Origin of the sequence: Amycolatopsis sp. WAC 01416 (assembly GCF_003947485.1) — a bacterium.
Classification (GTDB): Bacteria; Actinomycetota; Actinomycetes; order Mycobacteriales; family Pseudonocardiaceae; genus Amycolatopsis.
In genome coordinates, this window is sequence record NZ_QHHX01000014.1 from 57,125 (window position 1) to 113,656 (window position 56,532).

The window sequence follows — 56,532 nt, forward strand, 5'->3', positions numbered from 1 at the left end:
CGGGTGCTCGCGGCCGGTCGCCGCGCGGCGCTGCGGTGGGCGAAACTGCTGGAGGACTCCGAGCGGTTCGACCTGTACCAGCGACCGGAACTCGACATCGTCACCTACTTCCCCCGCACGGACCCGTTTTCGCTGTCGAAGATCGACCAGGAGAGCGCGCGGATCCTGCGCAACGGCATGGCCGCGGCGAGGGAACCGGTGTTCCTCAGCACGCTCCGGGTGAGCGAGCCGCAGTTCGGTCTGCGTCACACCGGGGCCGACGCGGATGCGGACGGCGCGAGGATCCTGCGTAGCGTGCTGATGAAGCCCGAAAGCGAGGACCACGTCGACCGGCTCCACGAGCGGCTGGAAGAGTTGTCCCGCGGTTGAGCTTCTCAGTACGCCGCAGACGAATGGATCCGCCATGCCCGAACCAGGTCCCGCCGAACCCGTGACCGCGATCGAGACCCGGTCGCTCGGCACCGGTTTCCGGCGGCGCCACGTCACCATGCTGGCCATCAGCGGGGCCATCGGCGCCGGGTTGTTCGTCGGCACCGGCGCGGGGATCAAGACCGCGGGCCCCGGCATCCTGCTGTCCTATGTGGTCGCGGGCCTGCTCATGGTCCTGGTCATGCGCATGCTGGGCGAGATGGCCGCCGCCGAGCCGAGCAGTGGTTCGTTCTCGGTGTACGCGGAGAAGGCGCTCGGGCGCTGGGCCGGGTTCACCGTCGGCTGGCTGTACTGGTCGCTGCTGGTGGTCGTGGTGGCCGCCGAGGCCACCGCGGCGGCGGGGATCGCGAACGGGCTGCTGCCGGTGCTTCCACAGTGGACCTGGGTGCTGCTGTTCATGGCGGTGCTGACCGTGGTGAACCTGTTCGCGGTGCGCTCGTTCGGGGAATTCGAGTTCTGGTTCGGCGCGATCAAGGTGACCGCCGTGGTCGGTTTCCTGGTACTCGGCACACTGGCGGTGTTCGGGGTCCTGCCGGGGACCTCACCGGTCGGGCTGGACAATCTCACCGGGCACGGCGGTTTCCTGCCCAACGGCCTCCAAGGGGTGCTGACCGGTCTGCTCGCGGTCGCGTTCTCCTTCGGTGGCATGGAGCTGGTCACCATCGCCGCGGCGGAATCCGACGACCCGGCGGACTCGATCCGCCGCACCACGCGCACGGTCATCGTCCGCCTGCTGCTGTTCTACATCGGTTCCGTGGCGCTGATGGTGTTGTTGCTGCCGTGGGAGTCCGCCTCGGCGAACACCAGCCCGTTCGTGACCATCCTGGAGCAGATCGGGGTGCCGTCGGCGGCGCTGCTGATGAGTTTCGTGGTGCTGACCTCGCTGCTTTCGGCGCTGAACGCGAACCTCTACGGCGCCTCGCGGATGGTGTTCTCCCTTGCCGACCGCGGTGAAGCGCCGCGCGCGATGCTCAAGCTGTCGGGAGCGGGCGTCCCCCGGACCGCGGTGCTGGCGTCGGTGGCCTTCGGTTTCGTGGCCGTACTGCTGAACTTCCTCGCCCCCGAACACGTGCTGCCGTTCCTGCTGAACGCCATCGGCGCCAACATCCTGCTGGTGTGGATCTTCATCGCGATCTCGCAGCTCAGGCTGCGCCGGGCCGCCGACCGTGACGGCACGGCCGCGGAGCTGCCGGTGCGGATGTGGGGTTTCCCGTGGCTCAGCTGGATCGCGCTGATCGCGATGGCGGGCGTGCTCATTCTCATGTGGACGGACGCCGACGCGAGGACACAGCTGTTCACCAGCGGTGCGGTGGCCGTGCTGATCGTGGTGATCGGCCTGCTCAGGCGACATCCGCGACGCTGAACAGCTCGCGCTCCACGCGGCTGAGGGCGAGCCGGACCGCGCCGAGCGCCACCGAATCTTCGCCCAGTGTCGACGTCTCGACGCGTACCGGGAACAGGCACAGCCGGGCCAGTTCGGCACGCAGCGGCGTCATCAGCGGGTTTCCGGTGCCGCCGATCACCACCAATTGCGGGTCGACGGCGAGGACGGTCGCGGCGACGAGTTCGACGAACCCACCGGTCCGGCGCAGTGCGCCGATCTCGCCCGCCGCGCCGTGGTGGCCGGCGTGCAGCTTCCCGCCGAGCAACAGGCCCAGTGAGACGGTGCGCCCGGCGTGCACGTAGACGACGTCGTCGAGGCCGTGCGCGGCGCCGCGCCAGTGTTCGGCCAGTGTCGAGAGCTTGGTGTCGTTCCCGGCCAGCACCGGGCATCCGCCGCCGAACTCCGCGGGAAGGTCGACACCGGTCCAGCCGGGAAGGCGGTCGTCGCGGACGACCTTGCCGCCGGACACCACGCCGGTGGTGCCGACGCCGAGCAGCCGCACGTTGACGTGGCCTTCGACGGCCGTGCCGAGCACCCGGCGCGCGGCACCGAGCCGGTCGGAGGCGGCCATTTCCGGGGTGAGGCCGGTCTTCGCCCGCCCGACGACCTCGCCCCGCAGGTCGGCGACCAGGCACAACGCCTGGTGCGGGCCGACTTCGAGGCCGGCGACGTGGCCGGCCTCGGGCCGGAAGCGGTAGCGCTTGGCGGGTCTGCCGACCGGTCGCGGCGCGTCGGGGGAGAGCGGCACCTCCTCGACCAGGCCCTGTTCGCCGAGGTCGGCGGCGATCTCCTCGACCGTCGGCCGGGAGACCTCGCTCGCCTTGACCAGGTCCGCGAGGGTGAGTTCCTCGGCCGCGTACAGCGCCCGCAGGACGGCGATGGCGTTCAGCCGCCGCAGCAGTGACGGATCCCCTCGCGACAGTCTGGCCATGCGGCTCCCTAAACGGTGACGCGTTTGTCGTACTGGGCGCGCGCGAGGGCGATCTCGCTCTGGTGGTCTTCGGTCCAGGTGACCAGCGACTGGATGGTCTTGTGCAGCGTCATCCCCAGCGGCGTCAGCGCGTACTCGACGCGGGGCGGCACCACCGGATAGACGGTCCGGTTCACCAGCCCGTCGCGTTCGAGATGACGCAGCGTGGTGGTGAGCATGCGCTGGCTGATGCCGTCGATCTTGTACTTGAGCTCGGTGAACCGCAGCGTGTTCCGGTCGAGCAGCGCGATGACCAGGAGCGACCACTTGTCCGCCACCCTGTCCAGGATCTGGCGGACCTCGCAGTCCTCGCGCGTGTCCCACTGGAAGGCCTCGTAGTCCTCCTCGGTGAGTTCACAACGACTAGGTGAGTTCAAAGTGCCTTCTTCCATGGTCATCGATAGTGACGGAAGATCCCCTTGGTTACAAGAGGGAACCGACCGGCTGATGAGTAACCGTTGGTTCCAGTTCACTGAGGGAGAAGACCTTGACCAACTCGCAAACGCCGCCGAGTGCCGCCGACCGGATGGGCGGCCGGGCCTGGGGCGTGCTCATAGTGCTGTGCGGCGCCATCTTCCTGGAGGGCATCGACGTCGCGATGCTGAACGTGGCGCTGCCGTCCATCCGGGCCGAACTCGGCCTGTCGACGGCGACGCTGAGCGGCGTGGTGAGCGCCTACGTGCTCGGCTACGGCGGGTTCATGCTGCTGGGCGGGCGCGCCGCAGACCTGTACGGCCGCCGTCGCATGTTCCTCGGCTGGCTGGTGGTGTTCCTCGTCTTCTCCGGGCTGGGCGGGTTCGCCACCGAGGGCTGGATGCTGCTGCTCGCCCGGTTCGTCACCGGTGTCGCCGCGGCCTTCATGACCCCGGCAGGCCTCTCGATCATCACCACGAGCTTCGAAGAGGGCCCGAAACGCAACAAAGCGCTGCTGTTCTACGCCGGTACCGGGGCGGGTGGCTTCTCGCTCGGCCTGGTCATCGGCGGCCTGCTGGCCAGGATCGACTGGCGCTGGGTGTTCTTCACGCCGGTGATCCTGTCCGCCGTCATCCTGGTCGCCGCGCTCTGGCTCATCAAGGAACCCGCGCGGCAGGGGCGCGGGCCCCGTCGCCTGGACTTCGCCGGAGCGCTCACCGTGACCATGGCGATGCTGCTGATCGCCTACGCGGTGGTCCGGCTGGAGCACCCCGCGCAAGGCTGGGGCTGGACCGTGGCGTCCTTCGCCGGGGGAGTGGCCGCGCTCGTCACCTTCGTGGCCGTCGAACGGCGCTCTCCCGCGCCGCTGGTGCGCCTGGGCATCCTGAGGTCGGGACCGCTGGTGCGGGCGAACGTCAGCGCCTTGCTCTTCGCGGGTTCGTTCTTCGGGTTCCAGTTCCTGGTCACGCTGTACCTGCAGGAACTCCGGGGCTGGTCGACGCTGGAGACGAGCCTGGCGCTGCTGGCCGTCGGGATCGACGCGATCCTGGCACCGACGCTGACCCCGCGCCTGGTGGCGAGGTTCGGCAACACGCGGCTGATCTTCGGCGGCTTCGTGCTCGCGGCCGTGGCGTACGCGCTCTTCCTGCCGTTGGGCCTGGACTGGACGTACGCGGCGATGTTCCCGTCGATGATCATCCTGGGCCTCGGGTTCGCCCTCGCCTACGGTCCGCTGACGATCGTCGCCACCGACGGGATCGCCGAGGACGAACAGGGACTCGCCGGCGGTCTGCTGTACACGGCGTTCCAGTTCGGCGCGGCGCTCGGGCTGTCCGCGGTGACCGCCGTCAACGTCGCCGCCCTCGGTGACGGGTCGCGAGAGGCCGCGCTCGGCGGCTTCCGCGCGGCGCTGGTCGTGCCGCTGGTGATGGCCGTCCTCGCCGCGATCGTCATCGCGTCCGGCCGTCAGCGCGTTTCGGCGAAGGCGGCCAGATTGGCGAGCGAAGAGGCGATCCCGGTCTCGTGATCCGCCTGGCCGATGCCGGACGGGACGTCCGTCGCGGTGACGGTCACTTCGGTGCCGTCACCTGCGGCGGCCAGCTCCCAGGTCATCGTCATGGTGCCGGCGAACGCCGGGTCCCCGGACTCGAACACGGCCAGCTGCACCACGCGTTTCGCGGGCACCAGGTCGGCGAACCCGACTTCGACCACGTCCGTCGCGTCCGACGATTTGCCGGGCGCGGCGGACGCGTCGAGGTAGGTGAGGATCATCCGGAAGCCGCCACCCGGCCGCGGATCCCAGCGGTCGATCCGGCCGCGCATGCCTTCGGGCGGCAGCCAGGCCTCCAGCGACTCGCGGTCGAGGAGGGCCTGGTAGACGGTCTCGGGCGAGGCGGCGATCACCCGGCGGCCGCTGTCGATCCTGTCCATCGTCCCGAGTCTAGGACGGCTAAGCTGATCATCGCGGATCACGGCCGCCGGTGGTCCGGGAGGGGTGATCCACATCGAGTACGTCGTCGCCTGGTCCGCCTTCCTCGGCGGCTGGCTCCTCGTCGCCGGGCCCATGTACCAGGGCGCGCTCGAACTCCGCGAGGAGAGCAAGCGGTTCGCCGACCTGCGCCTGCTCGAGGAGATGCCCCGCCCCGACTTCGGACGGCCCGTTTCGCGCTGGTGGTGGTTACTGCCGCCGGTGGCCATCGCCAAGGAACGGCGACGGCGGCGCAAGGTGCACCGCGAGGTCATGAAGTCGTTCACGACCGAGCAGCGGCGCACCATGGCCACCTTCGCCAACAAGGCCCGCGGCTGGTTCATCGTGACAGGGGGCGCCTTCTTCATCGCCCTCAAGGAAACGTGGCACCTGAACCATCTGCATCACTGGCCTTTGTGGACCTACTTCGCGCTGGTGCTCGTCCCGCTGGTGCTGAGTTTCGCCCACACGTCACGGGGTGTCCGGCTCACCGTCCTCATCATGGGGTCCGAGGAGTGATGGTGTCGCGGGTGATCGACTCGACCTTCTCCTGCGCCTTCTTGGCGTCGGTGACCCAGAGTTTGTAGAAGTCGAACGGGCAGTCCGCCACGCCCTTGTCACCCTCGTCCGCGTCCTGCACGCCGGTGTAACCGCGGTGCAGCAGCTTGAAGATGTGGTTCTGCGACTGGTCGTAGGTCCGCGCGTCGCGGATCGCCGACACCGACAGCTGCGCGTACTGGATCCCGTACTCTTCTTCGCCGGTCTCACCGAGCGTGCGCCCGTCGAAGCCGATGATCGAGGAATGGCCGAAGTAGGAGTACACGCCGTCGAAACCGGCGGCGTTCGCCACGGCCACGTAACAGTTGTTGGCCCACGCCATCGCCTTGGCGATCAGGATCTGTTGCTCCTTGGCCGGATACATGTAGCCCTGGCAGCGCACGATCAACTCGGCGCCCTTCATCGCGCAGTCGCGCCAGATCTCCGGGTAGTTCCCGTCGTCGCAGATGATCAGCGAGATCTTCATGCCCTTCGGGCCGTCGCTGACGTAGGTGTCCTCGCCGGGGTACCAGCCTTCGATCGGGCACCACGGCAGGATCTTGCGGTACTTCTGGACGATCTCGCCGCGGTCGTTGATGAGCACGAGCGTGTTGTACGGAGGCTTGTTCGGGTGGTCTTCGTGTCGCTCGCCGGTGATGGAGAAGACGCCCCAGGTCTGGGCATCCCGGCAGGCGGCGGCGAAGATTTCGGTTTCCTCGCCGGGAATCGTCGCCGCGGTCTCGTACATCTCCTTCGGGTCGTACATGATGCCCTGGGTCGAGTACTCCGGGAACACCACGAGGTCCATGCCCGGCAGCCCGGATTTCATGCCCACCACCATTTCGGCGATCTTGCGGGCGTTGTCGAGCACCTCGGCCTTGGTGTGCAGCCGCGGCATCTTGTAGTTGACCACCGCGACGCCGACCGTGTCGGGGCTGGCGGAAATGTCACCGTGTCGCATGGGGATTCCTCTTCTCCTGATGGGTTTTCTGGAGCAACAAGGCCGCCGCGACCAAGACGCAGGCGATCGCGGCCGCGATCAGCGCCGTCCCGCCGTCGCTGCGGTAGGCGCCGGTGAGGCCGAGGAAGGCGGGCACCGTGCAGGTCGGCTGGCTGAGCAGCAGGACGGTCCAGCCGGTGAACCGGGTCAGCTGTTCCTTGCCGAGGCCGAGCACGAGGAAGAACAACGTCCACAACAGTGCCCAGGACAGCCAGATGACGCCGAAGACCGGATCGGCGTCGTGCCAGAACGCGATTCCCGCGTACACCACGGCGGCGCCCGCCACGAACAGCGAGAACCAGCCGATGCCTTCGGGCGCCAGGCCGGCGAGGTTCGCGATGCCGACGTACAGGTAGGTGAAACCGAACAGGTACAGCCCGGACGCGGCGAGGATCGCGTCCGGGTTCCCGTCCGCCTGGACGATCAGCACGGTCGGGGTGACGCACTGGAGCGCGCCGACGAACAGGTTCAGCACCGCCGCCGAACGTGGCGGTATCCGGCCGAGCAACATCAGGCCGTTGATCATCAAGGCGGCGCCGACGTAGAGAAGGCCCACGTTGCCCATGCTCACCTCCGCGTAATGTGCATCACGTGGAATAATTTCAAATGAAAGTATGTGGTGTGCCGGAGTGAGTCAAGGGTGGGGTTCAGAGCCGGGTGAGGACTTCGAAGTCGTAGCCGTCGGCGACCGCGAGATGGACGTGCTGGTCGGCCTGCTGCCCGCGGAACTCGATCGTGCCGCGCGGGCCGTGATAGGCGACGCCGTCGATCGCCGCGTTGAGCGCGGGCAGGTCGGGCCTGCCCGCCCGGCGGACGAGTTCGGCCAGTGTGTGCAGTCCCTCGTAACAGGATTCGGCGGCGTTGTTCAAGGCCGGGGCGCCGGGACCGTTGCGGTCGACGTAACGGCCGAGCAGGTCCATCGCGTCGGCGGTGACCATCGACCGGAAGTACGCGGCGGAGACATAGAGGTTGCCGGTGGCGTGCGCGCCGCTCGCGAGGAGCATGTTCTCCTCCATCAGCGGGCTGAACCGGACCAGCCGGTCGCTGAGTCCCTGCGCGGCGAAGGCGCGGTTGAAGCGCACCGCGTCCTGCCCGACCAGCAACATGAGCACACCGTCGCTTGTGGACCGTTCGGCCGAACGGACCACTGTGGACATATCGCCCGCGCCGAGCCCGACGAACGCCTCGCCGGTGATGCGCAGATCGAGATCCTTGGCGTACTGCCGGATCGCCCGGGTCGACCGGTGAGGCCAGACGTAGTCGTCACCGACGACGAACCACCGCCGGACACCGAGGTGGTCACGCAACCAGCGCAGCGCCGGTTCGATCTGGCAGCGCGGCGTCTCTCCCGTGCAGAAGATGCCGGCACGGCGCTCGCCGCCTTCATAGAGTGACGTGTACACGTACGGCACCCTGTCGGCCACGACCGGCGCGAGCGCGTGCCGGATCGACGAAATGTGCCAGCCGCTCACCGCGTCGACCCGTCCCGCGTCGACCAGCCGTCGCAGGTCTTCGGCCACCTGCGCGGGGGTGCCGCCGCCGTCGACCACCTCGGCCTCGACCTGCCTGCCGAGAATCCCGCCGGACTCGTTGAGTTCGTGGACGGCGAGATCCGTGATCGCCTCGCAGGACGGGCCGAACAGCCCGGCGGGCCCCTGCAACGGGACCACCATGGCCACACGCCAGGTGTCGTCGCGGGTCCGGGTGGCGAGGCGTAGGGGCATGGCGCTCCGTGCGGTGGCCCGGTAAGGTCAAAGTGCTTTCACCTGGAAGTATTGCGAGGGTGTCCGGTTTTGGCAAGGGGACGGGATATGGGGACACGCGGCGTCGCGACCGCCGGAACGTCGCTCACCGGCTCGCTCACCCGTGCCGCCAGGGCCGTCGCCGGCAAGGTGGAGCAGGTGCTCGCCAAGGAAGGTCTCACCCTGGACCAGTGGCTGGTGCTGGACGCGCTGAGCGGCAAGGGCGGCCTCGCCATGGCCGACCTCGCCGACCGGACCCTGGCCACCGCGCCGACGCTGACCAGGGTGGTGGACAAACTGGTCACCACCGCGCAGGCGTACCGCGAGGTCGACGCCGCGGACAGGCGCCGAGTACTCGTGCACCTCAGCGCCCGCGGCCGGGCGACGTACCGGCGCGTGGCCGCGAAGGTCGCCGAGGTGGAAGCCCGTCTCGACGTGACGGACGACGTGCTCGTGGCGTTGCGGGGCCTCGGCGACTGAAGGTCAGGCCTGCGGCGGACCTTGTGGCGGATACGGCATCGGCCGCGCCTGTGGTTTCACCTTTGTCAGCGCGACGATGCCGACAACGCCGGTGACGACGAGCGCCATGACCACGAACAGCGCGGCCACCACGTACACCAGGCGGAAGCTGAAGGCGTCCGAGAGCAACCCGCCGAGGAACGGTGCGATCACCAAGGCAAGGACGCCGACGCCCGCTGCCGCACCGGTCGCGGCGCCGCGACCGGACTGGAGGCGCCGGATCAGCGCGACCGTCACGCCGATCGCCGCGCCAGCGCCGAGCCCGTTGAGCACCCGCCCGACGAGGAGCAGGCCGCTGCTGGGAACGAAAGCGACCAGCGCCACGCCGAGGAGCATCAGGAAGAGCGCGGGCACCGTCACCGACGTCGGGAAGCGCGCGCCGAGCAGCAGACCCGCCGGGAAGGCGATCGCGGCCGCGACGAGGTACGCGACGAGCCCGCTCAGCAGCAGGGACTGGTTCGACATGCCCAGCTCGATCTGCAGGGCGGACGAGCCGTCGAAGCGGTAGATCACGGTGAGCAGGAACAGCCCGATGAGCGCGGCGAACCCCGGCCCGATCACCAGCCACCAGGGCGGTCCGGAGGTCGGCTGCTGGTCGTGGTGCGTCGGTGTCGGCACGAACATGGGGACAACCTATAGCGACCGGCGATGCGGATGGACCACTTCGCCGGGAAAGCCGCTCATGGTCGGAGTCGGGCGAGCGCCCGGGAGTTGGTCGACCGAGTGTTTTCGCTGTTCACGGGTGTTCTGAGGGGCTGAGTGGACGCGCGTCGCTGTGGGTGTAGCGGTCTTTTCGGTCGTCATGGTGGTCGACTGGCTGCTCGTGACCGGTTGAGCTCGTGCGAGACCGAAGCCCGCGGGGCGGCTGAGTGTGTCCAATGTGAACAAAGCAAAGAAACAGCGACTCGAAGACAGTGGCCCGGTGAGACCTCGCGACATCCCGGCCTGGGTCACCGAATTGGTGAATTACTGGCACTGGACCGGGAAACCTCGGTGGGCTTTGACGCTTGCGCCATTCGGCTCTACGGCACGGTGATCCGAGTCACGGAAGCCGGCTTCCCTGGCCTTCACGCGCAGGCTGAGAGCCCCGGACGGCACTTGATAGGGGAGCCCCTGGCCACTTGCGTGACCAGGGGTTTCCCTGTGGCGGCGTGCCCCCGGCAGGACTTGAACCTGCGACCTAGAGATTAGAAGGCTCTTGCTCTATCCAGCTGAGCTACGAGGGCCGACGTCGGCGACGTTGGGTGTCGCCCAGCATCGGCAGCTTAGCCGTCGCCAACCTGTCGATCGTTCGACACCGCCAGATCGTTTCAGGTCGAGCCCACCGTTTTTTGGAACGCCCGTGAGCGCGTCACGACGCGGGGTGACGCGCCCACGGGCCGGGGCCGCTTCGGGGGAGCGGCCCCTGGGTTCGTGCAGGTCGCGAGTCGACTCTTCCGCGAGTGACCGGCACGAACCGCCGGGGTGGTCAGTCCCAGATCTTGAGGGCGCGGATCACGAACGGTCCCTGGGGTACGTAGGTGCCGCCACCCGGATAGGTGATGAAATCTCCCTCCGTCGTGCATTCCTCGCTCTGGTAAATCGTCACGTCCCGGCTCAGCCGGTTGACGAACGAATGCCCGTCGAAGCCTTCGGGTAAGGGAATGCATTCGTCGGGATTGGAGGTACGCAGGTCGAATTTGTGCACCGTGCCGCCGTATGATTCTTCGCCCCAGACGCAGAACTCGCCCTTCTGGCAGGCGGGTTCGGGCGGCGCCGTGGTGGCGTTCGCGACTCCGGCGCTGGTCAGCAGGCCGACCATGGCCAGCAGGAGCACGTGCGGGAGGCGGGCGCGCAGGTTCGTCAAACGTCGTTGCATGGCTGGGTTCTCCCCCGTGATTCGACGGCTCGGGCGCCGTCGGTGAATGTGTGATTCCACGATGACCCGAGGGGAAGGCTTTGTCAGCCCGCATTTCTACTTCTGTGGATAAGTAGTTGTGCGCCGCTCGATCGGGGCGAGTTGTCCACATATCACCGGGACCGCCTTGTGCTCGCCGAAATCGGCTGCTACACGGGCGCGGTGGAGTCCCGGACGACCAGTTCGGCCGGTATCTCGGCGGGGGGCGGTGCCTTCTCCCCGCGCAGCAGCCCCAGCACCAGATCGCCGGCCGCGCGCCCCTTGGCGGTGAGGTCCTGCCGGACGGTCGTCAGCGGTGGTTCGGACCACCGAGCGGGCGGGACGTCGTCGAAGCCCACGACCGAAAGATCACCCGGGACCGACAATCCGAGGTGTCTCGCCGCCGAGATCGCCGCCAGTGCCAGCAGGTCCGACATGCACAACAGCGCGGTCGGCCGCGGTTGCCGGTCCAACAGGCCGAAGGCGCTCGGCAGCGCTGCTTCGGCCGAGAGTCCCGACGCCTCCCAGATCGGTGTGTCCGCCGCCGGGATCCCCGCCTCGGCCAGGGTCTCCAGGTAGCCGGCCATCCGCTCACGGTTGTCGTGGAACCGGCTGTCGCCTGCCTCCGCCATGCTCAGCTCGCCACCGCGGGGAGCCGAGAGGCACTGCGCCGACAAGATCCCGATCCGCCGGTGCCCGAGTCCCACCAGATGCCGGGCGGCGGCGGCCGCTCCCGCCCGGTCCGCCACCCCGATCCTGGCCGAACCGCGGATATGCGGCTGGTCGATCACCACCAGTGGCAGGCCTCGATCCCGCACCGCGTTCAGCGCCGGGGCGCCGTCGGGCAGCGAATACGCCACCGCGATGTCGGCTTGCGCGGTCAGGATCCGCTCCGCGCGCGGGCCGCCGCTCTCGCCGTCGCCGGGGAGCAGCAGGAGGGCGTGGCCCTCGGGATCGACGACGGTCGAGAGGGCGTCGAGGGTGAGTGACAACGCGGGATCCGAGAAGGCCGTCGAAAGATTCGTGTCGAGCAGGACGGCGATCGCGCCGGTGCGGCTGGTGGCCAGGCTTCGGGCGGTCGGATTCGGCCCCGCGTACCCGATTTTCTTGGCCGCGCGAAGCACCTCTTCGCGCAGTTGTGCGGACAGCTGATCGGGCCGGTTGTAGGCGTTGGAGACGGTCGCCCGCGACACCCCGACGGCGTCGGCGACATCGTCCAACGTCGGCCTTCGCCGTCGCGTGGTGGTCACCGCCGCAGTCTAGTCCCGCCAGGAGCCGGTGGACTTTCTGAAGCGCTTAAGTCATTCTGGGGGAAGAGGAATCGGAAGGAGACTGGGGTCTATGCGTGACCGTACGGCCGTTTTCGTCGTGTTCGCGCTCAACGGGGCCGCGCTCGGCTCCTGGGCGCCGCGGACACCCGCCTTGTCGGAACGGGTGAGCGCCTCGCCGGGTGTCTTCGGCCTCGCCCTGCTGGGCGCCAGCGTCGGCATGCTGATCGCGGCGTCGGTTTCGGGAAGGCTGATCGAGCGCCACGGTGCCCGCGCCGTGGTCGCGGGCAGCACGATCATCGCCTGCGCCGCGCTGCCGATGATCGGCTTCTCGACGTCGGTCGCCCTGCTCGCCGGGGCGTTGTTCGTCCTCGGCGCGAGCGTCGGCGCGCTGGACGTGGCGATGAACGTCGCCGGAGTCGAGGTCGAGCGCCGGTCCGGACGCGCGATCATGCCGATATTGCACGCCGGGTTCAGCTTCGGCGCGTTGGCGGGCTCCGTCGCCGCCGGATTCGCCGCGTCGCACCACTGGTCACCGGGGCGGCATCTCACGGTCGCCGCGTTGGCCGCGCTGGTGGTGCTCGCCTTCGTCATCGTCGCCGTGCCCGGCGCGCGGCCCGTGCACACCGAACCCGTCGAGAAGCCGCGGGTGGCGCCGATCAAACGGCCCGTCCTCTGGCTGCTCGCCGCCATCGCGTTGTTCTCGGCGATCGCGGAAGGCGCGAGTTCGGACTGGTCCGCCCTGCTGATGACGTCCGTGCACGGGGTCGGCGACGGCGCCGCGGCGTTCGCCTATTCCGGATTCGCACTGGCCATGGCGCTCGCCAGGCTCGCGGGCGCCTGGGTTCAGAACCGCTTCGGCGCGACCCGTGCGCTGGCGGTGGGTGCCGGGATCGCCTCGGCCGGGCTCGTCCTCGCCGCGCTGGCCGGCGTTCCCGTGTTCGGGTTCGTCGGCTTCGCGCTGGCGCTCGCCGGGCTGGCCGCGGCCTTCCCGATCGCGTTGAGCCTCGCGGGCGCGTCGGGCAAACGCGCGGACGGCACCGGAGGCGAGCGGGAACTGGCCTTCGTCACCGCGATCGCCTACACCGGTTTCCTCGCCGGGCCACCCCTGATCGGCGGGATCGCGCAGGTGACGTCGCTTTCGGTGTCGTTCCTGTTCGTCGGACTGACCGCCGCGCTGATCGTGCCGTCCGCGGTGGCCGCGGCGCGGGCGGGCAAACGGGAGAAGGCCTCCGAACCCGTCAGCCGTTGACATCCTCGCCGGAACGCGGGCAAGCTGATTGCTCGTAAACTGAAATGAATGCGACTCGTTCGCTGTTTCAGGACGGCTGATCCGGGGAGGAGCGGCGTGAGGGTGCTGATGCTCGGCGGTGGCGTGGGGATCCTGACCGGCCGTCACCAGGTGCCCGGGATCCCGGCGCGACTGGTGCAGACCACGTTGCCCCGGCTCGTCCTGGTCCCGCTGGTCTTCCGGCTGGTGATGCTGGTGCAGGCGCTGTGGTCGGCGGGTCTCGGCGGGCCCTCGGTGCTGTGGACGTTCGCGCTGATGCACCTCGTGCCGAACGTCGCCGAAGCCCTCTGGGCCTTCCGGCGGTCACCGGCCGGTACGCGAATGGTGCCGGTGGCCGACGCCGGGTTCGCCGCCCTCTTCATCCTGGCGGCGGCGCTGATCTCGCCGGATCTCGCGATCACGTCGATCACCTGGACCCATCTGATGGGCACGGTGATGATCTGGGCCCTGCTGCGTGGCGCGCTGGCTGGATCCTTGGTCGTCGGCGGGGCCGTGGCGCTCAACACCCTGCTGGACCCGGCCTCCTCGCTGGGGCTCTTCCTCACCCTCGCGACCGCGTTGGTGGCGTCCCTCTCGATCGTCGGTCTGGTCGGCGCTTCGATGCGGTTCGCGCTCGGGTTCGGGGAGCAGCAGGGCCGGGCGGCGGAACGCGAACGGCATCGCCGCGATGTCCACGACACGGTTCTGCAGGTGATGGAGTCGTTCGCCATCCCCGCGCCCGCCGACGAACTCGATCCGGCGGCCAGCCTCGACCGCGTCCGCCGGACCGCTCGCGCCCAGGCGATGCGCATCCGGATCAGCCTCGAGCACGAATCCTCCGAGAGGATCGGACTGCGCCAGCGGTTGCGGTTGCTCGCCGCCGAAATGGCCGCGGAAGGCCTGCGCGCCGAGGTCGTCATCCAGGACGACTGTGCCCCGGAACTCCCGGAAGAAGCGGCCATGGCCCTGCACGACTCGGCCAGGGAAGCCTTGCGCAACACGCTGAAGCACTCCGGGACCCGACGGGCCGTCGTCAGCGTCGAGGAGATCGGCGGCGGGGTTTCCTTGACGGTGCGCGATCACGGCGCCGGTTTCGATGTCGGCGACCGGCGGCGCGGCTTCGGCCTCGAGAACTCGATCATCGCGCGGATGGCGGAAATCGGCGGTTTCGCGCGGATCGAGTCCACGCCGGGACTGGGGACCCGGGTGGTGCTCCTCGCGCCGTCAGTCTTGCGTGTCCCCGTCGGGTGAGTCGCGCCACTGGCGAAACGGGCGGTCCAGCGTCCACTTGTCACCCGTGCGCTCGACGACGCGGTATTCGCAGGTCGTCGGATTGGACAGGGATTCGAACAGCTCGATGCTCCAGCCGAAGAGACGGCGGCACAGCAACCGGATGGTCAGCCCGTGCGAGACGACCAGCACGGTTTCGGGGTGATCTTCGCCGCACGCCGCCAGCTCGCTGAGAAACGCCGCGACTCGGTCGTCGACGTCCGCCCCGGATTCGCCGAAGGGGAGCCGGTAGAAGAAGTGCCCGAATTCGTGGCGCCGCTGTTTCTGGATCTCCTGCTCCAGCGGATCCTGGAGGTTGCCCCAGTCCTGCTCCCGCAGCCTCGGCTCCGGCACTATCCGCTCGCACGCATCCCGGATGTCCAGTAGCCGCAACGTTTCCCGCGTCCGCAGATACGGGCTGACGTAGACCGCCGGTCGTTGCCCGCCGAGGAGCTCCGCGATCTCCGGACCCGCCAGTTTCGCCTGCTTGCGGCCGGCCTCGGTCAGCGGGAGAGCGTGGTCGGGAATCCGGGTGTAAGCGAGCTCGTCGACGTTGCCGAGCGACTCGGCATGCCTCAGCAGGATGATCCGCACGCCGCCATCTTGCCCCTTGCGCGCCCGGCATACCCTCGTGACGTGCCTTCAGACCCCGAGACGAAACCGGCCCCGTCCGCGCGGAAGGCCGGTGTCCTGCCGCTGGTGTCGATCGGTGCGCTGCTGGCCGCGGTGGTGGCCGTCGGCCTGGTCGCGCTGACCGGTGGCGCCGGTTACGTCATCGCCGGCCTGCCGGATCCCGGACTGGTGACCCGCTACGGCATCACCGTCGTCCGGGTGCTCGCCGAGGCGGCTTCGGTGCTGTGCGTGGGTTCACTGCTGCTCGCCGCGTTCCTCGTCCCGCCGCAGAAGTCCGGCACGCTCGCGGCCGACGGTTACGCGGCCATCCGTGTCGCGGGTGTCGCCGCATGGGTCTGGTTCTTCGCGGCCGCCGCGTCGATCTTCTTCTCCGCGGCCGACGGCGCCGGGCGCCCGTTCACCGAGGTGCTCTCGCCGCAGGTGCTGATCGACCTCGTCGACGCCATCGAGCAGCCCAAGGCCTGGCTGTTCACCGCGTTGATCGCGCTGCTGGTCGCGCTCGGCTGCCGTCTCGCGCTGACCTGGGGCTGGACGACGGTGGTCTTCTTCCTGTCCGTCGGCGGCCTCGTCCCGGTCGCGGTCACGGGCCATTCGGCGAGCGGTGGCTCGCACGACATGGCGACCAACAGCCTGCTGTACCACCTGGTCGCCGCCGCGCTGTGGGTCGGCGGCCTGGTCGCGCTGCTCGCGCTCGGCTGGCGCCGCGGCGAGAACCTCAAGCTCGCCGCGACGCGGTTTTCCAAGCTGGCGCTGGTCTGCTGGATCGTGATGGCGGTCTCCGGCATCGTCAACGCACTGGTGCGGATCAGGATCGCCGACCTGTTCACCACCGACTACGGCCTGCTGGTGCTCGTGAAGATCGTCGCGTTGCTGCTGCTCGGCGTCTTCGGCCACCAGCAGCGGCAGAAGGGTGTCGCCGGGCTGGTGAACGGGGCGGGCGGTGGGCAGCTGCTGCGGCTCGCCGCCGTCGAGGTGCTGATCATGTTCATCACCATCGGCATCGCCACCGGGCTCGCGAAGACCCCGCCGCCACAGGAATCGCTCACGCAGCCGTCGACCACGGAACTGCTGATCGGCTACGACCTCTACGGCCCGCCGACCGTCTTCAGACTGCTCACGGACTGGCGGTTCGACCTCGTCTACGGCACGCTCGCGCTCGTTCTCGCCGGGCTGTACCTCGCCGGGGTGCGGCGGCTGCGGCGCCGCGGTGACACCTGGGCCACGGGCCGGACGGTCGCCTGGCTCGGCGGTTGTTTCGTGCTGCTGATCGCGACGTCGTCCGGCATCGGCCGGTACGCGCCCGCGATGTTCAGCGTGCACATGGGCAACCACATGCTGCTGTCCATGGTGGCGCCGGTGCTGTTCGTGCTCGGCGGACCCGTGACGCTCGCGCTGCGCGCATTGCCCGCCGCGGGCAAGGACGCCCCGCCAGGACCGCGTGAATGGCTGCTCGCCTTCGTGCACTCGCCGCTTTCGCGGTTCCTGACGCATCCGATCGTCGCGCTGCTGCTGTTCGTCGGTTCCTTCTACGGCCTGTACTTCTCGGGACTGTTCGACTCCGCGCTGAACTACCACTGGGCGCATCTGGCGATGAACGCGCACTTCCTGCTCGCCGGATACGTCTTCTACTGGCCGGTGATCGGTGTCGATCCGGCGCCACGACGGCTCCCGCCGCTGGGGCGGCTGGGGATGATGTTCGCCGCCATGCCGTTCCACGCGTTCTTCGGGATCGCGCTGATGAGCATGCAGACCGTGCTCGGACAGGACTTCTACCGCGGGCTGAAACTGCCGTGGGTCACCGACCTGCTCACCGATCAGCGGCTCGGCGGCGGGATCGCGTGGGCGTCCGGCGAACTGCCGGTCCTGCTGGTGCTGGTCGCGCTGCTGGTGCAGTGGGCGCGTCAGGACGAACGGGAGGCCCGGCGGCGGGATCGCCGGGAGGACGCCTCGGGTGACGCGGATCTGAACGCCTACAACGCGATGCTGAAGAAACTCGCGGATCAGGGCAGGGGGCCGGGTTCCGGCTCGTAGCGCGGCACTCGTGATCGCGGCTTGGCAGGACTCGCGCCGGGACGGTCACTCGGCTCCTCCCCGCGCGCCTGTCGATCCAGGGTCGAGGGCACGACATGTCTGACGATGGAGGAATCGGGACGTTCAGTGTCCCGATTCCTCCATCGTCGGCCCTCGAGCCGGTCGGGCATAGACAGAGGGCCACTACCGCTCCGGCGCTGACCGTCCCCTACCACGTCTCCGCGCCCACGCCGGCCTTGCGGCCGGAGTTGTCCACAGGAAGCCCCCGGCGCCCGGAGTTGTCCACAGATCCGGCTCGCGTCCTTTTCCGCCCTTCGATCCGAGGCAGTCTGTGATCAAGGGAAACACCGGGAGCGGCCCGGAACGAGGAGAAAGGCGAGAGTGATGGCGATGGGCGAAACGTGGGTGACCATGATCGGCAACCTGACCAGCGAACCGGTCCACCATCCGGAGCGGGTGCACGGGCACGATGTCGTGTCGTTCGGCTTGCGGAGTGTCGAACGCCGGTACGACAAGGAAAGAGGGGAGTGGGGCGAGGGACGGCAGCTCGCGGTCAAGGTCACCTGCTGGCGCAAGCTGGCGATGGCGGCGTTCTCCTGCCTGAGCAAGGGCGATCCGGTGATCGTGGCCGGGCGGCTGCGCGGCGCCGAGACCGCGGAGGAGATCCCGGCACCTCTGGGTCTACCTGAGCTTGAGGCCTTCTCCATCGGCCCCAACCTCGCGCGTTGCTCGGCCGAGATCCACCGGATGGGACGTGATCGGCCGAGGGCGATCCCGCTGTCACCGCCGCCCGTGGGGAATCCCATGGTCACCGCGCTGGAGGACGCGCGCGTGGCGGAAGGCGCCGATGCTCGTTCAGTGATGTCGGGCTGACTGAGGGTAGCTCGATGGTGACCGCCGTCGAGGCCGCGATCGGCTCGCTCTACGATCGCTTGTATGGCCGAGTTCATCTACACCATGAAGAAGGTGCGCAAGACCGTCGGGGACAAGGTCATCCTTGACGACGTCAGCACCGCGTTCTACCCCGGCGCCAAGATCGGCGTGGTGGGGCCGAACGGCGCGGGTAAGTCCACCGTTCTGAAGATCATGGCGGGGATCGAGCAGGCCAGCAACGGCGAAGCCTTCCTCCAGCCTGGCGCCAGCGTCGGCATCCTCATGCAGGAGCCGGAGCTCAACGAGGAAAAGACCGTCCGCGAGAACGTCGAAGAGGGTCTCGGCGACATCAAGGTCAAGCTCAACCGCTTCAACGAAGTCGCCGAGCTGATGGCGACCGACTACAGCGATGAGCTGATGGAGGAGATGGGCAAGCTCCAGGAGGACCTCGACCACGCCGACGCGTGGGAGATCGACTCCGCGGTGGAGCAGGCGATGGACGCCCTGCGTTGCCCGCCGCCGGAAGAGCCGGTCACCCACCTCTCCGGTGGTGAGCGTCGCCGGGTCGCGCTGTGCAAGCTGCTCCTGTCCGCGCCCGACCTGCTGCTCCTCGACGAGCCCACCAACCATCTGGACGCCGAAAGCGTGCTGTGGCTGGAACAGTTCCTGGCGAACTACGCCGGTGCAGTCCTCGCCGTCACCCACGACCGGTACTTCCTGGACAACGTCGCCGAGTGGATCATGGAGCTCGACCGCGGCCGCGTCGTCGGCTACGAGGGCAACTACTCGACGTATCTGGAGAAGAAGCGCGAGCGCCTCGAGGTCCAGGGCAAGAAGGACGCCAAGCTCGCCAAGCGGCTGAAGTCCGAACTCGACTGGGTCCGGTCCAACGCCAAGGCACGCCAGACCAAGTCGCGGTCCCGGCTCGACCGCTACGAAGAGATGGCCGCGGAGGCGGACAAGCACCGCAAGCTCGACTTCGAAGAGATCCAGATCCCGCCGGGGCCCCGGCTGGGCAGCGTGGTCGTCGAGGTCGAGAAGCTGCGCAAGGGATTCGACGACCGCGTGCTGATCGACGGGCTGTCGTTCGACCTGCCGCGCAACGGCATCGTCGGTGTCATCGGGCCGAACGGTGTCGGCAAGACGACCCTGTTCAAGACGATCGTCGGGCTCGAAGAGCCGGACGACGGCCAGGTGAAGATCGGCGAGACGGTCAAACTGTCCTATGTGGACCAGAACCGTGGCGGGATCGACCCGAAGAAGACGGTATGGGAGGTGGTTTCGGACAAGCTGGACTACATCCACGTCGGGCAGACCGAAATGCCCTCGCGTGCCTACGTCAGCGCGTTCGGCTTCAAGGGTCCGGACCAGCAGAAGCCGGCGGGCGTGCTCTCCGGTGGTGAGCGCAACCGGCTGAACCTGGCGCTGACCCTCAAACAGGGCGGGAACCTGATCCTGCTCGACGAGCCGACGAACGACCTGGACGTCGAGACCCTGGGCTCGCTGGAGAACGCTCTCGAGCAGTTCCCCGGTTGCGCCGTGGTCATCTCGCACGACCGGTGGTTCCTCGACCGGGTCGCGACGCACATCCTCGCCTGGGAAGGCACGGACGAGAACCCCTCGCAATGGTTCTGGTTCGAAGGTAACTTCGAGGGCTACGAGAAGAACAAGGTCGAACGTCTCGGTGCCGAGGCGGCTCGTCCGCACCGCGTCACCCATCGCAAGCTGACCCGCGACTGAGGGCCGGGGGTTCCCCGTGGAAGCCAGCAAGCGCCAACGGCCGGGCTCGCCCACCACCTTGGTGGGTGGGCGGACGGCTGCCACCGGGGGAACCCTGTCCGCTGTCGGCAGGCTGATCGAACGCGCGGATGCCCTGCACCTGAGGGCGCCCGAGCTCGCCTTGGTCCTCGGGGAGCGCGCGGCAGCGCTCGCCGAGGCCGCCGGCGCCGACGAACAGTGGATCCGCGCGGAGAGCCTGGTGGTGAGCGCGCGGGTACGGCTCGGTGGCCGTCCCCGGACGGTCGGCAGGGCGGTGGCCGCGCTGCGCGCCGCCGAACACGCGGGCTACGGCGACATCGCCGCCCGGTTGCGGATCGACCTCGCGGTCTGCGCGCGCAGTGTCGGCATCCCGTTGACGGGGCTGGCCGCGCTGCGTCCGTTGCTGGCGGATCCGGCGGTCTCGCCGGCGCACCGGGCCGAGGCGTTGTGTCACCTCGTCGGCTGCTTGGCGCAGTTCGGCCGCAAGGCGGAACTGGATCGGGTGCTGGCCGAGGCGGACAAGCTGGTGCTCGGCGACGGCTCGATGACGGCGGACTCGCAACTGCTGATCCGCGCGATGCTGCGGGTCGGGGTGTCGGCGCACCGTCGCCGTCACGGAGATCTGACGTCGGCCGCCGACGCCGCGCGGACCGGGCTCGGCATGCTCGAAAAGCTCGCGAATCCTGACGACGACGGCGGTCTCGTCCGGATCAGGCTGGCCCTGCAACTCGTCTGCACGTTGCTGGACAGGGGCGACACGGAGCTGGCGCTGGAGGTCGCGCAGCCGATCCTCGACGCGCCCGTCCGGGCCGCCGGGATCGCGCCTGCCGCGTGGCTGCGGCTGGCGGTGGCCACCCGTGTCCTGCTGCCCGCGGGAGCCGGGGAAGCCGCGGGCATGCTCGTCCGTGAAGCGGTCGCCGCGACCGAGGACCACAACCTGCACGCCGTCACGGCACGGCTGTGGCTGGAACTCGCGCAGATCGAGGAACGGCTCGGGCGGGCCGAGGAGGCCATCGGCTGCCTGCATCGTTCGCGCGCCGCCGAGCATCTGCACTCGCGTGCGCGCCGGCAGGCGTGCAATGTCCTGGTCGGCGAGTTCCGCGCGGCCGAGAACGCGGCCGTCGACCTCGACGACGTCCTGCGGGCCGTCGCCGGGAGGCCGTCGGCCACCCCGATGCCGGTTCCGGCGCCGGAGCCGGCCGAGGTGACCGCGGTGATGGCGCCGATCGACGTGGCGCCCCCGAAGCGGGCCGCGGCCGAGCCGCCGGTTCGTCGCGAGCCGACGCAGCCCGTGCGGAAGAGCCGGCAGGCAGAAGCCGCGCCGGTGCGGCAGGGCAGGCAGATGGAACCCGCTTCGGTGCAGCAGAGCCGACAGGCAGAACCTGCGCCGGTGCGGCAGGGCAGGCAGATCGAACCCGCTCCGGCGAGGCAGAGCCGACAGGCAGAACCCGCGCCGGTGCGGCAGGCGCCGGTCGAGGTCCCCCGTCCCGCCGAGCCGCCACGTCCGGTGGAGCCTGCCGTGACACCGGTCGCGGAAAAGACCGAAACACCGGTGTTGAAACCGCCGTCCCGTCCGGAGCCCGCTCAGGAAACGGTGGTATCCGACAGCGATTGGCGTCGCCGGGTGCCGAAGAAACCTCAGCAACCCAAGCCGTCGATCAGGTTCGAACCCAGGGCCGAACCCGTCACGCCGAAACTGATGCCGCCGCCGAAACCGGAGCCCGAGCCCACGTCGCGTCCGGGTCTGGAGACCGGGCGGCGACGCCGTCCGGAGGCTCCCGCGCCTCGCGAGACCGTCACGGCCGAACCAGCGGTCGCCCAACCGGAAACCCCGGCCGCGCGACGGCGACCCGAGCCCGAGGCGCCCGTCCCGACCGAGGCGCCCGTCCAGACTGAGGCGCCCGTCCGCGCCGAGGAGCCGGTGCCCGTGGCGTTCTCGGAATCCGTGGCCCCGGAGCTGCTTCTCGCTCCCGAGCCCGCGGCCGAACCCCGGCCGCGCATGGCGGCGGAGGTCGGGACTCCGCGTCCGCCGGGGACCGCCGCCCCGTTGTGGGAGAGCGACGAGTGGGCGGCCGAAGAGCGTGCCCGCCGGTCTTCCGCACCCGTTTCCCGCAAGACCAGGCACGACGCCGAACACGGTTCCGTGGCGGCGAAATCGGTGCTGGACCGGCTCGGGATCTCGAGCGCCGGAGGAAAAGGCGGTGGACGCCGTCGCGCGGACGGCGCCGCGGATCCCGTGCACCCGGAACCCGTCACCGAAGAGCGCGCCGACACCGGCCGTGCCCGTCGAGAGCAGCCCCCGGTCGAGTACACCGAACCCGCCGTGCCGCTCGCGCCGCCGCCTCGGGAAGACCCGGCACCGCCGCCGAGCCGCGAAACCCGGGAAAGTCCTCGCCCGAGCGCCAAGGAAGAGGTCGCGGATCCGTGGCTGCCGCGGTTGCGGATGCCGCCCGCCCTGGATCCGTTGACCGACACCGGTTCCTGGCGGCCGATCACGCCGTTCCCGGAGAGCTACGCCCGCGCGATCGCGGAGGACGAGCCGCCGCCGGACGCCGGACTCGCCGACCTGCTCGCCCGCGCGCTCGCGGAGCACCAGGCGGGTACTGCCAGCGCCGCCGCGCTCGTGAAGCAGCTCGGTTCCCAGGACTCGGGAAAGCGTCCGGTCAACGGCCACGACCGGCACCGCACCAACGGAAGCGACTGACCGCGCGATAGCAAAGGTCCCTTGCTGCACCTCGGTGGGAGCCGAGCCTGGCTTGAACGATTCAGTCGGCCCGGCGGGACCGCCCGCCGCGCCCTCGCGGGGCAATGGGTGCTGGTCACCCCGGTGCGGCGGGGCGTGGGAAGGGCCGGACAGACCGCCGATGTGACCGGCGAGTAGCTGAACCGATCACGGCGATTCCGGTATCTGAGCAGGGAAATCTTCGACGGCCGGGAAGGACCCGGCCTTGTGGGGCCGACTTTCCGGAGCTGTAGGTTGGGGTCTGGGCCGGTACAGAGTCGTGCCGGTCGCGGTGTCAATCTCGCTACAGTGGAGAGTTGCCTCAAATGAGCTCGACGGGAGTCTCGTCCCTGCCCGGAAAAGATGTCGGCACCGAGGATGGCGCCCGGCGCCGGTCGGCGAACCCGGAGCAGATCCGGGACGACCTGATCGACGCCGCCGCGGCATACGCCCCGGAGATCGGCGACTTGATCCGCCTGTACTACCGGCACATCCCGGCCGAAGAGATTCTCGGTGACGACCCGGTCGACCTCGTCGGCGCCGTCCGTTCGCACCTCCAGCTGGCGAAGGACCGGATGCCCGGCCGCCCCGCGGTGCGGCTGCTGAACCCGACGGGCCCCGAAGACGGCTGGACGCGTGAGGCGACCGTCGTGCAGGTCGTCACGGACGACATGCCGTACCTGGTGGATTCCGTCGCGGCCGAGTTCGCGCGGGACGGGGTGCAGGTGCAGCGCATCGTGCACCCGATCGTCGTGGTGAGCCGGGATCTGACCGGTGAGCTGCTGGAGGTCCACCCGGACGCCGACCCGGCGGAGCCGCCGTCGAATTCGGCGGCCGAGTCGTGGATGTACATCGAGATCGACCTGGTGACGGACCCGAACCGGGCCCGCGAGCTGGACAATCGGCTGTCGTCGGTGCTGGGTGATGTCCGCGAGGTCGTCGAGGACACCGACAAGATGGCGGAACAGGCGCGCCGCCTCGCCGACGAGCTGGACGCGCAGCCGCCCCAGCTGTCGCCGCACGAGGTCGCGGAGGGCGCCCGGCTGCTGCGCTGGCTCGCCGACGGCCACTTCACCTTCCTCGGTTACCGCCGCTACGAGCTGATCGACAACCCGCATCCGGACAGCGACGAGCCCGCCCTGCGCGCGGTGCTCGCCACCGGGCTGGGCGTGCTGCGCCAGGACAGCCTGGCCGCGCGCAGCCTCACCGCCGGTCCGGACACGGCGGCGTCCGCGCTCGCGCCGACGCTGCTGGTGCTGACCCAGGCGAGCGCGCCGTCCACGGTGCACCGCCCGGTCTACCCGTACTACGTCGGCGTGAAAACGTTCGACGACAACGGGACGGTCACCGGCGAACACCGTTTCCTCGGCATGTTCACCACCACCGCCCTGCACGAGAACGTGCTGGACATCCCGGTGGTCTGCAACCGGGTCCGCGAGGTCATCCACCGCGCGGGCTTCCCGATGGAGTCCTTCTCCGGCCAGCGGATGCTCGAGGTGCTGCAGAACTGGCCGCGCGCGGACCTGTTCTCGGCCGACACCGACTCGCTGTACTCGACGACGACGGGCGCGATCACGCTGTCGGATCGCAGACGGCTGCGCCTGTTCCTGCGCCGTGACCCGTACGGCCGTTTCTACTCGTGCCTCGTGTACCTCCCGCGTGACCGCTACACGACCCGTTCGCGGCTCGCGATGCAGGAGGTCCTGCTCGAAGAACTCGAAGGCACGCAACTGGAGTACAGCGCGCGCATCGGCGAGACCGTGCTCGCGCAGGTGCACTTCATCGTGCACACCGATCCGTCGCAGCGGTCCGAACCGGACACCCTGCGCATCCAGGAACGGCTCAACGAAGCCGTTCGCGGCTGGGACGACCGGATGGTCGAGGCGATCCTCGCCGAGCGCCGTGAGCGCGCCGGCGACAGCGGCGTCGCGATCGGCCTGCTGGTCGAGGAGTCCGCTGGCGAACAGGGGCAGCGGTTCGCCGCGGTGTTCCCCGAGGGGTACAAAGAGGACTTCACCGCGCTCGAAGCGCTCGCGGACCTCCGTGCCCTGGAGGCGCTGACCGACGAGGGCGACCTGTCGATGTCGTTCTACCTGCCGGCCGACGCCGAGGCGGGGGAGCGGCGCTTCAAGTTGTACCTGCGCGGCGAGGGCGTCACTCTCTCCCAGGTGCTCCCGGTCCTGCAGCGGATGGGCGTCGAGGTCGTCGACGAACGTCCGTACGAGCTGCGCCGCGAGGACGGCGGCCGGTCGTGGATCTACGACTTCGGCCTGCGGATCGACCCGCAGGTCCTCGACCACGCGGACAACGACCTCCGCACCCGCTTCCAGGACGCCTTCCACGCCGCCTGGCGTGGCGACTGCGAGGTCGACGGTTTCAACGGCCTCGTCCTGCGCGCCGGGCTCACCTGGCGTCAGGCGGCCATCCTGCGGGCCTATTCGCGGTACCTGCGCCAGACGAAGATCCCGTTCTCGCAGGAGTACATCGAAAACACCGTCCTCGCGCACACCGACATCGCCACCGCGCTGGTGCGGCTGTTCGAAACCCGCTTCGATCTCTCGCTCGGCGAGGAGGCCCGCGCGTCGCAGGCCGAGCAGCTGACCACCGAGATCGGCAAGCTGGTCGACGAGGTGACCAGCCTCGACGAGGACCGGATCCTGCGGCGGCTGATGGCGGTCATCCTCGCCACGCTGCGCACGAACTACCACGTCACCGACGGCGAGGGGAACTCCCGCCGGTACCTGGCGCTCAAGCTCGACCCGAGCGCGGTGCCCGAACTGCCCGAGCCGCGGCCGAAGTACGAGATCTTCGTGTACTCGCCCCGGGTCGAGGGTGTGCACCTGCGCTTCGGTGACGTTGCGCGCGGTGGCCTGCGCTGGTCCGACCGCCGGGAGGACTTCCGCACGGAGATCCTCGGCCTGGTCAAGGCGCAGGCGGTCAAGAACGCGGTCATCGTGCCTGTCGGCGCGAAGGGCGGCTTCGTCGTGAAGCGCCCGCCGACGGCCACCGGTGACCCGGGCCTGGACCGTGACGCCCAGCTGAACGAGGGCATCGCCTGCTACCGGATGTTCATCTCCGGCCTGCTGGACGTGACGGACAACCGTGTCGAGGGCAAGACCGTTCCGGCGCCGGGCGTGGTCCGCCACGACGGTGACGACAGCTACCTCGTGGTCGCGGCCGACAAGGGCACCGCGAAGTTCTCCGACATCGCGAACGAGGTCTCGGCGAACTACGGGTTCTGGCTGGGCGACGCCTTCGCTTCCGGTGGCTCGGTCGGCTACGACCACAAGGCCATGGGCATCACCGCGAAGGGTGCTTGGGAGAGCGTCAAACGCAACTTCCGCGAGCTGGGCAAGGACACCCAGACCGAGGACTTCACCGTCGTCGGCATCGGCGACATGATGGGTGACGTCTTCGGCAACGGCATGCTCCTCTCGGAGCACATCCGGCTCGTGGCCGCCTTCAACCACCTGCACATCTTCCTCGACCCGAACCCGGATTCGGCGACCTCGTTCGCCGAGCGGCGCAGGCTGTTCGACCTGCCGCGCTCGTCGTGGGAGGACTACGACCGCTCGCTGATCAGCGAGGGCGGCGGGATCTTCTCGCGGTCGGCGAAGACGATCCCGATCAGCCCGCAGGTCCGCGAGGCGCTCGGCCTCGGCGACGACGTCACGAAGCTGGCGCCGAACGACCTCATGCAGGCGATCCTGCTGGCCCCGGTCGAACTGCTGTGGAACGGCGGTATCGGCACCTACGTCAAGGCCGAGAACGAGACCCACGCCGACGCGGGCGACAAGGCCAACGACGCCTTGCGCGTCAACGGGAACCAGCTCCGCGTCAAGGTCGTCGGCGAGGGCGGGAACCTGGGGCTGACCCAGCTCGGCCGGATCGAGTTCGCCCGCACGGGCGGCAAGATCAACACCGACGCGCTCGACAACTCCGCCGGTGTCGACTGCTCCGACCACGAGGTCAACATCAAGATCCTGCTGGATCACCTGATCTCGACCGGATCGCTGGACGCCGAGGAGCGCAACGAACTGCTGGAGCAGATGACCGACGAGGTCGGCGAGCTGGTGCTGGCCGACAACTACCGGCAGAACGCCGTGCTCGGCGTCAGCCGCGCGCACGCCGGTCCGATGGTCTCGGTGCACCAGCGGCTCGTCGCGGCGCTGGTCGCGAAGGGCGCCTTCGACCGCAAGCTCGAAGCGTTGCCGAGTTCGGCGGAGTTCCGCGCGCTGGAGAAGGCGGGTGACGGCCTCACCTCGCCGGAGCTGGCGACGCTGCTCGCGCACGTCAAGCTCGACCTCAAGGACGAGCTGCTGGCGAGCGAGCTGCCGGACTCCGAGGTGTTCTCCCGCCGCCTGCCCGAATACTTCCCGAAGCCGCTTCGGGAACGCTTCGGCGACGCGATCTTCCAGCACCCGCTGAAGCGCGAGATCATCACGACGATGGTGGCCAACGAGGTCGTCGACGGCGCCGGGATCTCGTACGTCTTCCGCCTGATGGAGGAGATGAACGCGACCGCCACCGACGCCGTCCGCGCGTACGCCGTGGTCACCCACGTGTACGACCTGCCCTCGCTGTGGGCCCGGATCGACGCGCTGGACAACGTCGTGCCGACCGAGGTCGCGGACGAGATGATGCTGGAGACCCGCAGGCTGCTCGACCGGGCCGCCCGCTGGTTCCTCACCAACCGGCCGCAGCCGCTGGCCCCGCTCGCCGAGATCAACCGGTTCGGCCGGGTCGTCGGCGAACTGGCCCCGCGGGCGCATGAGCTGCTTCGCGGTGTCGAGTGCGCTTCGGTGGACGCGAACACCGAGCGGCTGATCGAGAAGGGCGTCCCGGCGGAACTGGCGGAGCGGGTCGCGCTCCTGCTGCACACCTTCGGCCTGCTCGACGTCACCGACGTCGCGGAACTCGCCGAGCAGCAGGCGGGGATCGACGCGGTGCACACCCCGGCGGAGACCGCGGGCCTGTACTACGCGCTCTCCGACCACCTCGGCATCGACAAGATGCTGACGTCGATCAGCGGTCTCGAACGCGGCAACCGCTGGCACGCGCTCGCGCGGCTGGCGTTGCGTGACGACGTGTACGGTTCCTTGCGGACGATCACGCTGGACGCGTTGCGGCACAGCGATTCGGGCACCGACCCGGACGAGAAGATCGCGCACTGGGAGAAGACGAACGCTTCGCGGTTGCAGCGGGCCCGCGTCGCGCTGGACGAGATCAGCCAGTTCGGCAAACTCGACCTGGCGACGCTGTCGGTGGCGGCGAGGCAGATCCGGAGCACGGTGAGGTAGTGGCGTACATTTCCCTGATCCGGCCGCGCTGGTCGGATATGGACGTCTACGGGCACGTCAACCACGCGAATCTGGTGACCCTGCTCGAAGAGGCACGGATCCCCCTGCTGTTCGGGGACGCCGTCCGGGCCGGGCTCACCGAACTGCCCAAGGGCATCGTCGTGGTGAAGCTGGCCGTCCATTACCGTTCGCCGATCGTGGTGTCCGATCAGGACATCCGGGTGGAGATCTCGTTGAAGGACTTGAAGCACGCCAGCTTCACTCTCGGCTACCGGGTGCACGCCGGGCCTGCCGGGTCCGACAAGGTCGCGGTCACCGCGGAGACGGTGCTCGCGCCGTTCGACACCGGGTCGGAGCGGCCCCGGCGGCTGACCGAGGACGAACGCGCCTTCCTGGAGAAGGGGTTCGCGGATGCCTGAGCTCGTCATCCCGGACGCGGGCGACCGCGAAACGCTCGGCGCGTTCGTGGCCAGGGCGGTCCGGCTCGACCAGAACACGCTGGTGCGGCTTCGGCAGCGCGGTGACGGCGTCGTCGAGGCGTGGAGCACGACCCCGTTCGAGGTCCTCGCCACCAGGGCGATCGCCGGCGACATCACGCCGTCGGACGTCACCGTGTCCGGGAACGAGCTGCTCGCCGCGCTGACCGTGGCCGGCGGTGAGCGGATGGATCCGGGCCCGGCCCGCGACCTGATGTGGCATTCCGAGCTGCCCGCTTCCGGACGCTGGCAGCTGGTGGACGAACTGCCGGCGACGGTGATCTCGGAGCTGGCCGATCGGGGCGTCACACTGGCCCGCGACAACGTCGGCCCGCACGGCAACCCGCCCGCCTCGCTGATGGACCAGACGGTGCTCACCGTTTCGGGTAACGAGCAGGAGATCAAGGTCCAGATGCGGTGCCTGTTCGCGTTGTCGGGGATGGGCTTCGTCGACTCGACGATCGACGGTGACGTCGTCCGTGTCACCGCGACGGATTCGTGGATGCGCATCGACGCGCGGTACGGCGCGGTCCTCAAGCGCCGTCACGCGCTCCTGCCGCTGCTGTTCTGACGGCTTTCTTACGTTTCGCACCGCGGGTGGCTTCCGGCCGCCCGCGGTGTCAGGCTGTCCGCATGACCGACAGTGCCCCTCGCGACGCTGATAAGAACGGGGAGGACCCGACCGCGGACTTCCTCGCCGAGGTCCGGCAGGAGGAGACCCCGTGGCGGACCGAGCGTCCGCCGGGTGAGGAGGCGCCGGAACGCGCCGAACGCCCGGAGAAATGGGGCCGTGCCAAATCCGCCGGGCGGGCCGCGGCGAAGGCGGCGCCCTACGTCCAGGCCGCCGCGCTGGCGACGTGGATCGTCTCGGGCACCTTGGACGACTCAGCCGACTCCGACGACACCGGTTTCGGCGACATGGGCTCCTCCGGCGAAGCCTGAAACCTTCGCGATTCGGCACCTGCTTGCGGTAGTCCGGATCGCGAACCATCGCAAGCAGGTGCCGAATCGCGGGACTGGGCTAGAGCTTCGAGCGCATGTTCTTCATTCGCTCGATCTCGGCGGTCTGGCCGGTGACGACCTCCTGCGCCATCTCCTGCGCCTTGATCTCCACACCCTTCCCGAGCTGGGTTTCGGCCATGGTCAGCGCGCCCTGGTGATGCGCGATCATCAAATCGAGGAACAGCTTTTCGAACGCCACCCCGTTCGCCGCGCGCAGATCCGCCAGCTGGGCCTCGGTCGCCATGCCCGGCATGAGCGCGTGATCGTGCCCCCCGCCGTGGTCGCCGTGGCCCGCGCCCGGCACGGGCTTGCCGCGATCGGCCAGCCAGGTCTTCATCATCGCGATCTCGCCGTCCTGCGCGACCGAGATCCGGCCGGCGATGGCCCGGATCTGCTCGTTCGCCGTCTTGCCCGGCACCAGGTCGGTCATCACCTTCGCCTGCTGATGGTGGGGGATCATCATCGTCATGTACTCGACGTCGGCCTCGTTGGGCTGATCGCGGTTCACCGGGCCCGGAACACCGGTGCCCGCCTGCTCGCCGGGCTTCCCGGGAACGATGATCGGTGCGCTCTGGGCCGGTGCGGCCGGGTTTTCGTCGCCACTGCAGCCCGAGACTACGAAAGCGGCAACGAGCAGCGCCGATGTCAAGCTTTTTCTCATCCCGGGTGTTCCTCCGTTGGTCGGTATCTGCTGAGCCTAAATAAGGAATAAGGTGCGCGTAAAGCTGGGTGGAAGGAGAGCCATATCGTGCTGCAGCCTGGGCTGAAACGCCGCTTGACCAGGGGCTTCGTGTCGGCGGTCGCAGTCGCCGCCCTCGGGGCCTCCAGCGCGCTCGCCGCGCCGGCCGTCATCGCCGAACCGTCGGCGACCGCGATTCCGGGTGTGGACGAGATCGTCCACAGCCCGAACCTCCGGTCGATCGCGAACGTCCCGCAGCAGGGACCGTTCACCAAGGACTCGACCGGCACCGACATCGCGTTCACCAAGGGCCACGCGATCATCGGGACGTACGACGGCTTCAACGTCTACGACGTCCGCAACCCCTATCGCCCGAAGATCGTCAGCCAGGTCCTCTGCCCCGGCGGGCAGAACGACGTGTCGGTCTCCGGCGACCTGCTCTTCCTCTCCACGGACGCGTCGCGCAGCGACAACTCGTGCAACAGCGTCTCGAAGCCCGCTTCGGACAAGACGGCGTGGGAGGGCATCAAGATCTTCGACATCTCGAACCTCGCGGCGCCGAAGTACGTCGCGGCGGTCGAGACCGACTGCGGTTCGCACACCAACACCCTGGTGCCGGACAAACGCGGCAAGGACGTCTACATCTACGTCTCGTCGTACGCGCCGGCGGCGAACCTGCCCGACTGCCAGCCGCCGCACGACAAGCTGTCGATCATCAAGGTCCCCGTGAAGGACCCGGCGAAGGCTTCGCTGGTCGCGACGCCGGTGATGTTCCCGACCGACGGCGGCAACCCCGGTGGCACCAACCCCGACGGCACCCGCCGGTCGGAGACCACCGGCTGCCACGACCTGACGGCGCTGCCGGAGAAGGACCTGATGGCCGGTGCCTGCATGGGTGACGGTGTCCTGATCGACATCTCCGACCGGCTCAAGCCGCGGGTCATCAACCGCGTGCAGGACAACGTGAACTTCGCGTTCTGGCACAGCGCCACCTTCAACAACGACGCCACCAAGGTCGTCTTCACCGACGAGCTCGGCGGCGGCGGGATGGCCACCTGCCTGGAGAAGTTCGGCCCCACTCGCGGCGCCAACGGCATCTACCAGATCACCGGCCGCGGCGACGACCGCAAGCTGGAGTTCATCAGCTACTACAAGATCCCGCGTCTGCAGTCCGAGACCGAGAACTGCGTGGCGCACAACGGTTCGCTGATCCCGGTGCCCGGCAAGGACATCATGGTCCAGTCCTGGTACCAGGGTGGCATTTCGGTGTGGGACTTCACCGACGCGAAGCGGCCGAAGGAGATCGCGTACTGGGAGCGGGGCCCGCTCTCGAACGAGAAGCTCGTCGGCGGCGGCACGTGGTCGGCGTACTGGTACAACGGCCACATCTTCTCGTCCGACATCGTGAAGGGACTGGACGTCCTGGACCTCAACGACTGGCGGACCTCCCCGGCGAAGCTGGTCCGGCAGAACGAGTTCAACGCCCAGACGCAGTACAAGCTGCACCCGGGCTTCAACAAGTGACCCACTAGCGTGAGATGAAAGGCCCCTTCATTGCGAAATTTGCAATGAAGGGGCCTTTCATTGCACGGGGGCCGGGCTCAAACGAGCCAGGCGGCCGCATCCGGCGGCAGTTTCCCGTTCACCAGCGGAACGCTCGACAGCAGCACCTCACCGGGCGGCAGCGCGATGGGGCTCGCCGACGTGTTCAGCGCGCACACCAGCCCGCCGCCGCGCCGCCGGAACGCGAAACATCCCGCGGGCGCGCCGTACCACTCGAGATCGTCACCGTTGAAGGCCTTGTGCGACTTGCGGATCTCGATCGCCCGCCGGTACAGCGACAGCGTCGACGCCGGATCCTCCAGTTGCGCTTCCACCGTCACCGACGCCCACGACGCGGGCATCGGCAGCCACGTCCGCGGATTGCGCGAGAACCCGAACGGCGGCAGGTCGCCTTCCCACGGCAGCGGCACCCGTGACGCGTCGCGGCCGAACTCGGGGCCGGAGGTCTTGGCACGCGGGTCCGCGAGCGCCTCCGGCGGGAGGTCGACGTTGCCGAGCCCCAGTTCCTCGCCGTTGTACAGATAGACCACCCCGGGCAGCGCGAGTTCGACGAGTGCCATCGCCCGCGCGCGCCGCACGCCGCGTTCGCCGCCGCCGTAGCGGCTGACCTGCCGCCAGACGTCGTGGTTGCCCAACGTCCAGGTGGCGGGGGCCCCGGCCGACTTCGGCACCGCCAGGGATCGCTCGATGGCCGTCCGCAGCGCGTCGGCGTCGAAATGTGTGAGCACGAGCCGGAAGTCGAACGCCAGATGCAGTTCGTCGGGCCGCAGGTAGCGTGCGAGGCGTTCCTCGTCGGTCACCCAGATCTCGCCGGCGGCCATCGTGCCCGGGTATTCGTCGAGCACCTTGCGGATCATCTGGTGGATCTCGTGGACGCGGTCGTTGTCGAACCTCGGGTCGTAGAACTCGCTCGGCCCGAGCGCGGTCACCCGCGGGTCCATGTCCGGCAGGCCCGGCGGTTTCGCCATGCCGTGCGCGACGTCGACGCGGAAGCCGTCGACCCCGTGGTCCAGCCAGAATCGCAGGGTCCGCTCCAGATCGGCGGCGACCTCGTGGTCGGCCCAGTTCAGGTCCGGCTGCTGCGGTGAGAACAGGTGCAGGTACCACTGGCCGTCCGGTACCCGCGTCCACGCCGGGCCGCCGAACGCGCTGACCCAGTTGTTCGGCGGCAGGTCGCCGCGCGGGCCCAGCCCGTCACGGAAGATGTAGCGATCCCGCTCGGGGCCGCCCGGCGGCGCGGCCATCGCCGATTTGAACCAGGCGTGGGTGTTGCTGGTGTGGTTGGGGACGACGTCGACGGTGACCTTGATGCCGCGTTTGTGCGCCTCGGTCAGCAGGACGTCGAAGTCGCCGAGAGTGCCGAACATCGGGTCGACGTCGCGCGGGTCCGCGATGTCGTAGCCGTGGTCGGCCATGGGGGAGCGGTAGAACGGCGTCAGCCACAACGCGTCGACCCCGAGCAGCTCCAGGTACCCGAGCTTGCCGCGGATGCCTTCGAGGTCACCGACGCCGTCCCCGTCCGAATCGGCGAACGAGCGCACGTAGACCTGGTAGAAGACCGCCTGGTCCCACCAAGCCGCGCCCGTCGCCATCACACGAAGCTGTTCATCATGCTGTTGGCGGCCATTTCGAGATACGCCCACAGCTGCGAGCGGTAGGGCTCCTCGATGTTCTCCTCGTCGACCGCGATCTTGATGCAGCGCAACCAGGCGTCGCGTTCGATCGGGCCGATCTTGAACGGGGCGTGCCGCATCCGCAGCCGAGGGTGACCGCGCTGATCCGAGTAGGTGTGCGGGCCGCCCCAGTACTGCATGAGGAACAGCCGGAAACGCTCCTCGGCCGGGCCGAGGTCCTCCTCGGGGTACAGCGGGCGAAGCACCTCGTCGACGGCGACTTCGGCGTAGAACCGCGCGACGATCCGGGTGAAGACCGGTTCACCGCCGATCGCTTCGTACAAGGTGGTGGGGTCAGGTTCGGTCACGGACACAGCTCCATTCTGCCCTTGTCCTACTGCGGGGCGGGGCCGGTGGACATAAAGCGTCCCAGCGGCGGCTCGAAGCCGGCCTCGTCCAGCGCGGCGAGCAGATGCGCCCGCAGCGCGCGCTGCACGGCCCACTGCTTGCCCGGGCGGACCTTCACCGTCATGCGGACCTTGATGCCTTCGGGCGTGACGGTCTCCACACCGAGCATCTCGGGCGGTTCCAGCACGTTGGGCGCCAGCCCCTCACTCTCCAGCAGCGTCGTCGACTTCTGGGCCATCAGTTCGATGGCCTTCTCGACGTCGGCGGAGTAGCTGAGGGGGACGTCGACGACGGCCACCGCGAAGCCCTGGCTCGAGTTGCCGACTCGCAGCACCTCGCCGTTACGGACGTACCAGACGGTGCCGTTGATGTCACGCAGGGTGGTGATCCGGAGGCCGACGGCCTCGACGGTGCCGGACGCCTCACCGACGTCGACGACGTCACCGACGCCGTATTGGTCCTCGATCATCATGAAGATGCCGGAGAGGAAGTCCTTGACGAGATTCTGCGCGCCGAAACCGAGTGCGACGCCGACGATGCCGGCGGAGGCGATGATCGGCGCCAGGTCGATGCCCAGTTCGCCGAGTACGAGGATGAACGCCAGGCCGTAGATCAGGAACGTGGCCATCGACTTGAGCACCGAGCCGATCGTGGCGGCGCGCTGACGACGTCGCTCCACCACCGCCGATCCGAGCACCTCGGGAGCCTTCTCCCGAAGCGGTCTCAACAGGGCGGGGAGCTTCTTGGAGCCGCTCGGCATCCGCGTCACTCGGTTGATCAGACGTCGCACCAGGTACCGCAGCAGGAACGCCACGGCGACGATCATCAGGATCTTGATCGGCTTCGTCAGCAGCCAGCCTGCCGACGCGGACAGCCATTCGTTTTTTGTGACCTGGAACACCTGGTAGCAGAAGGTTTCGACGTCTCGCGTGCAAGCCGGGGGTTCGGTGGGCAGCAGGTTCACTGAGAAGAAATGTCCTTTCGTACTCGGCGGGGTTCGTTCGCGCTGCTCCGCGCGGCGGGCGTCCCGGCGGGCGCGGAACACCCCGATTCGGGTGGCCTCCGGGTCGCGGGCATGTGACACGTCCACTAACACACGTGCGTTTTGGGGCTGATCTGTGGTCGACTATGCCTGCACCGGTGGAGGTGGTCGAGTGCCAGACCGACAACCCATCCCCCTCGGCGTCCCGAGCCAAGCCTTGGCCGGACAGGCGCCGGAGGTCGTGTTGCGCGCTCATCCGGGAGGTGCCCCCTCGCACGGGGCGCCACCGGGCGGGCCGGGAACGCGGCCAGGGGGTGTAGCCCGCCCGCCCGGACAGCGTAGAGGGCGGGACCCGTCGACTACGGCGGTACCCACTACGACATCAGCGTCGTCTTGGGGCCGCAGACGGGTATTGCTGTTGAACGCCACGTTCGAGCCGCTCACGGCGCTGCCGTTGCGGCGCGCGGTGGTCCTCGTGATGTGCGGCAAGGCCGAGGTGGTGCACGGAGACCCCGGAGGGCTCGAACTGCACGCCGCCACGGTCTCGCTGCCCGTGCCTTCGGTGATCCGGCTGAGCACCTACGTGCGCGTGCCCTACCGCGCACAGGTGCCGCTGACCCGGGCCGGGCTGATGCACCGCGACCGATACCGCTGCGCCTACTGCGGAGGGCGGGCCGAGACGATCGACCACGTCGTCCCGCGCAGCCGCGGTGGCCCCCACAGCTGGACGAACTGCGTGGCCTGCTGCGCCAAGTGCAACCACCGGAAGGCGGACAAGCTGCTTTCCGAGATCGGCTGGCGGCTGCGCGTCGTGCCGAGGGCCCCGCACGGGCCGCACTGGCGGCTGCTCGCGCATTCGAAGGAGGCCGACCCGTTGTGGCGGCCGTACCTGGGAACCGCGGCCTGATCCGGCTGTGAACACGTCGGCGCCCCGGCTGCCTTTCGGCGGCCGGGGCGAGCCGATGATGCCGTGATGAACCTCGTTACGGAGTCCGCCGTTCCCCACTGACCGGTCGTGCCCGAATTCAGGCGGCGAGGGAGAAGTCGCTCTGGCAGGTGACGCGGGTGCCTCGGGTGACGCGGGTCCCCCGCGTGACGCGCGTGCCGCAGGTGACGCGAGTGCCGGCGGTCACGCGGGTACCGCGAGTGACGCGCGTGCCACGGGTGACGCGGGTTCCGGCGGTGACACGGGTGCCTCGGGTGACTCGGGTTCCGCGAGTGACGCGGGTACCGGCGGTGACCCGCGTACCGCGCGTGACACGAGTACCGCGAGTAACCCGTGTGCCCGCCGTCACACGTGTGCCGGGGACGAATCCAATTTCGAAGAGTGACGAAATGTCGTCGATGATCGCCTGGCCGGGTGTCTGGGTGCTCTGCATGACATATCCTCCTGCGACCGGTGCGTTACCTGCTGGGGTGGGAGAGCTGGGCGCAAGGCCCGTACAGGTGAAAAAGCTACGAGGATTTCAAGGCTCCGACAAGATGACAGCGCCGGGTGCGGCCGCCCGTACGTTGAGTTGCAACCTTTCGGCCTTGAGGGCTTCGCCCCAACGTGGGAGCGCTTTCGTGGCAAGCGGCGGACGGCCCCCGCCGGACGGTGAGCGGTAGGTGCCGGGGCGCACACCCGTGCGAGCGGGTGCGGCCGCGAGCCATCGGATACGCTCACGCGCGTGAACCTTGTCGAGACGATCCTGGTCTTCGCGGTGATCCCCTTGGCCATCTACGCGCTTTGCGGGGTGGCCACGCTGCGGTCGAAGGGCGCGGGCGTCGCCCGGTACCGGCCGGGGCAGCCGTGGGAGCACCCGGCCATGTGGTGGAGCGCCAACCCCGACGGGGTCGGCGCCAGGCATTCGCACGCGGGCGGCGCGACCGCCGTCGGTGCGGCGGACGGAGCTTCGGTGACGGGAGGCGCTCGTGGCAACTGGTGAACTGACCCATTCGTCCACCGCTGTTGACGAAGAGCCCGGTTACGGCGCCGCCGTTACTTCCAGCGGCCGGGTTTCCGCCGCCAAGATGTACGAACCGGCTGGGCCGATCAGCCCATTCACCACCCAGCAGCTCGCCCGGCTGGACGAGGCGCTGACGCTGGCCAGCCGCGAGACCGGCCTGGACTTCAGTGTGTACCTCGGCGACCTCGGCGAAGACACGCGCGTCACCGCCGAAGGCCTGCTGGCCTCGACCGACAACCCGGCCGACGCCGTGGTCGTCGCCGTGTCGCCCGGACAGCGTGCCATCGAGATCGTGACGGGCTCGCAGGCCCGGTTCCGCCTGCCCGACCGCGGCGCGAAGCTCGCCGTGGCCAGCATGGTGGCCTCCTTCAAGGAAGGCGACCTCATCGGCGGCCTCGTGAACGCACTTCGCATGCTGAGCGACCAGGCGGGCGCTCCGCAGCACTAAGCACCTTCACGCTCTTTCAAGTGCAATGAAGGGGCCTTTCATAGCAAAATTTGCTATGAAAGGCCCCTTCATTGCGTTACGGGACTAGACCCCGGCCTGCGAGTCGAACTCACGGGCGGCCAGCGCCCGCACGATCCCGGCCCGGCCTTCCGACACCAGACGGCGCAGTGCCGCCGGGTGCTCCCCGGCCAGCCACTCGTCCGACGCCTTGACGGTCGCCGGTTCGACGGCCCACGACGGGTACAGCCCGACGACGGTCGGCTGCGCCCGCTCGCTGGAGCGCCGCTGCCACACCTCGCCGATGACGTCGAAGTAGCGCGTCACGTAGTCGCCGAGCAGGTGCTTCTGGCCCGGGTGGGAGAAGCCGGTGATGAGCGAGTCGCTGACCGCGTTGGGCAGCTCGTCGTCGTACACCGCCCGCTGCCACGCGTCTGCCTTGGCCTCGGCGGTCGGCCGGAGCGCCCGCGAACGCTCCGCCTGACGCCGTCCGGCGGCGGTGTCGTCCTTCGCGAGCTCCGTGTCGATCTCGGGGTTCTCCGCCTTGCCGTGCGCGACGAGCGCGTGCAGCAGCCGCCAGCGCAGGTCGGTGTCGACGGTCAGGCCGTCGAGGGGCGCCGTGCCGTCGAGCCAGCCCGCGATGATCGCCAGCGTCTTGTCGTCGAGCACGCATCCGGCGAGCGAGTTGACGAACGCGAGCTGGTGGTCCGAACCGGCTTCGGCGCCCTGCGCCAGCTCCAGCAGCCGCGAGCTGAACTCCGGCCAGCCCTTGTCCGCCGCCCACGCCGGGCTCGCGTACGAGTTCAGCGCCGTCTGCGCCTGCAGCAGCAGCCGCTGCACCACGCCGACCTCGGTCTCGGTGTGCACGCCGCGCTGCACCAGCGTGACGAAGTCGCGGGCCTTGAGCTCGGCCTCGCGCGTCATCTCCCACGCCGCCGACCAGCACAGCGTGCGGGGCAGCGGTTCGGTGATGTCGGCGATGCGGTCGATCAGCGTGGTCAGCGACGCCGGGTCGAGCCGCATCGTGCAGTAGGTCAGGTCGTCGTCGTTGACCAGCACGAGCTTGCCCGCCGGGAGTCCGACCAGGTCCGGCACCTCGGTGCGTTCGCCGTCGATGTCGAGTTCGACGCGGTGCTTGCGGACGATCTTGCCGTGCTCGTCCTCGTCGTAGACCCCGACCGCGACGCGGTGCGCGCGCAGTTCACCGGCACCCGGCTTGGCGCCGGTCTGGGTGACGGCGAAAGCGGTGTACTTCCCGTCGGCGCCGACCTCGTAGCGCGGGCTCAGCGAGTTGAGGCCGGTGGTCTCCAGCCACTGCGCGCTCCACCACGACAGGTCGCGGCCGGAGGCCTCTTCCAGCGCGCCCAGCAGATCCGCCAGGGTCGCGTTGCCCCAGGCGTGCTTGCCGAAGTAGACCTTGAGGCCTTCGAGGAAGTGGTCGAGACCGACGTAGGCGACGAGCTGCTTCAGGACGCTCGCGCCCTTGGCGTAGGTGATCCCGTCGAAGTTCACCTCGACCGCGTGCAGGTCGACGATGTCCGCGGCGATCGGATGCGTCGAGGGCAGCTGGTCCTGCCGGTACGCCCACGACTTCTCGATGTTCGCGAAGCTGGTCCACGCGTTCTTGTATTCGGTGGCCTCGGCTTGGGCGAGCACGCTCGCGAAGGTCGCGAACGACTCGTTCAGCCACAGGTCGTCCCACCAGCGCATGGTGACCAGGTCGCCGAACCACATGTGCGCCATCTCGTGCAGCAGCGTCTCGGCGCGGCGCTCGTAGTAGTAGCGCGTGACGCGGCTCCGGAAGACGTAGTCCTCCAGGAAGGTGACGGCGCCGGCGTTCTCCATCGCGCCCGCGTTGAACTCCGGCACGAACAGCTGGTCGTACTTGGAGAACGGGTACGGGGTGGCGAATTTCTCGTGGTAGAAGGCGAAACCCTGTTTGGTCTCGGTGAACAGCCGGTCCGCGTCCATATGCTCGGCGAGCGAGGCGCGGCAGTAGATGCCCAGCGGGATCGTGCGGTGGGCGTCGGAGAACTCGTCGCGCCACTCGCTGTACGGGCCGGCGATCAACGCGACCAGGTAGGTCGAGATCCGCTCGGACACCTTGAACACGGTGCGGACGGCCCCTTCCGGGGTCTCCTCGGCCGACTCGATCAGCGCGTTCGAAATGACCTTCCAGTCCTTCGGCGCGATGACGGTGAGCCGGTAGACCGACTTGAGGTCGGGCTGGTCGAAGCAGGCGAACATCCGCTTCGCGTCCGCGGTCTCGAACTGCGTGTAGAGGTAGACACCGTCGTCGACCGGGTCGACGAAGCGGTGCAGGCCCTCGCCGGTGTTCATGTACCGGCAGACCGCGTCCACGACGAGTTCGTTCGACTCGGCGAGCGCGGGCAGCTCGACGCCCTTGTCCTCGACGTACCCGCTGACGTCGAGTTCCGTCCCGTTGAGGACGGCCGACTCGATCCCCTCCGCGACGATGTCGACCCACGACGCTTCGCCGCTTCTGGCGCTCGCGAACTTGATCGTCGTCTTCGACGTGAAGGTCTTCTCACCGGGACCGCCGCGGCCGTCGGTCAGATCCAGCTCGATGTCGTAGGACTCGACGTCGAGCAGCTCCGCGCGCAGCTTGGCTTGGTCTCGGGTCAGGTTGGGGGCGGGCACTGGCACCTCTGGTCATCGGTATCGGTTTTGGTTTCCAACTACTGGCATCCAATCATGTCCAGGCCGGTGCTGACGACGGGAACAACGCCGATGGCCGCGATGTTGGCTCGCTGTGTAGCACTCTGTGCGTACCGCCCCACCCAAGACGATGGCACTGGGAGAACCTGATGACCGCCCCGTCCGAGACGACCAAGGTCGACTTCTACTTCGATCCGATCTGCCCGTTCGCCTGGATCAGCTCGCGCTGGATCCTCGAGGTGGAGAAGCACCGCGACCTCGACCTGAGGTTCCGGATCATGAGCCTGTCCGAGCTGAACAGCGGCCGCGAGGGCCTGCCTGAGCAGTACAAGGAGCTGTTGGACCGCGGCTGGGGTCCCGTCCGCGTCGCCACCGCGCTGGCGCAGAAGAACGGCGAAGAGGCCCTGCGCGACTTCTACACGGAGTTCGGTACGCGCCATCACAACCAGGGCGACAAGGACATCCCGAAGGTCATCAAGGAGACCCTTGAGGCCATCGGCGCCCCGGCCGAGCTGGCCGAGGCCGCGGAGTCGACCGAGTACGACGAAGCGCTGAAAAAGAGTCACTACGAAGGTATGAATCCGGTCGGAATGGATGTCGGTACCCCGACCATCCACATCGACGGCGTCGCCTTCTTCGGCCCGGTGCTCAGCTCGATCCCGCGTGGCGAGGACGCCGTCAAGGTGTTCGACGGCGCCCGCGCGCTGGCGAGCTACCCGGACTTCTTCGAGCTGAAGCGCACCCGGTCCGGTGAGCTGAACTTCGACTAAGGCGTCGCCAGTGCGGCCCTGGTGACATCGTCGGGGTAGGAGGACCTCGCGACGGCTTCGTCCGTCGTGAGGTCTCCCGCCGCGATTCCGGTCTTGAGCGCGACGAGCTCGCGCAGCCCGTCGCGGTGCTTTTCGATGAACGCGGTGTCGACGGGGTCCCCATGCCCGGCCACGATGATCTTCGGCTCCAGCGCGAGGATCTCGTCCATCACGCCAGGCCATTCGGCCAGGAAACTGCCGTCGTTGAACGAGAACGCGCTGAAGCCTGCTTCGGCGTTCTCGACGGCGTCGCCCGCGTAGATGACGCCCGCGCCGGGCACTTCCACGAACAGGTCGTGATCGGTGTGCGCCCGGCCGAGAAAGCGCAGCACGACGGTGCGGCCGCCGAGGTCGATCTCCGCGATGTCGGTGACCGGCTTGGTGGGCAGGGTGATCTCGGTGCGCTCCAGCGCCTCCGCCATCTCGGGCCGGTTTTCGCCGAGGTAGTGCTGGATCCACTTGCGCCGCGCGCCCTCGCCGTAGGTGGTCAGCTCGGCCACGCACCCGTCGTGTGCCCAGACGTCGCACGGCAGGAACGCCGTGGTGCCGAAGGCGTGGTCGAAATGCGCGTGGGTGTAGACGACCGACCACGGCAGCGGCGTGATCTCCCGGACCGCCGCGGCCAGTTCGGCGCCTTGATCGACGTCACCGCGGACGTCGACGACCAGGCAGCGCTCACCGCCCACGACGAGGCCGACGGTCAGGTCCAGCTCTTCGTAACGGCGGGCGTACACGCCGTCCGCGAGTTCGAGCCAAGTCACGAATCCTCCAGAATTCCGTTGCGCAGCAAAGGAACCCTGCTGCTCGTATCGAGCTTCGCGGCGAGTGTCACGTCGTTCGCGTGTCCGGCCGCGGCGAGCTCACGTCCTGAAGAACACTCTGTCAGTGCTTCGGCGATGTCGATCGATTTCGCCGCGATGGCCGCGAGGCGGGCTTCGGCGGACAGACGACCGTAGCCGTCCAGCGCCGCGACGATCGCGCCCGCGCCGAGCTGATCCTCGACGCACGGCCTCAGCGGCCCGAACGTCGTGGCTTCGGTGTGGATGCCGATGCCCCAGCGTTCCCCGGCCGGGATGACGCCGATCGGCGCGCCGTCCGCCAGTTCCGCCGCGCGTTCGGCGACGGCGGCCGCGTTGCGCAGGCATCCCGCCAGGACGACGGCACCGGTCGTGGCGGCGGCGTCGCAGAGCGTGGCACCGTTGGGGGAGGGGAGCGCGAGGAGGGTGCCGGAAGGGATTTCCGTCACAGACGAAGGTCGCAAGGTCCACTGTTTTTCACCCGCGAGGATGGCTCCTCGCGCTTTCGCGGCCTCCGCACCGCGCTGATCGCGCCAGCGGACGGGCAGCACGCGGCCGTCGTTGCCGAGGACGAGATCCGTTGTGGTGCAGAAGGAAAGTACGTCGACGATGACGAGAACGGCGCAGTCCGCGCCCAGTGCGCCGACTCCCTCGGTTCCCCATTCGAGTCTGATGTCCACCCCCACAGCATGCTCGCCCGGGAACGTGATGGCAGACTCCGCGCTGTGCGTGTTTACCTTGGCTCCGACCATGCCGGTTTCGAACTGAAGAACCACCTCGTGGCCCACCTCAAGGAGCAGGGCCACGACGTCGAGGACGTCGGTCCCTTCGTCTACGACGCGGCCGACGACTACCCCGCGTTCTGCATCGAGGCGGCCCGCCGCGTCGTCGCGGACGAGGGCAGCCTCGGCATCGTCGTCGGCGGCTCCGGCAACGGCGAGCAGATCGCGGCCAACAAGGTGAAGGGCGCCCGCGCCGGCCTCGCGTGGAGCGTCGAGACCGCGAAGCTCACCCGCGAGCACAACCACGCCCAGCTGATCGGCGTCGGCGCGCGGATGCACACCACCGAAGAGGCCACGGAGATCGTCGAGGCGTTCCTCGCGACCCCGCCGAGCCCGGACGAGCGCCACGGCCGCCGCGTCCAGCAGATCCTGGACTACGAGAACACCGGCTGGCCGCCGCCGCTGCCCGAGCACTGACATGCCCGAGGGGCACACGCTCCATCGCCTGGCACGTCTGCACAAACGCCGTTTCGCCGGTCACCCGGTCGAGGTGAGCAGCCCGCAAGGACGATTCGCCGGTGAAGCGTCCCGTTTGGACGGCCGGTTGCTCGTCAGGGCCGAGGCGTACGGGAAGCACCTGTTCCACGACTACGGTCCACACGGGACGGTGCACGTCCACCTCGGCCTCTACGGCACGTTCTCCGACGTGCCGCTGCCCGCTCTGGAGCCGGTGGGGCAGGTGAGGATGCGGCTGGTCGGCCCGACGCATTCCGCCGACTTACGCGGCCCGACCCGGTGTGAACTCCTTGACAGGCCCCAAGTGGACGCGATCAAGGCACGGCTCGGCCCGGATCCGCTGCGCCGCGATGCGAAGCCGGACAAGGCGTGGGAGCGGATTTCGCGGTCGAAGACGTCGATCGCGGCACTGTTGATGGATCAGTCGGTGCTGGCGGGCGTCGGCAACGTGTATCGCGCCGAGGTGCTGTTCCGGCACGGTGTCGCCCCGCTCGTTCCCGGTCGCGCGCTCGACCGCGGGCTGTGGGAGGACATGTGGGCGGATCTCGTGACGCTCATGCGGCACGGTGTCCGGGTGGGACGGATCGACACGGTCGCGCCGGAGCATCTGCCCGAGGCGACCGGCCGCGCGCCGCGGCAGGACCGGCACGGGGGCGAGGTCTACGTCTACCGCCGAGAGGGGATGCCTTGCCTCGTGTGCGGGACGGCGGTGCTGCGGAGCGATCTGGCGGCGCGGAACCTCTTCTGGTGCCCTACCTGCCAGCCCGCCTGACGGCCTCTCCCGATGCAATGAAGGGGCCTTTCATAGCAAATTTTGCTATGAAAGGCCCCTTCATTGCGCTTGCGGGAGGGGGCGCGGACTAGAAGTCGAAACCGCCGCCATCGAAACCGCCGCCATCGAAGCCGCCACCGTCGAACCCACCGGCGTCTCCGCCCGTGTCGCCACCGGCGTCGCCGCCCGCGTCACCGGCACCGGCGTCCTCCTGGCCCGCGTCATGGCCCGATTCCCAGGCCGACGCGCTCGCGATACCCGCCATCCCGGAGAACATCGCGCTGAACAGCAGCATCGAACCGAGACCCCAGGCGCCGGCGACGAGCGCGGGCTTCCACCACGGCTCGCTGTACCAGCCCTGCGGCACCGGACGGCCTGCCACGCGGCCACCGGGGTAGTAGTGGGGCGTCCGCCGGCTCGGGTCGGGCGAGGCCTCGTAGTGCTCGCCCTCGACGTCGACGGAACGGTACTCGGTGACCTTGCCGGCGCGGTCGCGCTCTTCGCTCGCGGGCAGTTCCGGACCGGGGTCCATGCCCATCGCGAGCCGTGCCGCGCGGACGTAATAGAGGCCTTCGATGGCGGTCTCGCGCACCAGCCGGGCCTGTTCGACGGTCTGTGCCTGCTCCATCTGCGAGCCCGCCGCGGTGAAGCGTTCGGACGCGTCCGCCATCGCCTGCTGGGAGGCGGTGTCCGTGCCGGTGAGGTTCATGACCTGACCGCCGAGCCGCTCGACGAGGCGCCGCGCGTCGGCCTTCGCGTCGTCCAGCAGGCGCTTCTTGGCCGCCGCCTGGGATTTCGCGAAGTAGATGCCGCCGCCGACCACGACGACGAGGAGCACGATCAGGAAGATCGCGGTACCCATGGGTTCACTCCAGGAATCGTTCGGCCTTTGCTCCGATCAACGCGGACGGCCCGCCGGCGGTTCCCGCGCGCACTGGCGGCAGAAACTAGAACACGTTATAGTTCGGCTCCATGAAGTTCACCCTGTCGATCGCGATGAACCCGCTCGATCAGCTGGGCGAGCTCGCCCGCGCCGCCGAAGAGGCGGGTTTCTCCTCGATCGCGCTCCCGGATTCCCTGTTCTATTCCGAAACGGTCTCTGCCGACTATCCGTACACGCCCGACGGCAGTCGCTTCTGGACGGAGGAGACGCCCTGGGCCGATCCGCTGGTCGCGGCGGCCTCGATGGGCGCGGTCACCGAACGGCTCACGTTCTACACCTCCGTGCTCAAGCTCGGCTCCCGCAATCCGGTCCTGCTCGCGCGCCAGGTCAACTCGGTCGCGGCGCTGACCGGCGGCCGGTTCGGCCTCGGGCTCGGCGTCGGCTGGTCGCCGGAGGAGTTCCGCTGGTGCGGCGCCCCGTACGAGAAGCGCGGCAAGCGCGTGGACGAGGCCATCGAGGTGCTGCGCCTGATCCTCGACGGCGGGATGGTCGAATTCCACGGCGAGTTCTTCGACTTCGACAAGCTCCGTATGAGCCCGACGCCGCCGTCGCGGGTGCCGTTCTACATCGGCGGTCACACCGACGTCGCGCTGCGCCGGGCCGCCCGCGTCGCCGACGGCTGGTCGTCGGCGATGATGAAGTTCGACGACCTCCGCGACACGATCGCCAAACTGCGCGGACTGCTGGCCGAACGGGGCCGTGCCGACGATCCCTTCGAGTACCAGGCCGTGTGCATCGACAAGTTCGGTCTCGACGGCTATCGCGAACAGGGCGACATCGGCGTCACCGACATCATCACCATGCCGTGGGTGTTCGACGGTCTCGGTTTCGACGCCGAAGTCGGCCCGAAACTCGATTCCATCAAGAAGTTCGGCGACGAGATCATCGCGAAGATGGGAGACTGAACCATGGGTGTCGACGTCTGCTGGGATCCGGCCGCCACGCAGCCGCCCGCGCGCCGAGCCGCGTTCCGTTCGATGACCGCGGTCACCGCCGGGGACAAGGCCGCCTGGCTCGAACTCTTCGCCGGTGACGCCGTCGTCGAGGATCCCATCGGCCCCTCGATGTTCGACGAAGAGGGCAAGGGGCATCACGGGCACGACGGGATCAGTGCCTTCTGGGACAAGACGATCGGATGCGTCGAACGCTTCCAGTTCACCATCCGCGACTCCCATGCCGCCGGTGACGAGGTCGCGAACGTCGGCACGATCACGACGTACCTGCCCGGCGGTTACCGCGTCGACACCGACGGCGTGTTCGTCTACCGGGTGCGCGAGGACGGGCTGATCGTGTCGATGCGGGCGTTCTGGGAGACCGGGCGCGCCATGGCCACGGCCCGCCAAGAGAGCTGAGCATGCGACGGCGGCTCTTGATCACGCTCCTGGCCGTCGTGGCCTTGGGCGTGGTCGCCGTCGTCGTGGTGACCTCCCGCCGCGAACCGGCGTCCGTGGCGGAATCCAGCACGCCGCCGCCGGCATCGGCGACGACGGCGGAGCCTCCCGTGGCCTTCTGCCCGGAGACCGCGGAGTCGGAGCGCGTGCGTTCCCCGTCCGGCCTCGACGGGAAGACGGAGCCGCGCACGCCGTCCGGCCCGCATCGGCTGGCCTACTTCGTGGTCGACGACAAGGGCATGCGCGACCTCACCGGCACCGCTGCCCAGCATCTGCCGATGGGTACGTCCCAGCAGGGGCGGATTCAGGTGGTGGTGTGCGAATACCCGAAACCGACCAACGAGCGCGTTGGCACCTGTGACGGTTACGAGCGGCAGGGTAAGGCGCCTGTTTCCGTCACGGTCACCGGTGTCCAGTACACCTACAAGGCCTACGACGCCGAAAGCGAACGCCTGCTCGACACCTTCGTCCTGCCCGGGGTCCGGGTGTGCCCGCGTTCGGTGACGACGGTCGACGACGTGCCCCGTGCCGTCGAAGCCCGCTCCGACTACACCGCGGTGATCGGCCGCCTGCTGCCGCACCTGCGCATCTGAGCCTCAGGTGAGCCGCTCCGCGCGCCGGGCCAGGTACTGCTTCTCGGGTTCGCTCGCGGTCTTCCCGGCGGCACGGAGGTAGGCCTCGCGTGCGGCGGCGGTGTCGCCCGCCAGTTCCAGCAGATGCCCCCGCACGGAATCGAGCCGGTGGGTCTGGTTCATCCGGCTGTCGTCGTCGAGGGTGGCGAGCAGTTCGAGTCCTGCTTCGGGCCCGTTGACCTCCGCGACCGCGACAGCGCGGTTGAGCGTGACGACAGGGCCGGGCGAAACCTTCTCGAGGACGTCGTAGAGCGCGAGGATCTGGGACCAGTCCGTTTCGGCCGCCGTGGGCGCCTCACTGTGGACGGCGGCGATCGCGGCCTGCACCTGGTACGGCCCGACCGGGCCCGTTTCCAGTGCCGCGCTCACCAGCGAGACGCCTTCGGCGATCATTTCCGCGTTCCAGCGCGACCGGTCCTGCTCGGCGAGGAGGACGAGCGAGCCGTCTTCGCCGGCGCGGGCGGCGCGGCGGGCGTCGGTCAGCAGCATGAGCGCCAGCAGGCCGGTGACCTCGTCCTCGTCCGGCATGAGCCGTCGCAGCAGCCGGGTCAGCCGGATCGCCTCGGCGGTCAGGTCGGCGCGGTGCAGGTCGGGGCCGCCGCTGGTCGTGTAGCCCTCGTTGAAGATCAGGTACAGCACCTGGAGGACGACGCGGAGCCGCTCGGCGAGCTCCGCCGCCAGTGGCAGGACGAATTCGGCGCCCGCCTTCTTGATGGTCTGTTTCGCCCGGCTGATCCGCTGGGCCAGCGTCGATTCCGGGACCAGGAAGGCGTTCGCGATCTCGCCCGTGGTCAGGCCGCCGACGGCGCGCAAGGTGAGCGCGAGTTGCGACGGCGCGGACAGAGAAGGGTGGCAGCACAGGAAAAGGACGGTGAGCGTGTCGTCCGAATTGGACGTATCCCCCGGACCGGACAGGTCCATCAGGGCGTCGTTCTCCTCGCGACGGCGTCGCGCGCTCTCGCTGCGCCACTCGTCCACCAGCCGCCGTGACGCGACCGTCGCGAGCCACGACTTCGGACTGTCCGGGATGCCCTGCTCCGGCCACTGCTGTGCGGCCGAGAGCAGGGCTTCCTGGACGGCGTCCTCGCAGGCGTCGAACTGCCCGTGCTTGCGCACCAGCAACCCGATGACCTGCGGGGCCAGCTCCCGCAGGAGTGCTTCCACCTGACGATCGTCCTTCACGACGCCAGTCTTACCCCATGCGAGCCGTCAGGCGACGGGGGAGTAGTGCGAAGCGTCGCCTTCGAGGGACTCACTCGGCACCCCGTCGATGCCCACCGGGACATCACCCGCCACGGTCACCCGGTTCAGACGGCGCGGCAGGTCGTCGTAGTTGTCGACGGCGTAGTGCTGGGTGATGCGGTTGTCGAACAGCACCAGCTGGTTCGGCTCCCAGCTCACCCGCACGACGTTCTCCGGCCGCGTCACGTAGGACTGCAGCAGCCGCAGGATGTCCCGCGACTCGCCCTTGGACAGCCCGACGATCCGCTGCGCGAATCCGCCGATGTACAGCCCGCGCTCCCCGGTCACCGGATGCACCCGCACCACCGGGTGGACCGTGCGGAACTTCCGCGACACGAACACCTTCCGGCGTTCCTGCTCCGCATCGTCGAGGGTCTCCGGCGCCTTCGCGTAGTCGTAGTCGTTGGTGTGCTCGGCGCGCAGCGTGTCCGCGAAGGCCCGGAGCGGTTCCGGCAGGTCCCGGTAGGCCGCAGCCGAGTTCGCGATCAGCGTTTCACCGCCGTACGGAGGAAGGACCAGGCTGCGCAGCGTGCTGACCTTCGGCGGGTTGAGCACGAAGGTGACGTCGGTGTGCCACTGGTTCGCGCGGCCCTGCTCGCTGTCGACCGGCAGGATCGCGGGCTCGCCGTCCACGGACGGGACGGTCGGATGCGCCTTCGTCAGCTCGCCGAAATGCTCGGCGAACCGCTGCTGGCCCGCGTCGTCGAGGTCGACGTCGCGGAAGACGAGCGCCTTGTGCTCGTGCAGGGCCTCGGTGACGAACGCGACGGTCGCGGCGTCGAGTTCCTTGGCCGGATCGACGCCGACGACCTGCGCGCCGATCCTGCCGGTGATCTTGCGGACCTCGACCTGGGTGTTGAGTGCGGTCATGCGGCGTGCTCCTTTACTCGGGTGCGGGTGACGGGGCGGGCGAGGCCGTAGTGGCCCCGCAGGGTCGTGGCGGTGTACTCGGTGCGGAACAACCCGCGCCGCTGGAGTTCCGGGACGACGAGGTCCACGAAGTCCTCCAGGCCACCCGGAAGTGTGGGCGGCATGACGTTGAAGCCGTCCGCGGCGCCTTCGGTGAACCAGTGCTCCAATTGGTCGGCTACTTGCGTGGCGGTGCCGGCGAAGACGCGGTGACCACGACCGCCCGCGAGCCGTTCGATGAGCTGGCGGATGGTCAGGTTCTCGCGCCTCGCCAGCCCGGTGACCAGCTCGAACCGGCTTTGCGCGCCTTCGGTGAAGGTGCCGACGTCGGGCAGCGGGCCGTCGAGCGGGTACGGCGTCAGGTCGTGGTCGAGCATGGTCGACAGCTGCCGCACGCCATAAGCGGGCGTGATGAGGGCGTTGAGTTCGGCCTCGCGTTCCTTCGCTTCGGCCTCTGTGCGGCCCAGGATCGGGCTGATCCCCGGCAGGATCTTGATCTCCTCCGGCGAGCGCCCGTATTTCGCGAGCCTGCCCTTGACGTCGTCGTAGAAAGCCTTGCCCTCGGCGAAAGTCTGCTGCGCGGTGAACACCGCCTCGGCGAACCGGGCCGCGTACTCCTTGCCTGTCTCCGAGGACCCGGCCTGAACGAGCAACGGATGCCCCTGCACCGGACGCGGGATGTTCAGCGGTCCGCGCACCTGGAAATGCGGGCCGTCGTGGTCGATCGGGTGGATGCGGCCGGTGTCGGCGTAGACGCCGCTCGCCTTGTCGATCACGGCCGCGCCGTCGTCCCAGCTGTCCCAGAGTTTCTTGGCGACTTCGACGAATTCGGTGGCACGTTCGTAGCGCAGCGCGTGCGACGGCCTGGCGTCGCGGTTGAAGTTGCGGGCCTCGTCCTCGCCTGCCGACGTCACGATGTTCCACCCCGCGCGTCCGCCGCTGAGATGGTCGAGCGACGCGAACTTCCGCGCCAGGTGGTACGGCTCGTTGTAGGTCGTCGACGCGGTGGCGATCAGCCCGATGTGCTCCGTCGCCCCGGCCAGCGCCGAAAGCAGTGTCAGCGGCTCGAACAGGGTGTGCGAGTTGTAGCGGACGTTGCCCCACAACGCGACACCGTCGGCGAGGAACAGTGAATCCAGTTTGCCGCGTTCCGCCGTGCGGGCGATGTCGACATAGTGCTTCAGTGTCGTGGCGCGGTGTGGATCCGTACTCGGATGCCGCCAGGCCGCCTCGTGATGTCCGTTCGGCATCACGAAAGCGTTGAGGTGTAAGTGCTTCATACCTTCTCCTTGACACGCCAGGTGGAGAACCGCCGCTCCAGTGCGACGAAGCCCGCGTTGATGGTCAGGCCGAGCACCGAAACCGTGATGATCGCGGCGTACATCTGCTGGATCTGGAAGTTGACCTGCGAGTTGTTGATCAGATAGCCGAGGCCTGCCTTGGCGCCGACCATTTCGGCGGCGATCAGGATGAGGATCGAGTACGCCGCCGCCATCCGGATGCCGGTGAAGATGGTCGGCACCGCCGACGGCAGGATCACCTTGCGGAACAGGTTCGGGCTCGACAGCCCGAGCGAACGCGCGGCCTTGACCAGCAAGGGATCCACGGTGTTCACCCCGGCGATCGTGTTGAGCAGCACCGGCCAGACGCAGGCGTAGACGATCAGCGCGATCTTGGACAGCTCGCCGATGCCGAGCAGGAGCGTGAACACCGGAAGCAACGCCAGCGCGGCGGTGTTGCGGGCGAGCTCCAGCAAGGGGTTCAGGAATTCGGCGAGCGGGCGGTACCAGGCGATCAGCAGCCCCAGCGGCACCGAAACCGCCACCGCGATCACGAAACCGGCGGCGGACCGGCCGAGACTCGCCAGCAGATGGTCGGCCAGCTGCCCGTTGAGGATCAGCTCCCAAAGCGCGGCGAGGTCTTCCGACAGCGGCGGAAGGAAGGTCCTCGTGCCCTCGTCGAGAACGTACTGGGGAGCGAGCTCCCAGACGGCGAGGAACAGCAGGATCGCCGCGGAACCGCGGAAAGCCTTGCCGATCCGGTTCTTCTTCCTGTGAGGTTTCGTGGCGGCTTTCGGTCCTGTATGGACAGTCGGCGCGTCGAGGGTGGCGGTCATCAGGCGGCCCTCCGGATCTCGTCGTGCAGGAGTTCCCACAGGCGGTGGCGATGGGCCACGAACGCGGGCGCCGAGCGCAGGTCGTCGTTCGCACGGTCGCCGAGGTCGATGTCGACGACGTCCTTGAGTCTGCCCGGCCGCGACGTCAGCACCGCGACCTTCTGTCCCAAGTAGACGGCCTCTTCGATGCTGTGGGTGATGAAGACGATGGTCTTGCCGGTGCGCTGCCAGATCCGCCGCAGCTCTTCCTGCAGCAGTTCACGGGTCTGGGAGTCCAGCGCGGCGTACGGCTCGTCCATCAGCAGCACGTCCGGGTCGTAGGCGAGGCTTCTCGCGATCGCGACGCGTTGCTTCATACCACCGGAAAGCTGGTGGGGGAGATGCTCCTCGAAACCGGAAAGCCCGACCAGGTCGAGGAATTCCCGTGCCCTTTCGGCGCGTTGCCGTTTGTTCAGCGTGCCGCCTTCGAGACCGAACTCGACGTTGGCGCGCGCGGTGCGCCAGGGGAACAGCGCGTACTGCTGGAACACGACCCCGCGATCCAGACCAGGGCCGGTGACGGGTTTCCCGTCGATCAGGACCTCGCCGGAAGTGGGTTTCGCGAGCCCGCCGAGCAGGTCGAGCAGTGTGGACTTCCCGGAGCCGCTCGGCCCGACGAGGGAGAGGAACATGCCGTCCTCGATGTCGAGGGAGACGTCGTCCAGTGCGGTCAGCGTGCCGAAGGTCTTGGTGACCGAGCGGAGACTGATCTTGGCGGTCATGCGCCACCGCCTTCGCGGTACGGGTTGAATTCGTTGGTGTAGAGCTTTTCGAGGTCGACCTGGTCGTTCTTGATGAACCCGGACTGCTTGAGCCAACCGGTCCAGAGCGTGTAGTCGTTGTCGGAGATCAGCCCGCCCTTGGTGACGCCGGTGCTCTTCCAGTACTTGAGCGTTTCGGTGTTCTCGTTGCGGCCGCGGTTCTGGATGATCTTGGCGAACCGGGCGATCACCTCGTCGCGTGGCGTGGTGCGGGCCCATTCGATCGCCTTGGCCACTCCGGTGACGAAGGTTTTCGTGGTCTCCGGGTACCTCTTGATGAAGTCGGTCCGCAGCACGTATGGCCCGCCGTTGTAGGGACCGAACGCCTCGACGTCCTTCACGATGGGTCGCACGCCGCCACCGGCTAGGGCGCGGTCCTGGAGGACGCCGTTGAGCGCGGCGACGTCGATCTGGCCGTTGCGCAGGGCTTGTTCGGTGTTGATCGGCGGCAGGACGACCAGTTGCACCTGGTCGATCTCGGCATCGGTCAGGCCGCTGCGTTCGAGCCAGGTGTCGAGGGCGGCCTCCAGGTTCGCGCCGACCGTGTTGACGCCGACCTTCTTGCCGATGAGGTCACGTGGGGTGCGGATCGGGCTGTCTTCCTTGACGTAGAAGCCCAAGAAGGTCTTCTCGTCGGAGCCGTAGTAGTTGACGACCGCCTTGATCGGGGCGCCGGCGTCGACGAGTTTCGCGACCGCGCCGGTGAAGGCGCCGCCGAAATCGGTCTGGTCGGTCGCGGCGGACTGGATGTCCTGCGGTCCGCTGATCGTGTTGCCGACCCACTTGAGCTTGACCGGGCCGAAGTACCCGAGGTCCTCGGCGAGTTCGGGGAAGGTGACGTTGTTCGCCGACCCCTGGTAACGCAGTTCGAGCTTTTCCGGCTGCCCGGCCACGCCTGCCGGGGTCGCTGAGGCGCCGCAGCCCGACAGCGCCAATCCGGCGAGGAGCGCGGCGAGCAAGGGCACTGGTTTCTTCACTGTGGGCTCTTTCGTTCGGGTTCGCGTCGATGGAGAAGATTCTTCGCAGGCCCGGCGGAGAGCGTCAATTTTGCGATTTAGTGAAGTAACTCAGGAGGCGTTGGCGAGCTTCGCGAAAAGCGGATCTTCGTAGAGGGCGTTCAGCATGACGGCGCCACCCGCCGTCGCCAGCTCTGTGCCTGAAAAGCTCGACGCCACAACGTTTTTCGTCGCGTCCTGGCAGATCCAGGAACGTTGGGCGACCTCGTCCCGGATCGTGGAAAGGCACCCTTCGACGTCGCGTACACTCTGGTCGAGCACGATGAGGATCTCCGGATTGAGGACGTCGAAGAGTAATGCGGCGGCCTGTCCGATAATTCGCGCACGCTCGTGAAATAAGGCTATGGAACGTTCGTTTCCCGATGCCGCCGAATGGAGTACATCGGTGAAAATCGGTTCTTCGACGAGCCCCGCTTCGAACGCCTTACGGGCGACCGTTCGCTCGGACACCGTGGCCTCCAGACACCCGGAACGCCCGCAGCGGCAAGGCTCCTCACTGTCGTCGACCCGCAGATGCGCCACCGCGCCCGCCGCCGACCGCGGTCCATGATGGACGGTGTCACCGGTGGCGAAGGCGGCGTCGACCACGTTGCCGGTGAACAACTGCACGACACTGCTGCGCGCTCTCGGCTGCCCCAGCAGGCGTTCGGCGTGGATGAGCGCCCGCGAATGCCCGTCGACGCGGACGTCGAGACCGGTGACCTCGGTGAGCAGATCGCGCAACGGAACCCCGCGCCAGCCGAGCAGACCGTGCTCCACCACCGTCCCCGACGCCTCGTCGACCCACCCGCCGGTCGCCACCCCCAACCCGAGCGGCGTCCGCTCAGGCGCGTGTCCGATGAGGAGGTCGTCGAGCAGCTCCGCGATCTGCGCGGCCTGCACCGCGGGCTCGGCGCCGTGATGCGGTGCCTCGTGCTGTGCCAGCACTTTCCCGCGCAGGTCGAGCAATCCGACCGTCAGCTGGTCGACCGCGACATGCGCCCCGCACACCACGAACCTTTCCGTGTCGAGGTCCACCGGCACATGCGGCCTGCCGACCGCGCCTGCCACCTCGGGCAGTTCGGTGAGGAACCCGCGGCGCATCAACTCGGCCACATGCCCCGTGACAGCCGCGGCGCTCAGCCCGGTGCGGCGCGCGATGGTGCTGCGCGCTATCGCCCCTTCGTCCAGCACCGCGCGGAGCACCGCACTGGCACTGGCGCTCCGCCTGCCCGTCACGGTGCCGATGTTCGCAAGCGGGTGCGGGTGGGCCTAGGGCTCTCACCATCCGGGAGCAAGCCGCCGGATGAACCTGGCGCTGTGTTCGCAGCGGTCCTCGTATCCCCGCGAGCGATAGAAGGCGTGCGCGGCGGTCCGATGGCGGGAACTGGTGACCTCCATGGTGTCGCAGCCCAAGCGCAGCGCCTCCGCCTCGGCCGCGGCGACCAGCTCGCGTCCGATCCCGGTTCCGCGCTGCGTCTCGTCCACCACCAAGGCCACGATGCGCCCGCCGGAACCTGGCCGCTCGAGAAGCGGGATCGCGACCACCGCGACGACACCGACCACCTTGCCGTCCGCCTCGGCGACGAAGGCGGCACCTTCGGGATGCCGGGCCCACCGTTCGAGCCGGCCGCGCACGTCGGTCTCGTCGTTGTCCGGGTAACCCAGTTCGGCGAGCAGCGTGGTCACGGCGGGGGCGTCGGTGCCGAGGGCGTGGCGGATCTCCATGATCGCCATCCTGCCGGATGTGCGACGGCCGACGAGTACCGCGAGCCTGGCTAGTCTCGCGCTGTGCACACACATCGGAGCTTCGAGAACCCGCCCGCGTTGCCCCACGCCACGGTCGTCGAGACGCTGGAGCGTGCCCTGCGGGACAGATCGTTCGAAGGCGAGGCGGCGGAGACCCTGGTCGGGACCGCGTTGAATGACGACGACCACGCGTTCGTCGAGCATTGGTGTGTCGAGGTGGGGACACGGGCCGGGCCGGGCAGCCCTTTGCTCGGGCTCGCCGGGTTGTGCTTGGGGCATACCGCTCGCCGCTTCGGGCAGGTGGGCGACGAGGCGGTGAAACTAGCCGAATCCCTGGCCGCCCGAGCGGAAGCGGACCCGGCCGACGTGGACGGGCGGGCGATGGACGGTTTCGACGACGTCCGGGACTTCCTGCGTTTGTGGCCCTCCCAGGGCTGAGCCGACGCCGGCGACCTTGGCACACTGAGCCATATGGCAGTCACCCAGCAACTCGCGCGTATCCCCGCCACGCGGCTCGCCGAATGTCGCCGGTCGGTCGACGCGCTGCACGAGCTCTGCTCCTTCTCAACGACCCCAGCCGAGGACCACCTCGACCTGGATTGGTGGCCAGCCACCCTGCAGCGAGCTTGGGCGCTGACCGGAGCTGATGGCCGGACCTCGGCGCGGCTGCGGCGTTGTTTCAACGGTGATGGAGAAGTCAACCCGGCCTACCGGGATCATCCCGACACGATCTGGGAACACCCGGTGACCGCGTTGGAGCCACCGCAGGTCGGCGAGGTCGCCGAAGCGTTGCGTGCCGTGACACCCGATGCGGTCCGTGCCGTCGTGCCGTCGGACCCGGACCGGATCGAGGCCGAGCTGGGCAAGAGCGCGCTGGCTTTGGGTGGTGATCTGGCCGAGCAACTGACTCGGGAACACACCGTCCTACGCGACTTCTATGAGGAAGCCGCCCGCCGTCGGCTGGCCATCGTGCGGTGGTGGGACTGAGCGTTCCGACGTCGCCGAGCGGCGGTAGCCAAAAGGGCCGAACCCGCAGGTCCGGCCCCATCTGGTCGGGATGACAGGATTTGAACCTGCGACCCTCCGCTCCCAAAGCGGATGCGCTACCAAGCTGCGCCACATCCCGTGACTTCCCCGATCTCCCGGGGGGTGTGCGCACAGCCTAGCGGGTCACGCTAAGCTGTTTTCGCACCCGGTACTCCGGGGGCAGGCGGGTGTAGCTCAATGGTAGAGCCCTAGTCTTCCAAACTAGCTACGCGGGTTCGATTCCCGTCACCCGCTCCACAGCTCCACATCCGAACCCGCAGGCGCCTAGCCTGCGGGTTCTTTCGTTTCCGGAGCGGAGTGGGGGCGTCCTGAAGGTCACCTTTAAGACATCTAACGTCTTAAAGGTGACCTTCAGGACAGCGGGGCTGACGTGGGTCATGAGAGTCGGGGACAGTGCTTGCCGACCCGTGCCCGACTGGACTCTGAGGTCACGTGTGTTCAGTGATCTCGGTCACGGGCTCTTACCTGCCCCGGTGCCCAGGCCGGGTTAAGGGGCTGTGTGGGAATAGAGACACTCAACGTCCCTATTCCCACACAGCCCTCCGGGGCCCGGTCGTGACAGGGACAGTCTCACGGGACCGTGTGGATTTTGGGTCATCTGACGTCCCAAAATCCACACAGTTGTCGACCACGTTCGCCCGGCCCACACCCGCTCCAAGCGTCAGTCCGTGCCGGCGTCCGAGTCGTCACCGGCGCCTGCCACGGCCTGCGAGAGGCCGCTGGAGGCGGCGTCCGCTTCGAGGTGGGCGGCGATCAGGTCCAGCAGCTTGTCGGTGTCGACGGGTTTGGTGACGTAGTCGTCCGCTCCTGAAGCCAGGGTGCGCGCCTTGTCCTCCGCGGTCGCCTTCGCCGTGACGGCGATCACGGGCAGGTCTTCGTGCGCGGCCTCGGCGCGGATGGCGGTGATGGTGGCGTTGCCGTCCAGTTCGGGCATCATCACGTCCATCAGGACGAGCGCGGTGTCCTCGTGCCGTTCCAGGGCCCGGATGCCGGCGACGCCGGTCTCGGCGTAGATGACCTCCAGGCCGTTGCGCTCCAGCACGGCGGCCAGCGCGAAGACGTTCCGGAGGTCGTCGTCGACGATCAGGATCTTCTCGCCGTGGAACCGCAGCGACGGGCTCACGGGGATCACCTGCGGCACAGCCATGATCAGCGGGACACCGCTCGCCTGCGTGGTCGGGACGACCAGGTTCGCGGCGCTCACCGGCAGGTACAGGGTGAACGTGCTGCCCTTGCCGGGTTCGCTGCGGACGCGCAGTTCGCCGCCGAGCAGTTCCGTCAGCTGCTGGCTGATCGACAGGCCAAGTCCGGTGCCGCCGTATTTACGGCTGGTGG

Annotated in this window: 54 protein-coding genes and 3 tRNA genes (2 of these 57 only partly in view); 28 read left to right on the plus strand and 29 right to left on the minus strand. The window is 68.7% G+C overall.

What is annotated here, in order from left to right; all coding sequences use genetic code 11:
- Together DL990_RS37695 and DL990_RS37700 are read left to right on the plus strand one after the other, a co-directional pair.
- Positions 1-369, plus strand: partial view of an aminotransferase class V-fold PLP-dependent enzyme gene (locus tag DL990_RS37695; RefSeq protein WP_125801529.1) — the 3' portion only. The gene continues 996 nt to the left of window position 1, outside the view; the window shows 369 of its 1,365 coding nt (coding positions 997-1,365); the start codon falls outside the window, past its left edge; its stop codon occupies positions 367-369.
- A 34-nt stretch (positions 370-403) separates the two neighbouring features.
- Positions 404-1,792: an amino acid permease gene (locus DL990_RS37700; protein WP_125801530.1), complete on the plus strand. Its 1,389-nt coding sequence runs from the start codon at positions 404-406 to the stop codon at positions 1,790-1,792.
- Here the strand turns inward: DL990_RS37700 and DL990_RS37705 are convergent.
- Together DL990_RS37705 and DL990_RS37710 are read right to left on the minus strand one after the other, a co-directional pair.
- Positions 1,770-2,744 carry an ROK family transcriptional regulator gene (locus DL990_RS37705; protein WP_125801531.1) on the minus strand — a complete coding sequence of 325 codons (975 nt, stop codon included), beginning with the start codon at positions 2,742-2,744 and terminating at the stop codon, positions 1,770-1,772. The two genes, DL990_RS37700 and DL990_RS37705, sit on opposite strands and share 23 nt — an antisense overlap.
- An 8-nt stretch (positions 2,745-2,752) precedes the next feature.
- A complete protein-coding gene (locus tag DL990_RS37710; protein WP_125786015.1) occupies positions 2,753-3,181 on the minus strand; it encodes a helix-turn-helix domain-containing protein in 429 nt (142 codons plus the stop codon).
- A 128-nt stretch (positions 3,182-3,309) separates the two neighbouring features.
- Here DL990_RS37710 and DL990_RS37715 point away from each other — a divergent pair, with 128 nt between their 5' ends.
- Entirely contained in the window at positions 3,310-4,722 is a 1,413-nt protein-coding gene (locus DL990_RS37715; protein ID WP_125801581.1) for an MFS transporter, read from the plus strand.
- Here DL990_RS37715 and DL990_RS37720 read toward each other — a convergent pair.
- Positions 4,662-5,126 (minus strand): SRPBCC family protein, encoded by a 465-nt coding sequence (locus tag DL990_RS37720; protein ID WP_125801532.1) that lies wholly within the window; start codon positions 5,124-5,126, stop codon positions 4,662-4,664. The two genes, DL990_RS37715 and DL990_RS37720, sit on opposite strands and share 61 nt — an antisense overlap.
- Positions 5,127-5,190: 64 nt before the next feature.
- Between DL990_RS37720 and DL990_RS37725 the strand changes: the two genes are divergently transcribed.
- On the plus strand, positions 5,191-5,682 hold the full coding sequence (locus DL990_RS37725; RefSeq protein ID WP_125801533.1) for a hypothetical protein: 492 nt from the start codon (positions 5,191-5,193) through the stop codon (positions 5,680-5,682).
- Here DL990_RS37725 and DL990_RS37730 read toward each other — a convergent pair.
- The 3 genes from DL990_RS37730 to DL990_RS37740 form a co-directional block, all read right to left on the minus strand.
- Positions 5,663-6,661 (minus strand): aliphatic amidase, encoded by a 999-nt coding sequence (locus tag DL990_RS37730; protein ID WP_125786012.1) that lies wholly within the window; start codon positions 6,659-6,661, stop codon positions 5,663-5,665. The two genes, DL990_RS37725 and DL990_RS37730, sit on opposite strands and share 20 nt — an antisense overlap.
- Positions 6,648-7,265: an AmiS/UreI family transporter gene (locus tag DL990_RS37735; protein ID WP_125801534.1), complete on the minus strand. Its 618-nt coding sequence runs from the start codon at positions 7,263-7,265 to the stop codon at positions 6,648-6,650. Before DL990_RS37735 ends, DL990_RS37730 begins: the two co-directional genes overlap by 14 nt.
- A gap of 82 nt (positions 7,266-7,347) precedes the next feature.
- Entirely contained in the window at positions 7,348-8,424 is a 1,077-nt protein-coding gene (locus DL990_RS37740) for a substrate-binding domain-containing protein (protein ID WP_255431425.1), read from the minus strand.
- A gap of 87 nt (positions 8,425-8,511) precedes the next feature.
- Between DL990_RS37740 and DL990_RS37745 the strand changes: the two genes are divergently transcribed.
- A complete protein-coding gene (locus DL990_RS37745) occupies positions 8,512-8,922 on the plus strand; it encodes a MarR family winged helix-turn-helix transcriptional regulator (protein WP_125793022.1) in 411 nt (136 codons plus the stop codon).
- A gap of 3 nt (positions 8,923-8,925) precedes the next feature.
- Here DL990_RS37745 and DL990_RS37750 read toward each other — a convergent pair whose 3' ends face one another.
- From DL990_RS37750 to DL990_RS37765, 4 genes are all read right to left on the minus strand, one after another.
- Complete coding sequence (locus DL990_RS37750) at positions 8,926-9,585, minus strand: MFS transporter (RefSeq protein WP_125801535.1); 660 nt, start codon at positions 9,583-9,585, stop codon at positions 8,926-8,928.
- Between the two features lie 528 nt (positions 9,586-10,113).
- A tRNA-Arg gene (locus tag DL990_RS37755) sits at positions 10,114-10,187 on the minus strand.
- Positions 10,188-10,429: 242 nt separating this feature from the next.
- On the minus strand, positions 10,430-10,819 hold the full coding sequence (locus tag DL990_RS37760) for a peptidase inhibitor family I36 protein (protein ID WP_125801536.1): 390 nt from the start codon (positions 10,817-10,819) through the stop codon (positions 10,430-10,432).
- A gap of 188 nt (positions 10,820-11,007) precedes the next feature.
- Positions 11,008-12,057, minus strand: coding sequence for a LacI family DNA-binding transcriptional regulator (locus DL990_RS37765; RefSeq protein ID WP_125801583.1), 1,050 nt, complete (start codon positions 12,055-12,057; stop codon positions 11,008-11,010).
- A 121-nt stretch (positions 12,058-12,178) separates the two neighbouring features.
- Here DL990_RS37765 and DL990_RS37770 point away from each other — a divergent pair, with 121 nt between their 5' ends.
- Both DL990_RS37770 and DL990_RS37775 read left to right on the plus strand, forming a co-directional pair.
- Complete coding sequence (locus DL990_RS37770; protein ID WP_125801537.1) at positions 12,179-13,357, plus strand: MFS transporter; 1,179 nt, start codon at positions 12,179-12,181, stop codon at positions 13,355-13,357.
- 102 nt (positions 13,358-13,459) lie between these two features.
- On the plus strand, positions 13,460-14,626 hold the full coding sequence (locus tag DL990_RS37775) for a sensor histidine kinase (RefSeq protein ID WP_370451407.1): 1,167 nt from the start codon (positions 13,460-13,462) through the stop codon (positions 14,624-14,626).
- On the opposite strand, the gene DL990_RS37780 is transcribed toward DL990_RS37775, so the two are convergent.
- A complete protein-coding gene (locus DL990_RS37780) occupies positions 14,600-15,238 on the minus strand; it encodes a histidine phosphatase family protein (RefSeq protein ID WP_125801538.1) in 639 nt (212 codons plus the stop codon). The genes DL990_RS37775 and DL990_RS37780 overlap by 27 nt on opposite strands.
- 42 nt (positions 15,239-15,280) lie before the next feature.
- Here DL990_RS37780 and DL990_RS37785 point away from each other — a divergent pair, with 42 nt between their 5' ends.
- The 8 genes from DL990_RS37785 to DL990_RS37825 all read left to right on the plus strand — a co-directional run bounded on the left by DL990_RS37785 (position 15,281) and on the right by DL990_RS37825 (position 29,379).
- Positions 15,281-17,308 (plus strand): cytochrome c oxidase assembly protein, encoded by a 2,028-nt coding sequence (locus DL990_RS37785; protein WP_125801539.1) that lies wholly within the window; start codon positions 15,281-15,283, stop codon positions 17,306-17,308.
- 390 nt (positions 17,309-17,698) lie between these two features.
- Positions 17,699-18,181: a single-stranded DNA-binding protein gene (locus DL990_RS37790; protein WP_233620689.1), complete on the plus strand. Its 483-nt coding sequence runs from the start codon at positions 17,699-17,701 to the stop codon at positions 18,179-18,181.
- 63 nt (positions 18,182-18,244) lie between these two features.
- Positions 18,245-19,921, plus strand: a complete 1,677-nt coding sequence (ettA, locus tag DL990_RS37795) for an energy-dependent translational throttle protein EttA (protein ID WP_125786003.1) — start codon at positions 18,245-18,247, stop codon at positions 19,919-19,921.
- 16 nt (positions 19,922-19,937) lie between these two features.
- Positions 19,938-22,643 carry a hypothetical protein gene (locus tag DL990_RS37800; RefSeq protein ID WP_125801541.1) on the plus strand — a complete coding sequence of 902 codons (2,706 nt, stop codon included), beginning with the start codon at positions 19,938-19,940 and terminating at the stop codon, positions 22,641-22,643.
- A 344-nt stretch (positions 22,644-22,987) separates the two neighbouring features.
- The gene (locus tag DL990_RS37810; RefSeq protein WP_125801542.1) at positions 22,988-27,961 is read left to right on the plus strand and encodes an NAD-glutamate dehydrogenase; all 4,974 of its coding nucleotides are present in this window, start codon (positions 22,988-22,990) and stop codon (positions 27,959-27,961) included.
- The gene (locus DL990_RS37815) at positions 27,961-28,380 is read left to right on the plus strand and encodes a thioesterase family protein (RefSeq protein ID WP_125786000.1); all 420 of its coding nucleotides are present in this window, start codon (positions 27,961-27,963) and stop codon (positions 28,378-28,380) included. The genes DL990_RS37810 and DL990_RS37815 overlap by 1 nt, the downstream gene beginning before the upstream one ends.
- A complete protein-coding gene (locus DL990_RS37820; RefSeq protein ID WP_125801543.1) occupies positions 28,373-29,008 on the plus strand; it encodes a hypothetical protein in 636 nt (211 codons plus the stop codon). Before DL990_RS37815 ends, DL990_RS37820 begins: the two co-directional genes overlap by 8 nt.
- A 62-nt stretch (positions 29,009-29,070) precedes the next feature.
- On the plus strand, positions 29,071-29,379 hold the full coding sequence (locus DL990_RS37825) for a hypothetical protein (protein WP_125785998.1): 309 nt from the start codon (positions 29,071-29,073) through the stop codon (positions 29,377-29,379).
- A 79-nt stretch (positions 29,380-29,458) separates the two neighbouring features.
- Here the strand turns inward: DL990_RS37825 and DL990_RS37830 are convergent, their stop codons facing one another.
- Entirely contained in the window at positions 29,459-30,100 is a 642-nt protein-coding gene (locus tag DL990_RS37830; RefSeq protein WP_125801544.1) for a DUF305 domain-containing protein, read from the minus strand.
- An 87-nt stretch (positions 30,101-30,187) separates the two neighbouring features.
- Here DL990_RS37830 and DL990_RS37835 point away from each other — a divergent pair, with 87 nt between their 5' ends.
- Positions 30,188-31,642, plus strand: a complete 1,455-nt coding sequence (locus DL990_RS37835; protein ID WP_125801545.1) for an LVIVD repeat-containing protein — start codon at positions 30,188-30,190, stop codon at positions 31,640-31,642.
- A gap of 77 nt (positions 31,643-31,719) precedes the next feature.
- Here DL990_RS37835 and DL990_RS37840 read toward each other — a convergent pair whose 3' ends face one another.
- From DL990_RS37840 to DL990_RS37850, 3 genes are read right to left on the minus strand one after another with little or no spacing between them, the layout of a single operon-like run.
- Complete coding sequence (locus DL990_RS37840; protein ID WP_125785995.1) at positions 31,720-33,273, minus strand: glycoside hydrolase family 13 protein; 1,554 nt, start codon at positions 33,271-33,273, stop codon at positions 31,720-31,722.
- On the minus strand, positions 33,273-33,668 hold the full coding sequence (locus tag DL990_RS37845; RefSeq protein ID WP_125676391.1) for a globin: 396 nt from the start codon (positions 33,666-33,668) through the stop codon (positions 33,273-33,275). The genes DL990_RS37840 and DL990_RS37845 overlap by 1 nt, the downstream gene beginning before the upstream one ends.
- A 20-nt stretch (positions 33,669-33,688) precedes the next feature.
- Positions 33,689-34,666 (minus strand): mechanosensitive ion channel family protein, encoded by a 978-nt coding sequence (locus DL990_RS37850; RefSeq protein WP_125785994.1) that lies wholly within the window; start codon positions 34,664-34,666, stop codon positions 33,689-33,691.
- A 430-nt stretch (positions 34,667-35,096) separates the two neighbouring features.
- Here DL990_RS37850 and DL990_RS37855 point away from each other — a divergent pair, with 430 nt between their 5' ends.
- From DL990_RS37855 to DL990_RS37870, 3 genes are all read left to right on the plus strand, one after another.
- Positions 35,097-35,591, plus strand: coding sequence for an HNH endonuclease (locus tag DL990_RS37855; RefSeq protein ID WP_037319481.1), 495 nt, complete (start codon positions 35,097-35,099; stop codon positions 35,589-35,591).
- 763 nt (positions 35,592-36,354) lie between these two features.
- Positions 36,355-36,612, plus strand: coding sequence for a hypothetical protein (locus tag DL990_RS37865; RefSeq protein WP_125785993.1), 258 nt, complete (start codon positions 36,355-36,357; stop codon positions 36,610-36,612).
- Positions 36,599-37,081 carry a DUF5130 family protein gene (locus tag DL990_RS37870; RefSeq protein WP_125793045.1) on the plus strand — a complete coding sequence of 161 codons (483 nt, stop codon included), beginning with the start codon at positions 36,599-36,601 and terminating at the stop codon, positions 37,079-37,081. Before DL990_RS37865 ends, DL990_RS37870 begins: the two co-directional genes overlap by 14 nt.
- Before the next feature lie 84 nt (positions 37,082-37,165).
- Here DL990_RS37870 and pepN read toward each other — a convergent pair whose 3' ends face one another.
- Positions 37,166-39,739 (minus strand): aminopeptidase N, encoded by a 2,574-nt coding sequence (gene pepN / locus DL990_RS37875; protein WP_125801546.1) that lies wholly within the window; start codon positions 39,737-39,739, stop codon positions 37,166-37,168.
- 167 nt (positions 39,740-39,906) lie between these two features.
- Between pepN and DL990_RS37880 the strand changes: the two genes are divergently transcribed.
- Positions 39,907-40,527, plus strand: a complete 621-nt coding sequence (locus DL990_RS37880; RefSeq protein WP_125785990.1) for a disulfide bond formation protein DsbA — start codon at positions 39,907-39,909, stop codon at positions 40,525-40,527.
- Here the strand turns inward: DL990_RS37880 and DL990_RS37885 are convergent.
- On the minus strand, positions 40,524-41,327 hold the full coding sequence (locus DL990_RS37885; RefSeq protein ID WP_125801547.1) for an MBL fold metallo-hydrolase: 804 nt from the start codon (positions 41,325-41,327) through the stop codon (positions 40,524-40,526). The genes DL990_RS37880 and DL990_RS37885 overlap by 4 nt on opposite strands.
- Positions 41,324-42,043 (minus strand): 2-phosphosulfolactate phosphatase, encoded by a 720-nt coding sequence (locus DL990_RS37890; RefSeq protein ID WP_233620690.1) that lies wholly within the window; start codon positions 42,041-42,043, stop codon positions 41,324-41,326. Before DL990_RS37890 ends, DL990_RS37885 begins: the two co-directional genes overlap by 4 nt.
- A gap of 45 nt (positions 42,044-42,088) precedes the next feature.
- On the opposite strand from DL990_RS37890, the gene DL990_RS37895 reads away from it, so the two are divergent.
- Positions 42,089-42,562 carry a ribose-5-phosphate isomerase gene (locus DL990_RS37895; protein ID WP_007034718.1) on the plus strand — a complete coding sequence of 158 codons (474 nt, stop codon included), beginning with the start codon at positions 42,089-42,091 and terminating at the stop codon, positions 42,560-42,562.
- 1 nt (position 42,563) lies between these two features.
- A complete protein-coding gene (locus DL990_RS37900) occupies positions 42,564-43,373 on the plus strand; it encodes an Fpg/Nei family DNA glycosylase (RefSeq protein WP_125801549.1) in 810 nt (269 codons plus the stop codon).
- A gap of 88 nt (positions 43,374-43,461) precedes the next feature.
- Here DL990_RS37900 and DL990_RS37905 read toward each other — a convergent pair whose 3' ends face one another.
- On the minus strand, positions 43,462-44,235 hold the full coding sequence (locus DL990_RS37905) for a hypothetical protein (protein WP_125785987.1): 774 nt from the start codon (positions 44,233-44,235) through the stop codon (positions 43,462-43,464).
- A 110-nt stretch (positions 44,236-44,345) separates the two neighbouring features.
- On the opposite strand from DL990_RS37905, the gene DL990_RS37910 reads away from it, so the two are divergent.
- From DL990_RS37910 to DL990_RS37920, 3 genes are read left to right on the plus strand one after another with little or no spacing between them, the layout of a single operon-like run.
- Entirely contained in the window at positions 44,346-45,221 is an 876-nt protein-coding gene (locus DL990_RS37910) for a TIGR03619 family F420-dependent LLM class oxidoreductase (RefSeq protein ID WP_125785986.1), read from the plus strand.
- A gap of 3 nt (positions 45,222-45,224) precedes the next feature.
- Positions 45,225-45,668, plus strand: a complete 444-nt coding sequence (locus DL990_RS37915; RefSeq protein ID WP_125801550.1) for a nuclear transport factor 2 family protein — start codon at positions 45,225-45,227, stop codon at positions 45,666-45,668.
- Positions 45,669-45,670: 2 nt separating this feature from the next.
- Positions 45,671-46,300, plus strand: a complete 630-nt coding sequence (locus DL990_RS37920) for a hypothetical protein (RefSeq protein ID WP_125801551.1) — start codon at positions 45,671-45,673, stop codon at positions 46,298-46,300.
- A 3-nt stretch (positions 46,301-46,303) separates the two neighbouring features.
- Here DL990_RS37920 and DL990_RS37925 read toward each other — a convergent pair whose 3' ends face one another.
- The 8 genes from DL990_RS37925 to DL990_RS37960 form a co-directional block, all read right to left on the minus strand.
- A complete protein-coding gene (locus DL990_RS37925; protein WP_125785983.1) occupies positions 46,304-47,521 on the minus strand; it encodes an RNA polymerase sigma factor in 1,218 nt (405 codons plus the stop codon).
- Between the two features lie 27 nt (positions 47,522-47,548).
- Positions 47,549-48,451 carry a TauD/TfdA family dioxygenase gene (locus DL990_RS37930; protein WP_125801552.1) on the minus strand — a complete coding sequence of 301 codons (903 nt, stop codon included), beginning with the start codon at positions 48,449-48,451 and terminating at the stop codon, positions 47,549-47,551.
- Positions 48,448-49,770 carry an LLM class flavin-dependent oxidoreductase gene (locus DL990_RS37935; protein ID WP_125801553.1) on the minus strand — a complete coding sequence of 441 codons (1,323 nt, stop codon included), beginning with the start codon at positions 49,768-49,770 and terminating at the stop codon, positions 48,448-48,450. Before DL990_RS37935 ends, DL990_RS37930 begins: the two co-directional genes overlap by 4 nt.
- Complete coding sequence (locus DL990_RS37940; RefSeq protein WP_125801554.1) at positions 49,767-50,606, minus strand: ABC transporter permease; 840 nt, start codon at positions 50,604-50,606, stop codon at positions 49,767-49,769. The genes DL990_RS37935 and DL990_RS37940 overlap by 4 nt, the downstream gene beginning before the upstream one ends.
- Positions 50,606-51,367 carry an ABC transporter ATP-binding protein gene (locus DL990_RS37945; protein ID WP_125801555.1) on the minus strand — a complete coding sequence of 254 codons (762 nt, stop codon included), beginning with the start codon at positions 51,365-51,367 and terminating at the stop codon, positions 50,606-50,608. Before DL990_RS37945 ends, DL990_RS37940 begins: the two co-directional genes overlap by 1 nt.
- Positions 51,364-52,383 (minus strand): ABC transporter substrate-binding protein, encoded by a 1,020-nt coding sequence (locus DL990_RS37950; protein WP_125785978.1) that lies wholly within the window; start codon positions 52,381-52,383, stop codon positions 51,364-51,366. Before DL990_RS37950 ends, DL990_RS37945 begins: the two co-directional genes overlap by 4 nt.
- A 90-nt stretch (positions 52,384-52,473) precedes the next feature.
- Positions 52,474-53,640, minus strand: a complete 1,167-nt coding sequence (locus DL990_RS37955; protein WP_125801556.1) for an ROK family transcriptional regulator — start codon at positions 53,638-53,640, stop codon at positions 52,474-52,476.
- Between the two features lie 42 nt (positions 53,641-53,682).
- Positions 53,683-54,129 (minus strand): GNAT family N-acetyltransferase, encoded by a 447-nt coding sequence (locus tag DL990_RS37960; RefSeq protein ID WP_125801557.1) that lies wholly within the window; start codon positions 54,127-54,129, stop codon positions 53,683-53,685.
- Between the two features lie 63 nt (positions 54,130-54,192).
- Here DL990_RS37960 and DL990_RS37965 point away from each other — a divergent pair, with 63 nt between their 5' ends.
- A complete protein-coding gene (locus DL990_RS37965) occupies positions 54,193-54,588 on the plus strand; it encodes a hypothetical protein (RefSeq protein WP_125801558.1) in 396 nt (131 codons plus the stop codon).
- Between the two features lie 33 nt (positions 54,589-54,621).
- The gene (locus DL990_RS37970) at positions 54,622-55,137 is read left to right on the plus strand and encodes a DUF1877 family protein (protein ID WP_125801559.1); all 516 of its coding nucleotides are present in this window, start codon (positions 54,622-54,624) and stop codon (positions 55,135-55,137) included.
- Between the two features lie 62 nt (positions 55,138-55,199).
- Here the strand turns inward: DL990_RS37970 and DL990_RS37975 are convergent.
- A tRNA-Pro gene (locus DL990_RS37975) sits at positions 55,200-55,276 on the minus strand.
- Between the two features lie 84 nt (positions 55,277-55,360).
- On the opposite strand from DL990_RS37975, the gene DL990_RS37980 reads away from it, so the two are divergent.
- A tRNA-Gly gene (locus DL990_RS37980) sits at positions 55,361-55,434 on the plus strand.
- A 424-nt stretch (positions 55,435-55,858) separates the two neighbouring features.
- Here the strand turns inward: DL990_RS37980 and DL990_RS37985 are convergent.
- Positions 55,859-56,532 carry the end of a HAMP domain-containing protein gene (locus DL990_RS37985; protein WP_370451405.1) on the minus strand. It continues 4,021 nt past the right edge of the window, so 674 of the gene's 4,695 nt are visible here — the last part of the coding sequence; its start codon lies off the right edge, out of view — the gene reads right to left on this strand; it ends in the stop codon at positions 55,859-55,861.

What these genes read in the sequence shown, in the direction of transcription:
- DL990_RS37960 (WP_125801557.1), bottom strand. Translation starts at nt 54,129, where the DNA reads ATGGAGATCCGCCACGCCCTCGGCACCGACGCCCCCGCCGTGACCACG.
- DL990_RS37710 (WP_125786015.1), bottom strand. Translation starts at nt 3,181, where the DNA reads ATGACCATGGAAGAAGGCACTTTGAACTCACCTAGTCGTTGTGAACTC.
- DL990_RS37770 (WP_125801537.1), top strand. Translation starts at nt 12,179, where the DNA reads ATGCGTGACCGTACGGCCGTTTTCGTCGTGTTCGCGCTCAACGGGGCC.
- DL990_RS37825 (WP_125785998.1), top strand. Translation starts at nt 29,071, where the DNA reads ATGACCGACAGTGCCCCTCGCGACGCTGATAAGAACGGGGAGGACCCG.
- DL990_RS37730 (WP_125786012.1), bottom strand. Translation starts at nt 6,661, where the DNA reads ATGCGACACGGTGACATTTCCGCCAGCCCCGACACGGTCGGCGTCGCG.
- DL990_RS37720 (WP_125801532.1), bottom strand. Translation starts at nt 5,126, where the DNA reads ATGGACAGGATCGACAGCGGCCGCCGGGTGATCGCCGCCTCGCCCGAG.
- DL990_RS37820 (WP_125801543.1), top strand. Translation starts at nt 28,373, where the DNA reads ATGCCTGAGCTCGTCATCCCGGACGCGGGCGACCGCGAAACGCTCGGC.
- DL990_RS37740 (WP_255431425.1), bottom strand. Translation starts at nt 8,424, where the DNA reads ATGCCCCTACGCCTCGCCACCCGGACCCGCGACGACACCTGGCGTGTG.
- DL990_RS37940 (WP_125801554.1), bottom strand. Translation starts at nt 50,606, where the DNA reads ATGACCGCCACCCTCGACGCGCCGACTGTCCATACAGGACCGAAAGCC.
- DL990_RS37810 (WP_125801542.1), top strand. Translation starts at nt 22,988, where the DNA reads ATGAGCTCGACGGGAGTCTCGTCCCTGCCCGGAAAAGATGTCGGCACC.
- DL990_RS37700 (WP_125801530.1), top strand. Translation starts at nt 404, where the DNA reads ATGCCCGAACCAGGTCCCGCCGAACCCGTGACCGCGATCGAGACCCGG.
- DL990_RS37935 (WP_125801553.1), bottom strand. Translation starts at nt 49,770, where the DNA reads ATGAAGCACTTACACCTCAACGCTTTCGTGATGCCGAACGGACATCAC.
- DL990_RS37910 (WP_125785986.1), top strand. Translation starts at nt 44,346, where the DNA reads ATGAAGTTCACCCTGTCGATCGCGATGAACCCGCTCGATCAGCTGGGC.
- DL990_RS37915 (WP_125801550.1), top strand. Translation starts at nt 45,225, where the DNA reads ATGGGTGTCGACGTCTGCTGGGATCCGGCCGCCACGCAGCCGCCCGCG.
- DL990_RS37790 (WP_233620689.1), top strand. Translation starts at nt 17,699, where the DNA reads ATGGGCGAAACGTGGGTGACCATGATCGGCAACCTGACCAGCGAACCG.
- DL990_RS37750 (WP_125801535.1), bottom strand. Translation starts at nt 9,585, where the DNA reads ATGTTCGTGCCGACACCGACGCACCACGACCAGCAGCCGACCTCCGGA.
- ettA (WP_125786003.1), top strand. Translation starts at nt 18,245, where the DNA reads ATGGCCGAGTTCATCTACACCATGAAGAAGGTGCGCAAGACCGTCGGG.
- DL990_RS37920 (WP_125801551.1), top strand. Translation starts at nt 45,671, where the DNA reads ATGCGACGGCGGCTCTTGATCACGCTCCTGGCCGTCGTGGCCTTGGGC.
- DL990_RS37945 (WP_125801555.1), bottom strand. Translation starts at nt 51,367, where the DNA reads ATGACCGCCAAGATCAGTCTCCGCTCGGTCACCAAGACCTTCGGCACG.
- DL990_RS37930 (WP_125801552.1), bottom strand. Translation starts at nt 48,451, where the DNA reads ATGACCGCACTCAACACCCAGGTCGAGGTCCGCAAGATCACCGGCAGG.
- DL990_RS37970 (WP_125801559.1), top strand. Translation starts at nt 54,622, where the DNA reads ATGGCAGTCACCCAGCAACTCGCGCGTATCCCCGCCACGCGGCTCGCC.
- DL990_RS37745 (WP_125793022.1), top strand. Translation starts at nt 8,512, where the DNA reads ATGGGGACACGCGGCGTCGCGACCGCCGGAACGTCGCTCACCGGCTCG.
- DL990_RS37830 (WP_125801544.1), bottom strand. Translation starts at nt 30,100, where the DNA reads ATGAGAAAAAGCTTGACATCGGCGCTGCTCGTTGCCGCTTTCGTAGTC.
- DL990_RS37760 (WP_125801536.1), bottom strand. Translation starts at nt 10,819, where the DNA reads ATGCAACGACGTTTGACGAACCTGCGCGCCCGCCTCCCGCACGTGCTC.
- DL990_RS37905 (WP_125785987.1), bottom strand. Translation starts at nt 44,235, where the DNA reads ATGGGTACCGCGATCTTCCTGATCGTGCTCCTCGTCGTCGTGGTCGGC.
- DL990_RS37715 (WP_125801581.1), top strand. Translation starts at nt 3,310, where the DNA reads ATGGGCGGCCGGGCCTGGGGCGTGCTCATAGTGCTGTGCGGCGCCATC.
- DL990_RS37900 (WP_125801549.1), top strand. Translation starts at nt 42,564, where the DNA reads ATGCCCGAGGGGCACACGCTCCATCGCCTGGCACGTCTGCACAAACGC.
- DL990_RS37705 (WP_125801531.1), bottom strand. Translation starts at nt 2,744, where the DNA reads ATGGCCAGACTGTCGCGAGGGGATCCGTCACTGCTGCGGCGGCTGAAC.
- DL990_RS37880 (WP_125785990.1), top strand. Translation starts at nt 39,907, where the DNA reads ATGACCGCCCCGTCCGAGACGACCAAGGTCGACTTCTACTTCGATCCG.
- DL990_RS37735 (WP_125801534.1), bottom strand. Translation starts at nt 7,265, where the DNA reads ATGGGCAACGTGGGCCTTCTCTACGTCGGCGCCGCCTTGATGATCAAC.
- DL990_RS37840 (WP_125785995.1), bottom strand. Translation starts at nt 33,273, where the DNA reads ATGGCGACGGGCGCGGCTTGGTGGGACCAGGCGGTCTTCTACCAGGTC.